The sequence below is a fragment of the Photobacterium satsumensis genome (assembly GCF_050336935.1).
In the GTDB taxonomy this organism is placed as follows: Bacteria; Pseudomonadota; Gammaproteobacteria; order Enterobacterales; family Vibrionaceae; genus Photobacterium; species Photobacterium satsumensis.
This window is the reverse complement of record NZ_JAKJSK010000006.1, coordinates 865,072-921,999: the sequence shown is the minus strand read 5'-3', so window position 1 is coordinate 921,999 and position 56,928 is coordinate 865,072. Positions and strand designations below refer to the sequence as shown.

Sequence of the window (56,928 nt, the reverse complement as noted above, 5' to 3'; positions counted from 1 at the left end):
TTTTATATGCACTTCAGAATCTAATGAAATACCTCGGTTCGGTCATCCCCATAACTCCATATTACAGATATTAATTGATTGGGGAGTTATAGCTGCTATATCCTATTGTTTACTATTAGCTGGACTGTTATTCAATGTCATCGTAACGAAACGAAGAGTTGTGAGAGTCGCTGGTATTAGCTTATTAGCGGGTTTTGCGTATAGCTTCGTATCTGGTGTACTGAACATGCCTTTGAGCCAGCTATTAGCTGTATTGTCTATATCAATTTACTGGTGCTGTTGTCGAGTAAAGCCTAATTCTAAGCTTCAGGAAAGAAAATATGTGTCTACTTTTTCAATAATACTTATGATTACTAGTGCTCTGATTATATATTCTCTTGTAGAAAGGGGAATAGTAAGAGCTGAAATGTATAAAACTGGTGTTTTGCAAAATGAAGGCGCACACTTTCAAAATATGAGAATAGATTTTTGGCTGGGTTATAATTGCAAGTAAAGAGAATTGAGCCACCGCTGTTGGTGGCTCATGATAGTTAGTGTGTTGTATCAGTAATTGAGTAAACCGTTGTTTGAGTTTGGTTGTTTTCTCTGTATTTAGAGAGTTTTACCGCCGGTGCTGATATTTGTAGTTTTTGAGCGCGTTTGAGATTCTCTTGGGCTTTTGCGTAGAACACAGGACTTGTATTGATCGCTCTCTCTAGATAATCAATAGAGCTTTCATAGTCACCTTCAAGCATTGCGAAATACCCAATATCATTTAGTGCCCTTTCTGTAGGCATAACACGTGATAGAGCATCTAGAGCATCTTCGTAGCGCTTAGATTTTATATAGGTAAGTCCAAGGTTTGACCAAGCTCTTTTATTGTTGGGGTATAGTGTAGTCGTTCTTCTGTTTATAATTTCAGATTGCTTTAGATTACCATCTAAGTAATAAGAGTAACCGAGATTAGTCAGTGCTTTTTCAGAACGGTTGTTCACACCTAAAGCGGCTAGATAAATTTGTTGAGCAGGTTTGTGCTTGGCATCGAGATCGGAGATGATTCCTAGTCCAATATAAGCGCTTAAAGGCGAGATACTGTCAATTAATAAGCGCTGTGAGAATAGATCTTTTTCCGGATCCCAATCAGACTTCCCTTGCCTCTGTTGATCCATCTTTATGGCTCTTAGAAGTTGTTTTTTTGCATTGTCTTGTTCGCCAAGCTTTAGTTCTACAATGCCAATAGATGCCGCATATTGAATGTTATCTTCGGAGATGAGGGCTGCCCTTGTATATGCGAGCTTTGCTAGTTCGTAGTTTCCTCTCTGTTGGTGGATATAACCAATCTTATAAAACGCTTGATCGGCATACTCCTGAGAGGGGAAGCTCAATGCACGAATATATTCATACAAAGCAAGATCAGAGTCGTTGGTCATGTATGCTTGATCACCTCTAAGCAATGCTTCTTTTGCATTTTCTGGCGGAAACTCACCTGTTAGACCTAAAGTGGGCTTTCCATCGTATAACTCGTGATTAAAATCAACTTTTTGTTGATCTACTGTGTTTTCGGAGCTCGCACAACCTGCCAAAAATGTTGTGATGAGTAGTAGATTCAGACTTGCTTTTTTTCTCAATAAATAATGGCGCATATTCAACTCCCTTTAAATCCAGCTATCGACCGGCAAACATATCAAGTACTTTCACAATTGCTGGACCCACTGCGACAGCGAAGAAACCAGGCCAAATACAAGTTACCAGAGGAAAAATCATTTTTGTCCCGATTTTCGCTGCTTCTTCCTCTGCTCTTTGCATACGACGGTCCCGAAATTCGTCGGCATAATCTCGCAATGTATCTCCCATGCTTGAACCAAGTTTTACCGACTGGGTAATTATACTTATTAGCCCTTGAAGCTCAGTTAATCCAGTTCTTTCAACAAATTGATTAAGAGCAACAGGTATTGAGATCCCAACACGAGCTTTTTGACATACAATCTGCAGTTCTTGGCCAAGAGCCGGAGATACAGAGTCAATTTCTTTGGCCACTCTGTTTAATGCCGCTTGGAATCCTAAGCCAGCTTCAGTCGAGACGACTAATAGGTCAAGGGCATCAGGAAAGGCGTTCCTGAGCTCTTTGGTTCGTTTTTCTGCTAAGTTTCTTAAAATCATATTGGGCAGGTAGGAGGCAACAGCAACGGAAAGCAAGACATAAAACACAACTTTCTGTGTAGTCAGTTCGGGTAAGAGCTTAGTCACAATGACTGAGGCCACTAAAGCAAATAAGGATAAGATGATTTTAATGGCATAGAAAGATGTTAATGCAGAGCTTTTTTCATAACCTGCGTGCATCAATAACTGCTTGGTATTGAGTTGCTCAGCTTTTGATTTAGGGGTGACATATTTATCTATCGATTCAAGAGTGTTTTTTTGATCTGTTTGTATACTGCCCCTAAATTGAGGTTTATTGATACTTGATATCGTGTTTAAACGGCGTTTTAGCGGTGTCGATGAGTTGTTTATGAGAACGCTAATGCTGATTGTAAAGGCAACGGCACTCATAAAAGCAAGGGCTAAGAAAAGCCACTTTGATATGCTTTCATCGCCAATATAGGTGTTCAATACACTGATCAGATACTCCATGCTAAACCTCTATACGCAGTAATTTTCGAATCCAGAAAAGGCCAAGCGTCATTAATACAACCGTTACCGTTAAAACAGTGTGGCCTCTTTCTGACTCTAGCAATGGAGCAATGTAGCCAGGATTACTGACATAGAGCATCAAAAAGAGAACAAAAGGGACCATCATCAGTACCCAGGCAGACATTCTTCCTTCTGCCGAAAGTGTTCGAACTTTCCTCATTAGCCTGAAACGACTGCGGATAACCGCCGAGATTTTATCTAGCGTTTCAGCCAAGTTACCCCCAGTTTCTTTTTGAATAACGACGGCGCTGTTGAAGGCCAGTACACTTACTGAAGGGTTACGCTGTGCAAGGTTGGCGAGTGCGACTTTAATATCAACACCATAATTGAGCTCCACGAAGGTTTTTCCAAATTCAACCGAAATAGGAGGGGGCATTTCCTCACTGACGGTTTTCATGACTTCAGTAAAAGGGTAGCCAACAAGTAAAGCTCGTTTCATCACATCTAATGCTTCAACAAATTGCTCTTCAAATAAATGAAGCCGTTTTTCTGTTTTCTGATGGAGAAAAAAGATAAAAGCGATGATGATTGCAGCTGGGGTCGCAATTGCCATTTTTATACTTTGCGTTAAAAAAAGGACGCTAAACATGGCAAAGAAAATTGCAATAATCAGCCAGATTGCGACTTTGTACGCTTTCCAGTTTAGCCCTGCCAGTGACAGTTTTTCACCGAGGTATTCACCAAATGCATTATTTTCTAACCAGCGTTCTGTCGGTCCTAGGTTTTCAAGGTAGCTTTTTCGCAATAAAGATTGTTGCTGCGACTTACCGGACTCTGCAATGGCTTCAAGCTGTTTTTTGATAAGTCGGGTACGATTTGCTCGAGTACCTGTCGCAGATATAAGTATTGTCTGCGAGATGATGACAACGGCAATAAACAGTATTATCAAATATAACTGTAAATTCTGATCCATTAGAAACTCCCACTACTTGCTGAATTGAAGTAGGAATAGGGGAGATCTATCCCCTTATGTTTAAAGTCATCCATAAAGGATGGGACGTTCCCGGTAGCTTGATAATGGCCCATAACATTGCCGTCTTCATCAATCCCTCCCCGGCTAAAACAGAATAACTCCGTAAGCGTGATAACATCACCTTCCATGGAGTTGACTTCAACGATACTGGTAATGCGCCGTTTACCATCTTCCATTCGGCGTAACTGAACAACAATATTGAGTGCAGACGCGATTTGAGAACGGACGTTTTTAATCGGCATGTTCCAACCGGCCATGGCGAACATATTCTCGATTCTTCCCAAGGCATCGCGTGGGGTATTGGCGTGTATTGTGGTCATAGAGCCATCATGACCAGTATTCATTGCTGCCAACATGTCAACAGCTTCCGCGCCCCGAACCTCACCAACAACTATGCGATCCGGTCGCATACGGAGTGAATTAATAACAAGTTCCCGTTGCCCAATTAACCCCCGGCCTTCAATGTTCGGTGGACGGGTTTCTAACCTAACGACATGGGGTTGCTGAAGTTGTAATTCGGCGGAATCTTCAATGGTGACGATACGCTCATTTTTAGGGATAAAAGAGGAGCAAATATTGAGAGTCGTCGTTTTCCCGGAGCCTGTCCCCCCTGAGATCAAAATGTTCAGCCTGCCTTTAACGACCGCTTGTAGAAAATGTGCCATTTCCTCGTTGAGCGAACCATAGTCAAGAAGCTGTTCAATTTGCAATTTTTCAACAGCGAATTTTCGAATGGAGAGTGAGGGGCCATCGATAGCAAGTGGAGGTATGATAGCATTTACCCGTGAGCCATCTTTAAGCCTTGCATCTACCATGGGCGAGCTTTCATCGACCCTTCGTCCAACCTGCGATACAATTTTATCGATAACATTTAATAAGTGCCTATCGTCTCTGAAAGTTGCATTGGTGGGTTCAAGCTTACCTTTACGCTCAACAAAGATTTGGCTACTTGAGTTAACCAAGATATCTGAAATAGTTTTGTCCTTTAGTAGTGGCTCTAAAGGACCTAATCCAAGAATTTCATTGCCGATTTCTTCTATAACCCGTTTGCGGCCATCGGCATTAAGGGGGACGTCTTTGTCCAAAAGTAACATTGCGGACATTTCAGCAATTTGTTCGTGCGCTTGGTCGAGTGGGAGGTTTTCAAGCAAAGAGAGATCAAGTGTGTTAAACAACTCGTCAATAATGTCTTCTTTTATAGACTGTTCCTGCGGGCTCACAGTGTGAGTCGGTGCAGAGTATGTTTCTTCTTTTGCCTCAACCTTTGCTAATGGGGCTGTGTTTTCTATTGGCTTGCTTCCTTTCTTTAAGAACATATCTAACTCCTTAAGAACGTAAAGAAGCGTTTAACCCCTTTAGCTTCTGTTTCTTGCTTGTTTGTAATTAGATTAGCGACTTCTTTGAGTGATTTTACGATGGGTTTTTTATCGAAATGTGTCGCCAGCAATTCGCCTAAATTTGTAGAAGCGCTAACAGAAAGGTAATCATTAGGGACGAGTAAAATGGTATCACAGTGCAGTGACTGTTTGATTTCATCAGGTGAAATATCGAGGTTTTTCGAGTATCTGTTTACAATAATTTTAACTTGTTGATTGTTAAAGCCAAATAAATGCTTTAATTTTCTTATGAGTATTGATGCTTCTTTTAATGAAGGGATGTTTTGTTGTACTACGATGAAAATATTATCTGCATTTGATAAAGCAGGGGAAATATTATTATCTAGACCTCTAGATACATCGATGACAATATGCTGGAATCCATTCTTTATATGCTCAAGAAACTCCCTAAATGATTCAGAATCAAAATCGGGAATAGCATCTAACAAATGCTCTGTACGATTAGGAATAAATCGAAGTCCTGACTCATGTTTAGTTAAAAGTCCAGAGGTGGCATACTCATCTAACGATTCAACCTGTGAAAGTGCTTCACTTAGTGTGTGTTTTGGGGGAGTCGACAACAAACTAGAAGTCGAACCAAACTGTGCGTCTGGATCGATTAGTACTATAGATTCATTTTGTAATGCAATCATATGAGCAACAGATGTGGATATAATTGATGCACCCATACCACCCTTTGCATTAATAAAGATAGTAGTTACGCCTTGCTTTCTATTTTCTGATTTAGATTTTGAGCAATTTACTATGATTTGATCCAGTTCTGTTTGATCAAAGGGAATAGATAAAACATCTTTAATTTCAATCCTTATCGCCTTTTTTAATGTTTCAGCACTTGAATCATTTGATATTAAAATAACTGGTATTTTGCTCGATAAAGTTGATTTAATCTTTGCTGCTATAAATGTCCAATCCATATCACCATCAATGATTATCAAATCAGGATTTTTCATATCAGACTTGTTTTTAAGCTGTGAATTCAAGCTAAACTGTGTGATTGCATTAAATTTCACATTAGACCACTGCATGAAGTATTCACCCAACGGATTAACAAAATCTTTATTTTCTGAAACTATCCAACCACTTAGTGAGGCAGGTAAGTGAGCCTTCTTAGAAGGCGCTAGGGTTTCATTGTTTGAGAGGTTAGGTTTCGTATTCATAGTTCACCTTAGCAATCAGTGTAACCGGTTCTAGTGACGCCGAGGCTTTCTCTCGGTAAAATAGTTTTAAATTCTGGTGCGGTAAAATTTATGTCAAAGGTGGCTAATGGGATAAGTAATGCAATTTGATAGTTTATAATTCTAGCTTCAACAAATTCAATTTGATTAAAGTTAACGGTTTCGGTAACGTCCTCGGTTATTTCAGAACCGACACTATCTAAAAAGACCAGTTGGATATTATTGGCGGAAAAACCTGGCAATGGGACATTCTCAACGATACTAGCTAACTTGATATCTTGTTGTTCGGCGGTTGTTATCTGGCATACTGTTGCAAGACGGGCTGTACGGCGTGATGTTTCGTTAAGTACATGCCAGGTAAATAGCAAACGACCGAACTCGATGATTGCGAAGATCAACATGAAAAAGAATCCCGCTATAATGGAAAACTCTACCAGTGTGCTGCCTTTCTCTCTTTTTACAAACGTGAAGGTATTCATTATAGAACCCTCATCGAGTAACTGGAAACTAATGTGATATTTAGGTCAATATCATCAGTTACGAAGAAACCAGGGATAACGGCTAATACAGGCTGGTAGGGGTAATTTATTTCAACCTTCACATAATTCCCTATTAAAGAAACTTGCATTTGGGAAGTGTCTAGACCGGGCAGGGAAGAAGTTAAACCGCCATCGACAGAGCCTTCAATAGAACCAAAGACAGCCAAGTTTTTTGCTAAGTTCTTATCTGCGTCAGAAATTGAGTATAAGCCAGTTGAACCTTTTATAAGTTCACCAGATAAATATCTTGCGCTTTCTCGGCTTAATTTTTCCAGTTCAGCATAGGTATAAAAAGCACGCCCCATTTCTGCTATGGCGAAAAGTAAAAATAAGAAGAAAGGAAGCAATATTGTAAACTCAACAATTGCAACGCCTCTGTGTTTGGAGAACAGATGCATCATGAATCTCCACTATCAGGGTCAGCAAAAAGTACTATTTTATACGGACCATCTTCATTAGGTTCAATGCTGGCATTACCACTGTTATTTCTACAATCTTGGATGAATTCACCGACAATCCACGAACCATCGCCATTGCCGCTTTTGTCATCGGTTGTTGTCGTTTCGCTAACCGGTTGAGAAATGAAAAAACAAGCTAAACCCTCCATCTCAACTTCCATCCGGCCTCCCTTTTTAGAGGCTGTGCTGCAATCAAGAATTGGTACCGTTACAATCCTGCGAAAGTACCCTTGGTTTTGGCAAGAAGATGAGTTCAAGCATGATTCATAATTTTCTGTTTGATACTTGGCCATATACTCTGAATAACTGTATATTTCGCTAGATGCTTTATCGGTAACATATTTACCCGCATCATCGCTGTACATGACTGCTGCTAAGTTATCTTCATGATAGTAGGAATTAACATCATGAATATAGTCACTGTCTTTTAGGCCAGGGATTTTAAACCCTTCAAAGCGAGTATCGAGTGCGAGGGTAGGGCCGACCATATTACCTGTTTCAGTCGTTATTGGTTCACCTGCTTCAACTGTTAGACAGCTATCATACTTGCCTGCTAGTGCTTCTCGATAGGAATCCGCACCAGTTTGTGGGTTACCGTCAGCATCCGTTAGCGTTACAGGCATAAAGTTTCCAGGGCCAAGTTCAGACGGATTGGATGATGAGGCTTTGAGTACATGCATTGTGCCGCTAGAATACCCAGCAATGTTATCACTGCTTGAGTCATCTCCAGCGCAGATACTCAGTGGTACTATGTTGCAAGAACGACCAAGGCTTGAGCTTGGCCCTGCCACCGCTGATGCACGTGTACTCAGGTCAATATCCATTATTGATACTAGAAAATCGGGGATATCAACGTTTTCTATACGGACTCGAACATAAGTGGAGTCAGTGGTTGCGGTACTGGTATCAAAGGGAAGTGTTTCTGAAAATTCGAATGAGATAGATGCGGTATCAAGGGAGATTGCACTAAAGCCATCATATGAAAGGTTGTCGTTAATTGTCTGTGTTCCTGCCGTTATCGCTTCTGCTTGATCGCCTCCAAGATCAATCGTTTTAGCTGCACTAAGTGCAGCAGCATCAGCGAGGTTCTGCAGTTTACCTTTGGACAGTATCAAGTTTCCGACATCCAGAGCTAATGCACCTGCCCCAATGAGGACAGCCATGGCGAGTGTTGCAAATACCACAACAACCCCTTTTTGTTGGTTGGGTGATGTCTTTTGTCTATTAACTCGCATAGGGTAGCTCCCGCTTGGATCTATAAAGGTAATTAGTTGCTTACTCCGCTGATAAGCTCTTTATTTTTAACTGTTTTTTGATCACTGCCTTTTTGTTCCTTGTTAAAGGACTTACTGGCTTTCTTACCACTGAATACAGGAGAGCCAAGGGGTACTCTATTTTCAGCCAATGGGTCAACAGTTTGTAGCCGTATCAACTGCTGGGTGCTCTTTCCCCATGTTGAGTCACCGGCCAAAATACTCGTGCTGGTAAACATCAGGTAAAACGTGATTAGTCGTGTGTTCAAAATGTTACTCCTATAAGCTATGGCCAAATTGACCTTCTGAACCGGCACTCGGTGAAAGGGTGACAGCAGATGCATTAGTTGTAGGGGAATAACCTGTTTGTTGCTTTTGCTCTTTGAGCTCACTCATGCGACCAAGTAGATAAAACTCCCAGTCATTAGGCTCCACAAATGAATCAGTCGGTAGGGTTAAATCTTGACGTCGGACAGGTTTAGCGAGCCGGGGCGTAACAAGAATGACTAGTTCAGTTTCGCCTTTTCTAAATGACTGGCTACGGAATAGCTGTCCGATTACGGGTAAATCCCCTAAGCCTGGTAGTTTATCTACAACATCTGTGACGCTTTCATTGAGCAGACCTGCAATACCAATTGTTTGACCATTACCTAGTTCTACTGTTGTTTTAGCACTTCGTTTTGAAAGGGCTGGGACAAAAAATTGAGAAGCCGTGCCACTTGGGGAAACTGTAACCGCATTTGTATTGGTTATTTCACTGACCTCAATATTCAGTGCCAAGTTAATACTGTCAGGAGATGAAACGGTTGGGACAAACTGTAAACCGACACCAAACTCTTTAAATTCAATGGTGATATTTTCGTCATTGGGGACTGGAATTGGAAATTCTCCCCCTGACAAAAACTCAGCCGTTTCACCGCTTAATGCTGTTAGAGTTGGTTCAGCTAAGATTTTTGCTAAGCCATTTGTTTTAGCGATACTGAAAGCAGCACTGAATAGTGTACTTCCACTTAGATAGCTGGCAAAAAGGCCGTTATCCTCGATGTTTAATGGAGCTGCGATAATTTCTGTAATGATATTCCCTGCATCATCAACCGGCGGAACGACAGGGATGCTTGCACCACCATTTACTGTACCCCAAGTCCAATTACTGTTATTACGGGCGAATACAAAGTTGGAATCGAATTCCCTAATCAGTGAACGCTGAACTTCGGCAACGGTAACTTCAAGCATAATTTGATGGGAACCACCAACATTCATCAAATTGATAATGCCCAAGTCGTCACCGGTAAAGGTATTGGCAATCTCTTCCGCCATGGCAATTTTTGCAGCACTGGAAACATCACCACTCAATACCAGCTTATTCTGGCTGGTGTAGACAGAGATTTTCTCCTGGGGCATAAACTCATATAGCTTGGATTTTAACGCATTGAGGTCGTGTGTCACCTCAACATCTAGCACGGTAATCAGTCGTCCACGTGAGTCCCAGATAATGACATTTGTTGTCCCCAGTTTTTTGCCTAAGACGTAAATTTTATTTGAGCGTAAGATGAGTATGTCAGCGACACTTGGGTTACCGACGGATATTTTTTTTGCGCTACCTGGAATTTCAATTAATCGGGACTTGTTCTGAGGAACGGCTACTGATTGTGTTCTCGCAGCAAAACACTCACTACTGATTAAGAAAGTAAATAATAGTGTAGCTACAATTAATATTGGTCTGTACAACGGTTTTTGCCTGCATTCCATATCTTTGACTCCCTGTGAAAAACCGACTAAATACGTACATTTACACGGCTAGTATCAGTACCTTTAATGATGGTGACGCTCTCCGTGGTTCTTCTATATACCCTTGGTTTTTCTTCAGGGTCATTAGGATTTCGTAGTGAAAGTTGTAACTCGCCTTTCGATTTAGCAGTAATTAAAGATTCTGCTTGTCTAGGCGTTAGCTCTAATGTGACGGCTCTAACGATAATAGGCTTGGATTCGTCGGTTCTAGCTGTTTGATCTACAGCTAGAATTTTGATTTTCTTAAGCACAGTTTGGGCCCGATTTGATTTTTCTTGAGCATATATGACATCGACAAAATCTCCGGGTAACAAAAATCCAGCAACACCAATGACGTCGTTAACTCGGATGGTAACGGCCCGCATTTTTGGTGAAATTAGCGCGGCTAGTGTTGTTCCTTCGCCTGGAGAAACTAAGCGCTCGTGCCGAAGTAGGTCGCCAGCAAATATTTCGTTACGTGCGAGTTTACCGATGACATCAGCTGTTGACGAGAAGCCTGTGCTTGATACAAGGTCTTCCGGGTAATACTCCAGCTTTACATGCTTGGCCTCTAATGGCGTACCTAATGGAATATTATGCTGTGCGACAACCCTTGGCACTCGTGGTTCTTCTTTGATAACCTCGATACGTTCTGGCTCAACAGGAGTCGGTGTGCTTGTGGTTATTGATGCTTGTTTGTTCTCAATCCAATTATTAGCAAGGAACAGTGCACCAAGCCCCATAAAAATAGAAATTGAGAGCATAAGTAGGATTTTAACTTTACTCATAAGAGTTAACCTCTGCCTCATTATTTACGAAATAACAATCCCAAACTGTTCTTATTAACTCTGGGGTAATAACAGTAGGTAGTTGATAAAAGTTTATTTGATTGCTACACATAGCAACTAAGTCTCGTGGATAGCAGGGCAATAAAGGCACATTACAGGGCTTATGGCGTTGACTGATCACGTATTCAATGGCATCTGGTGCATTAGAAATTCCATGCTTTTCACACTCTCTCTGCCAAAGTGTGGTGTAGTCTTCTATTGAAATTGGACCAAAATTAATTTTGTAACCAATACGTCTTAAAAAAGCATCATCTGCAAGCTTGGCAGGGTGAATATTGGATGAAAAAACTAACACTTGTTCGAAAGGGATATCGAAATGATCACCTGAGCTCAATGAAAGGTAATCAATGCCTTCCTCTAATGGGATGATCCATCGGTTCAAAATAGCATCGACTGAGACTTTTTGTCGACCTAAATCATCAATGAGAAAGATTCCATTATTTGCTTTCATTTGCAAAGGAGCACGGTTTACCCTGTGTGCGTTGTCCATTGTGACTTCTAGCATGTCACCGGTAAGCTCTCCACCCACGACGACTTCTGGACGTTGGCATAGGACTAATCGACTGTCATAACCATCATCAAGTAGCAATGATTCAGACTGTTTCGGAATCGGTGTATGAATGATAGGGTCGAACAGCTGTATGATTTGGTTACCAATACTTACTGCATAAGGAATATAGACATGAGCACTGAAGAGGCGTACCAGTCTTCTTGATATATACGTTTTTCCAGTACCTGGTAAACCATAAATGAAAATGGCTCTGCCTGAGTTTAAAGCTGGGCCAACAGTGCCTACGATATTTTCTGGTAGGATTAAATCATCAAGACCAGTTCGCAGTATCTCTGGTGATATTCTTTCTTTTTTTGTCGTTTGTTTTAGTACTAGCTTTTTATAATGTTCAAGTGAGATAGGAGCAGGGCCAAGGTAGCCATCGCGCTGCAATTCATGATGTGCAAAATTACGGCCTTTGTTTGTTAGACCATAGCGTATACTGTTGGAGAAACGACCGTCAGATCTGACTTCAACATAGGCTTCGGCTTTTTGCTTTTGTAAAATTTTCTCTACAATGTTACCGCTTAGCCCTAACTTTTTAGCAAGACTGACGACATCTTCATCTGTGGTTTGTGACAGATGTTTAATGACCAACGTTTCCAGTAAACGAGCGGGTATACCAGTTTGTTCCAGAGTCTTAGGTTTTTGAGTCAGTTTACTAGGATTATCCGGTAGTCTTTTTTTAAGTAAAGACATATTTATACTCATGACTCACTCCTATCGCACTAAAACATGTAAAATTCACAAAAAACAGTGGCAAGTAGAATGGCACCTCCCATAGGGACTGCACCTGAAGCAACGGTGTTTGAATCTGGTTTTAGGTAATAGCCAATTTTCATTGATTGATACCAACGAGAAAGCATGGGTAATAACTCGCCGTAGCAAGATAGTCTTAAAATAGAAAGAAGACCGGAAAAAGCAATTGAAAATGCTATCAAAATTAAAATATGAAATGGGCCTAAAATAATGCCTAGAGATGCCAGTAATTTGGCATCTCCAGCGCCAAAAAGTCCTGATGAGTATAGAAATATACTAATAAAAAGACTAATAAAAAAACCGGTGAAAGCCTCTAATGGTGATATTAAAACAATAGAGGTATACTGAAGCGAACTCAATACTACTTGTATTATACCAATGATAATAATTGTTAATACGGTGCTGTTTGATATTCTATTATAACGAATGTCATGTAATGCAGCATAAAAAACGATTATTAAAATTGGTATGCTCATTGTAATAGCCTTTTTTGATAATGTGCTGATATATATAGATGAAAGTTAGCCTGAACTAACAGCAGTTGTTAATCCATCAATTTTAGTCTCAACTGCATCCCCGAGTTCACTGAATGCCGTTACAACTGAGGCAGCGACAAGCGCACCAGCTACTGCGTATTCAACTGTCGTCAATCCTTCTTCATCATGATAAAAATCAACTAGGAACTGCTTCAATGACTTCATGGTATAACTCCCTTGATATAAAAAGTGATTGTCAAAAATTTGTCTTCCGACACTGTAAATTTAGTAAGGGGGAACAAAAAATCAAAAGCAAATTGTGACTTTTTTGCGATATATATTTTTCATATCAGATATCTGTACCTAAGTGTCTGTTTTCTAAGGTTTGAGATTTTCCTTATATTTCTTATTGTGTCTCATAAATAAGAAAATATGAATTTGGTTGATTATTATCTGTGACTTTGATGGATTGTATCGATTTTGAGAGTAAAGGGTTTATCTGAAATAATGAATATATTAATTAGGTGGGTATTCTTTAAACATTTCATTGATTTGGGTATCAATGAATGTTTTTCGAGTTGACGGGGTCATGGTTTCGGTAAGTTTTCGTTGGGAGGTAGCACGCCAAACGACATTATTCGATTTAGCATCGATCAGTTCGACAACTATTTTTCCGTAGCGGTATTCTCTTATTTGGGTGGGTGTTGAATAAGCAATACCGGCACTGCGATGCCTGTAGCCAAAACCAAATGTTGTACCGTAGGTTTGAAAGTCACTTTGCTCAATAATAGAGTGTCTAACTAATAAGTCACCATTTTCATTGACGCCAGTAAGACCTTTAGTATAAAGCTGGATAGTAATAGCATCCTCAATTCTACTGCCATCTAAAGTTGTCGCTTGTGTGGTCGAGAAGGGCGCAAATTCATAGGTTTGATAATCATTGTAATTAACTGCGGTATTATAATCAGTGACCACATCCTTGGTGCATGCTGATATTAGCAACAAAAAAAGTATTGAGTTTAAACGTTTAGCCATATTAACACCTACAGAAATATAGCTATCAATAGCTTATTGGAGTTACATATGTTGCTTGCTAATGATAACACCGTCGTTGAATTCAACAGATATAGGGGAAACGATTTTCAGCTTTTCCTGAAGATGAAAGCTATGAGGAAACTGGCAGTAGATCTCATACTCCTTGTGTAACCCATTGTCTAGAAAAGCATCCAGCACTTCTGTTGTGTCTGCTATTAACAATCTTGAATGAGGCTCTAAGTACATATCTGACTCACATCACACTTTTGATTCAATTCATTTAAGCATAGCTTAGCGAAGTGTAATTGCTCACAGGCGCGATTGAGAGCCGATTTAATGCTAATAGTTATTCAGAAGCGCTGCTTAAGTTGGATATGCAGAGTGATAGAAATGAGATAGAAGTAAGAAAAAATCCTCACTATGCTTAATGAATGAAACAAAAGCGTAACCTACTGACTATTAACGTATCAATACCAGCCGGTAATGTTAGGTAAGAAAAGGTGAGGATATGGGCAAAATAGGTATGGCACTGATCGGTTGTATGTTAGTGAGTGCCTGTAGTGGCCAGCATTATTCAAAACCCATCGTTGATGAAAATAAAGATGTAGCTAGCCTCTCTGCACAATATGTTAATGCGACTCGCGGTGGCGGATGGGATTTTACCTCGCTCATACCCGGTAAGGTTTACCATCCTCGCGATGGATATATTCATTACAACCGCCTGTGGTGCTTAGATGAAGGGAAAGGGTCGATAGAGGAGTTCCAAGGGTTCATTGCTGATATCTGTGACAGTAAAGGTGGAAAGATGGATGATGCAGATTGGTGTATCTCTGGAAGCCACGCCTACCCACTATTCAGGGCTTCTATAGAGCCAACAGGGACTAACTGTACTGGTGGGGATCTGGCGGCCAGTGTCGATACGATTGAGCCCATATCATCCTCGACAGCATCAGAATGGCGTTTATACGCAGAAAAAAAAGGATTTGAGCCGCCACAAAGATGAACACCCAATGCGGTGCTTTGTTGAATTTGTGTTAATGTTCATTGTGTAACTGGACAGACCACATTAAAGGAGTGCTTATGTCATGGACCCGTTTGCTCGTTGAGGAAGACAATGGCGTTGTCACTGTTGTGCTAAATAGGCCTGATAAATGTAACGCGTTGGATATGCCTTTATTCCGCGAACTTGACAAGGTCAGCCGTGATCTACGCAAGCGAAAGGATATTCGAGCCGTCATTATTCGTGGCGCGGGCGGCAACTTCAGCAGCGGGCTTGACGTGAAAAGTGTCGTGACATCACGTTCGAATGCGCTCTCTTTGCTGGCTAAGTGGTTACCTGGCAACGCGAATATGGCCCAGCGAGTATCAAGAAATTGGCGGAAAATACCTTGTCCTGTCATTGCCGTTCTAGAAGGTAAATGCTGGGGAGGGGGAATGCAGATCGTCTTAGGTGCTGATTTCCGTATCGCTTCCCCTGATGCAGAGCTTTCAATTATGGAAATACGCTGGGGGCTAATGCCAGATATGGCCGGATTGATGTCACTTCGTGAAGTGGTACCGAAAGATGTGGCAATGCGCTTGACGATGACAGGTGAAATTCTGGATGCAGAAGAGGCCAACGCACTAAATTTGGTCAGCGAGGTAATGGAAGAGCCGATGGTTAGGGCCCATGCCCTGTGCCAGTCAATTATTAAAGGCTCTCCAGATGCCATCGCAGCGGTAAAATTGACGACAAATCGCTGTTGGCATAGTTCCGAACGGCGTTTGTTAGCCAGTGAGACTTTGAATCAGATCAGACTCCTTTTGGGAAAAAACTTCCATATTGCGGGTAAGCGTCAGCGCAAAAAGATCGATATTGATTACAAATCAAGGCAGTCATTTTGGTAGTATGCTTTTACGGTAGATCATATTTAATGGTTGCAAAACATGAAGCTAGATCAGAAAGATAGAGATTCGATAAAATTTATTGCGACAGTCGTGGTGCTAATCACAATTATCCATATCTTCAATGTGATAACGGCTGGTTATCTTTCTGATTTTGGTTTGTTACCTCGTCACTTTACTGGGTTCACCGGTATTGTTGCCTATCCGTTTCTCCATGGTTCATGGGGACACCTGATCAGTAATATCCTCTCTTTCTCTGTATTAGCCTTTCTTGTTTCCCGAACGGGATTAGCGCGCTTGATCGCCATCTTTATGATTAGTTGGGTGGGCAGTGGATTGGGCGTCTGGTTTTTTGGTCGGATGCATTATCATATTGGTTTGAGTGGCATCATTTATGGCTTGTGGGCCTATTTATTGATGTATGCCATTATGTACCGCAGTGTGAAATCGATTGCGATAGCTATTTTGGTGATGTTTTTCTACGGCTCTATGATTTGGGGCTTTTTACCGACACGTGAGTGGATCAGTTATGAAAGCCATTTATTTGGAGCGATATCAGGTGGGTTTGCAGGATATCTTTATGCTCGGCGAGATAAGAGGAGGAAGGAATAATGCTAGTGACTTTTAAATGCAAGGTGCATGGTAACGTTGTGATGTTTGGTGATATTGCTAAACAGTTACTGAGGTTTATGGGGTATTGTGAGAACATTCCCGGTGCATTGGATCCAAAAGATATTGATGATGCGCTATTTAAGCTTACTACTGAGGTAAACCGCCTTCGTCAGTTAGAAGCGCAAGCCTCTGATGCAGAAGCGATCGATGTCGATGATGTGGCGGATTTAGATATGGAGCCTGTGGTGGGTCTTCATACACGGGCTACACCCTTGATAGAAATGCTACAAGCAGCGAAAGACGCAAATTGCCATGTGATGTGGCAAGAAGGTTGTTGAGTTTACATTTTATTCTACGATGTGAAGTGGTGCGAATGGGTCGTCTTCAGAATCATTTATCCAAAGGTATTCCATCGTAATCGCAAGTTTTCTGGCTGTTTCTTCATCGATATATGCTTCGATTACAGCAATGAACATATCCAAGCAAGCGGTATTGCCTGATGAGGTAAATATTCGTTTATCTTGGATCCAACGCGCAACAGGTGCCCAGTTAACCTGTTTTCCATATTGCGTTACCCAATGATAATGCTGCTTATTCGTTGTTGCTGCATGCCCTGTAAGTAGCCCGGCCTGTGCCAATAGGGCTGAACCAAGGCATGATGAACAAAGTACTGTGTCGTGGCGATTTTGTTTGGTCAGCCATTCCAACAATGGCTCGTCACTGATGCTTTTTTCAATACCGCGGCCGCCTGGCACATAGAGGATGTCATAACTCAGTAATGCCTGATAGCTTAGATCAGCATTGAGTGAAATACCCTGTTGGCTCGTCATCATCTCACCGTTATCTGAAACCAGCAGAATCTCGAATTTTTCCGGTAAAGCGTGGAACAGCGAAATAGCCGCTGAGACCTGAAGCAAATCAAAGCCTTCAAATAACAAAATCGCTAATGTATCGCGAGAGGGTACATCCGGTTGTTGATGTTCTGACATAGACATATAGTGTGTATTGGTTGCCTTAATCTAAGCGTAGCTTTGAGTTATGCCAGAGGCGTTCGCAAGATTGCGCATCTGGCATAATCATTAGGTATACGAGTTAAATGCAGAGAATTACATTAATGATTTAGTCCACTTGTAGCGCATCAAAATTCTCGGGCTCATCACTGTAAATACAGACGTTCCACTTATCAGCTGCACCTGTTTCCGCTTCGCAGTGTGTTGCGAAAAATGCTTGGATTTCTTTTCTTTGGCAATGCGCTTCGAAAGATGGCATATCTGACCAAATTTCATTGAAAGCAATGGGGAAGGACGTCCCTTCAGCAAAAGGACTGTTAATCTGACGTGTCACGATGTATTGAAGACAGCCGTCCTCACGCAGTGTATTGGGTTCAAGAGCTTGAAGGGCTGCAAACAACTCTTGCTCTCGACCTTCTTTAGGCAAGAATTGGGCAATACAATAGACTTTCTTTGACATGGGATTTCCTTTTCTGGATTTAATCCTAATTCATACAGTGGCATATGAGTGGTATGTCAAATTTAGTGGTATTGAAGCCATATGTCTACAGGAAGTTAAAGCCCCTCGCTGTGGAGGGGCTTGATGCTTGATTGAGTTAAGGTTATTGGTTAAAGCGTTAGATATTATTCAGTGCTTTGGCAATAATGATATTGCGCTCAATCTCTTCAGCTTTATGACCTGTCACGTCACCTTTTAGCAATTGCTGTTGCGCATCGATAAAGGACTTAGCATTCTTTTCAGAGTTAAACATCAATGCTTTAACATTGATAGAAGCGACGTTGGTGTAACGGCCGTCTTCACTGGTTGGTACGGAGATTTTACCTTCGTTAATCAGTGATTTGACAATCTCACGTTCTTTTTCATAGCCTTCAAGACCGGATAGTGCCCAGCGATGCATAGGCTTACCTTCGTACTGACCATTTTTTACCTCGGTTAGGTAACGAATAGTCAGGTTACGAATGGTACCTGCTTCTTCACCGTATTCTTCCTCGGTGTCGAATAACACTGGGAAGGATTGGCCTTCTAAAACACCGCCGGCTTTCGTCAGGTGGCCCATTCGGTAGCTATTCATCCCCAAGCGAATTGGAGTAGAGTCTGTAATTTCACGGCCGTCAGCAAATTGAAGGGCTGTGATACGCTCTCCCTGAGGCTGGGTCAGGTCGATGGTGTAGGTAACACCAGCAAAGAAGTCATTAGTCGAGTACTTAGATGCACGGCGTACTGGGTTGAAACTGTAAGTTACGTCACCAGGTGTAACGCTGTTAAAGTAGCCTGCTGACCACTCCATGTAGGTTTTCAGCTCTTTACCTGTCATTTCATAAACAGTGATCTCACCACCCGCATATTGGTAGTTGTAAGCAATATCTTTGGCTTTGATGGTACCGACATCAAGTTCAGCTTTGTCGTTGTCAATTTGAAGCGCAATGACATTCGCTTTAGGTGCGTAGTACATGCTGGCTTCTTGGAATAGGGTGCTGATCCCCGTGTCTTGGATATGTACCTGTGGTATCCCTTTGATTTCGTTCTCAGGAACAAGATCAACGCCCGTTAGTTCAGCAACAACGCGGTTGGCTTGCTCTCGAAGTCTCTTATGGTAAGGAGAGTACAGCTCATCCATCTTGTCATCTGAGTTGATGCCATTGATTTTATAGGTAAAGCTGTCTTTGTTTACCAGTGTATATTGACCATCCTTTTCTTCGAACTGTAGGTCAATACGAGAAAGAGCACGGCCATATTTATCTGGTTCGGTAATAATAACGCCATTTACAACGGCTTTGTCGATTCGGGTATGCATGTGGCCAGCAACAATCGCATCCAATTCAGGGTTGTCGTTGGCGATATCGGTAACACCTGTCGCTTCAATATTGTTCTCGTTATCAAGACCCATATGGGCAACAAGGACAATGGCATCGACTTTGTCATCAATCTGCTTAATAACTTTTTTCACTTCCAGTGATGGGTTAGTGAAGTGAACACCTTCTAAGCGGTTGGTACCTTCGGCAAACACTTGAGTCATTGGGGTATCCATACCGATAACGCCAATCTTAATACCTTGTCGCTCGATGATGGTATGGGCTGGAAGGAACGGGTTGCCATCTGGTCGCTTGATATTGCCGCCTAGTGACGTGCCTTCAAATTGTGTTAGTGAGCGATTGAGTACCTTGAGGCCAAAGTCGAATTCATGGTTACCCAGAACCCACACGTCATAGCTCATTTCATTGAAGCCGAGCATCATAGGATCAACAGGTTCGTCCTTGAAGGTTTCAACAAAATTGCCTTGGATGGTATCGCCGGCATCAACCAAAATGACATTGTCATTTTGGCCACGTACTTCTTTAACTTTGGTGGCAATCTGGCTCAGGCTACCGCGGGTGTTCGCTTTATCGCTGGCATAGTCCCATGCCATGAAATGTCCGTGAATGTCAGACGTACCAAGGATAGTGACATCAACAATATCGCCATCTGCTGCGAATGTGTGGCCGCTTAATGCGAAAAGAATGGTCGAGGCTAAAAAATGTTTTTTCATGTTAACTTATGATTTTTATGAATAAAGTGGCGTAATACTAAAGGTTAATCGTTTTCGTTTTTGCAGTATTGATCACTTTATTGCTTGTTGAGTGTATTAATTTGCATGTCATTGTGAGGGGTATCTTACAATCTGTCGCGTGGTTGAACGAAATGCGCAGTATTAAACCATTTCGTTCTGCATGACTATCGGCGAACTCGGAGCGTGATCATCACAACGGCATGATCCGTGCTATGGCTATCAATATCATAAGATGAGTTGAGTAGGTGGCGATCATAAAGGTGGTAGTCATAGACTTCTGCCATGCTTTCATTGAAGCCTGGATCGAATTCGCCACTTAGCAAAATGTAATCGAGTACCATACCTTTTGCACCGTAATAGAAGGTATACGGAGCCGGACGTTTTGTGGCTGCTGGTGAGACGAGATCAGCGATATTATCAACTGAACCATTCTGCTGGTAGTCGATGTTTTCACGGTGGCAGAGGCTTGACTGAAAAAGTTGCCAACTGCGCTGTAGACGGTAGCGTTGGGAAATCGAGCGTGAAAGGTCATCTTTTACTTGCCGGCCTCCGTCAGACAACAAATGATGCAAAACACTGGTCTCTAATTCATCATTAAAGTCGCCCATTAACATGACGGGATATCCGGATTCACTTTTACGTGACCATATGGCATTGATCAGATGCGCAGCTTCGGCGCTTCTCTGTTGGGTCGAGGCCCATTGGCCAAGTATTTCAGCGCGTAAATGTTCAACGGCTTTTTGCGCTTCGTTAACGTCAGGACTGTTTTGCAGAGATAAGCCTTCATCAGTAATAGCTCGTTTGGATTTGAAGTGCACTACATAACAGTCACACGGACCAATTTGCGGCAATTGAATTGTTGCCCTTAGCGGTTTGCGGCTAAACCCAAAGTTGTCACTGATCTGAAGTGGTTGATTGAGGCGTGGCTCTTCCAAAACTGCATTAAGTTCAGTAATCGGGAAGCGTGAGGCAACGGCAACCACTGGGCTATCATAAATGAAATCCCCCTCAATATTCGGCTTATCGACAACACCGAAATAAGGGTAACCAGCGCGCTGGGTTAGTGCTTTTAAAGATTCAGAAGAGAAGACTTCCTGAAAGCCAATCACATCGGGTTGGTGCTCAGATAAGTAGGATAGGATCCAAGCTTGTTTTTTATCCCATTGTTCTTGTGAGTAGATGTTTTCGAAGTCATAAAAGGCATCGGGTGGGGAGAGGTAATTACATAAATTAAAGGTGGCTATTTTTATCGTGGGTTGGGTTTCACTGGCTTCGACTGAATTGTGCAAGTTGCTTTCCACATGATCTATTCTCTTCTAAACATGATATACCCAAGTCAATTCAAGATGTAGTTTCAGCGAGAATTAAAAAGCTTCTCGGTAGGCGATTTTTTAAGACCTAGTGGCTCCGCACTGAAAAGCAAAGGCTAAACCTGCAAAAATCCCAAATTGCAGTGTTTAGCCCTACTATTGATAGCTAGTTTTGTCAGTTGGCAAGGTTACAGGTTATGCATTTAACGCCTGTTCGAGATCCTCAATAATATCGTCGATGTGCTCAATGCCTACAGAAAGACGGATCATCTCTGGGCTAACCCCCGCTTGCGCTTGCTCACTTTCACTGAGTTGCCGGTGAGTGGTAGACGCCGGGTGACAGGCAAGTGATTTCGCATCACCAATATTGACTAAGCGTTTAAAGATTTTTAGGCCATCGTAGAAGCGCACGCCAGCTTCATAGCCATCTTTTAAGCCGAATGACAGAATGGCAGATGGTTTTCCTTTCATGTATTTTTCAGCCAGTGGATAGTATGGTGAGTCGGATAATCCGGCGTAGCTTACCCAACTTACTTTATCGTGTTGTTTTAGGTACTCTGCGACTTTCAGCGCGTTCTCAGTATGGCGTTCCATGCGTAGTGGTAGCGTTTCTAAGCCCTGCAGCAGCATAAACGCATTCATAGGTGACAACGCCGAACCTGTATTTCGTAGCGGTACGGTGCGGGCTCGGCCAATAAAGGCTGCTTCTGCAAATGCCTCGGTATAGACCACGCCATGATAAGACGCTTCTGGTTGGTTGAATACAGGAAAACGCTCTTTGAACTTGGCCCAAGGGAACTTACCTGAATCCACAATCATTCCACCTAAGGTCGTACCATGGCCGCCAACATATTTGGTTAGAGAATGAACCACAATATCGGCACCAAACTCGATAGGCTTACATAGGGCAGGGGTCGCTACGGTGTTATCAACAATGACGGGGACGCCTTGCTGATGGGCAAGCTCTGCAATTTTTTCCAAATCAACGATATTCCCAGCAGGGTTACCAATACTCTCGCAGTAAACTGCTTTCGTATTCTCATCGATCAGCGCGGCTAGGCTCTCAGGCTTATCGTCAGGTGCAAACCGAACCTCAATACCTTGCTTCGGCAACATATGGGCAAACAGAGTGTAAGTGCCGCCATAAAGTTGTGGCGTAGAAATAATGTTGTCGCCGGCTTCGGCAAGCGTTTGAATCGCATAGTTGATAGCCGCACTACCAGCACTGACGGCAAGGCCCGCTATACCACCTTCAAGCGCTGCCATACGCTTTTCCAATACATCATTGGTCGGGTTCATGATGCGGGTGTAGATGTTACCCGGAACGGCAAGGTTAAAGAGGTCGGCACCATGCTGTGCATCATCAAACTCATAAGCAACGGTTTGGTAGATTGGTGTTGCGACAGATTTTGTTGTTGGGCAGGTTTCGTATCCACTGTGTATCGAGAGTGTTTCGTCTTTCATACTGTAAGTCCTGTTTCTTCCATGATTAGCGGTGGAGCAGGAAAAAGTATGGCAAATGTTGAATAACTTTACTGCGAAGCTGCACATTAAAACCAAGAAAGTCGTCGAAAATCACATAATAAAAAGAGATTCATTGTTTTGGACAAATGTCCTATTTCTCTTTTTTGAACTTGCCTAACATCCGCTCGCAAACGATTAAACTCGCTGGTGGCTGCGGATGAATATACAAACTTGGAACCCTTCAGGCTGTCATGTAATGGCAAAACCGACAGGCTCAAAATGCAATATTGATTGCTCGTATTGCTTCTATTTAGAAAAAGAAAAACTCTACCCTGAGCGTGGTGAAGACTGGATGATGGGAGAAGTAACCCTAGATGCGTATATCCAGCAGCAGATAGAAGCTCAAAGTGGTAGTGAAGTCGTTTTTGCTTGGCAAGGCGGTGAACCGACATTACGTGGCCTCGCTTTTTTTGAACAAGCGGTGCGGTTACAGCAAAAATATGGCAAGGGTAGGAAGGTGATTAATACCTTTCAAACCAACGGTATTTTGATTGATGATAAATGGTGCGCTTTTTTTAAACAGCATGATTTTCTGATTGGTATCTCCATCGATGGCCCTGCTGACCTGCATGATGTTTATCGAAAAAACCGTGCAGGAAAACCCACTCACGCTAAAGTTGAAGCTGCAATTTTGTTATTCAAGCAATACAAGATTGAATTTAATACCCTAACGGTGGTGAGCAAAGCGAATGTTCACCAAGCCCTCACTGTTTATCGCTACCTAAAGCAATTAGGCAGCAAGCACATGCAATTTATTCCGTTGGTCGAAAGAAAAGCGACTGAACAGACAGCCAATGGATTAACCCTGATTAACCCAGAAAGTAAAGTTTCAGGGGAGCTTTGTGACTGGTCAGTGGAGCCGAAGGCGTTCGGTGAGTTCCTTATTCAAATATTCCACGAGTGGGTTAGGTTAGACATCGGTAACGTCTATATTCAGATGTTTGAAAATACCTTCGCGCTGACGTGCGATCAACCGGCTCAAATATGTGTCTTTTCACCCCAGTGTGGCAGTGCTTTTGCCCTTGAGGCGAATGGTGATGTATATAGCTGCGATCACTACGTTTACCCTGAATATAAGCTGGGGAATATAAACGAAACAACAATCACGCAAATGAACAACAGTGAGAGTAATCGACTGTTCGGTTTGGCCAAATCGGACACGCTTTCTGGCGATTGCCGCCGCTGTGAATTTCGCACCCTCTGCCACGGCGGTTGCCCTAAGCATCGCTTTGCCATCTCGTCATCCGGGAGGCCGGATCAAAATTACCTTTGCGCAGGCTATAAAGCGTTTTTTAAATATTCGTCCCCCTATATGGCGTTAATGAAAAAGCTATATCTGAATCAGTATCCGCCTGCAGCAATCATGCAAATTATTCAAAAGAAAGAATCTCAACAGCAGTAAATGGAGTACGTGCCATGTTTAAACTAAGTGCCATTGCCAAAGGGTGTGCTTTGGCGGCATTGACTTGTTCGTCTTTTGTGCACGCAACAGAAAATGCGAGTACAAATGACCAGCCAAATATCATTGTGATTATGGCTGACGATCTCGGTCAATGGGCAACCAGCTTTCGTAACAACGATATTATCGAAACCCCTAATCTGGACTACTTGGCAGAGAATGGTGTTCGTTTCGAAAACGGTATGACACCAGCCCCGGTCAGTTCAGCTGCTCGTGCATCGTTTCATACCGGAAAAATGCCATCGCAGCATGGGGTTTATGACTTCTTGGCTGAAGACCCGAAATTCGATGCGGATTGGCTTGATGGAGAGAAACTCCTTTCTGAGCGAATGAAAGACGAGGGCTATCGTACAGCCTTGATGGGTAAGTGGCATGCGACGACTGACAGCAAAGATCCTATTCGAGGGTTTGACCGTTGGTTGAGTTACGATGCGCTGGAAGCGGGGTGGAAAAACCAATATTTGCATTCGGGTACGGTGCTGTTCTCAAGTGATGGCGAGAATTTGGAGTACACGGGCATTCAAGCGCAATTCTTAACGGATGAAACGCTGAAGTTTATTGATCAGGATAGTGAGCAACCTTTCTTTGTGAGCCTAAACTATGTTGAGCCTCACTTTCCGTTCGAAGGGCTTCCAGAGCGCTTGGTAACCAAGTACCGCGGCATTGCACACAAGGTCGTGGCATTTGGTGGTAACTCTGTGCTCGAGCATATGAGCGATTACACCTTGGTACCGGATGATCATGAAGAGCAACTAGCTCAATATTTAGCTGCGGTTACGCTGTTAGATGATCAACTGGGTAAACTGATTGATGGCCTTGAAGGGCGTGACTTACTCGACAACACCGTGATTGCGTTTGTTTCTGATCATGGTTTGTTGATGGGCCAGCATGGATTGTACGGTAAGGTTAATGCGTCTTTCCCATACAATTATTACGAAGAGACCGTACGGATTCCGTTTGTTGTTTCAGGCCCAGAAAAGTATGTAAGGCAGAAGCAAGTACGTGGAGAGTTTGTCGACCTGATTGATCTACATGCTACCGTACTGGACCTAGCCGCAGGCGAGAAGCAGTCTTATGACACCAGCTATGGCCCGGGTAAAACATTGCTTCCAATGCTTAAAGGTGAGCGTGTACGTGATTGGCGCGAATACCAATTTGCAGAGCGTGGTAATTCAAGAATGATCTCTAATGGCCATTGGAAGCTTGTCCGCTATTACCCGAACCCGGAAGTGAATAAAGAGCCAGAAGATCATTGGTATGATCTAAGCAACCCGATGGGAGAGCGTTACTTGTCTGAACCACCACGAGAAGAGTTGCGCGTGAAGATGATTGCTGACCTCGATGCATTCTTCGAGCAATATTCAAGCGATGAATATAATGGCTTGAAGATGTGGGAACAGGCTTACCCTAATTTCACAACGGAAAATATGCTGAAGCACGAACGCTGGAACTAATTGTTTTAGCCGTAAATGCTTAACTGCTGGTCGATAGGTAATAGCAAACCTTGCGGCCAGCTATTTGTCAATTTCCATATCTAAAATCTCTTCTAAGAGCGCACGGTTGCTAACTTGAATATAGTTTCTGCCAACCTCAATAGCGCCATCAACTTGCAGTTGTTTGATAATGCGGTTGTAGACGCGAATGCTAGTGCCTAACCGTTCAGATTCCAGTGTTTTATTGATATAGAGCTTTTCACCAGGTTGTTGTTCATCAAATAACAGCAATTCATCAATCACGCAATATTTGATCGTGTGAAGGATATTTCGTGTCATCTTTTCGACGGATAAATACCATTTCGATGTAATGTGCTTGAAAACAAACTTGGCCAGTTCAGGCGTTTGATAAATCAGCTGGGTAAACTGTTTAGTATCAAGAAGGTAGCCAGTACAGGTGCTGTTTGCACAGACGGTGTAGAAGCACGGTTTTTCTGAAAAAAGCTCCATCAAGCCGAGAAAGCCATTGTGTTTATAGGTACCAAGCTGAAATCGCCGGCCGTGTACGGTTTGGCGATGCAAAGAGATATCACCATCCAAAATAAATAATATCTGCTCTACGTGTTGCCCCTGCGTCATCAGGGTTTGATCTTTGTCGAAGTGAGCAGGCTTGAGGGTGATACTGTCTTGATGCCGGCTCAGGTAGTCAATCAAAGTCTTGGTGTCATAGACATCTTCAGAGGTAACGAGCATAGTGATGAGTATTCTGTGTGTGATGGATAGATGAGTGACGTTTCAAAATAACAGAAAAGTCACACGAATGGATTTCAGAAAAGTATACTGTAAACCAATCGTTTTTTAGTATTCGTTTTTGTCTTTTTTAATACCGAACAACGATTGTTCCAAGTTTGCATATCAAGCTATTTCCTTATTGATTTGAAGGGCAATATAGCGTTTTATCAATAGACCCAAGTCAGTTGGGTACAAGTAACTCTGACAACGACAACAGGAAGTAATATACCCAAGTGGCTAAAAGGTACTTGGATATATAAATCAATTATAAAAAGGACTTTGCAGTGAAAAAGTACGCTCTTTCCGCAGCCATCAGTGCTGCACTTGTTTTTCCCTCGTTTCATTTGGTCGCAGCTGATGTTCCCGCAGGCGTAGAACTGGCACAAAACCAGCAGTTTGTAAGGGCCAATGGCGCAGAGCCTGATACGGTTGACCCCGGTTTTGTCAGCTCTGGCAGTCCTGGTGACGTGATCGTCAATGATCTTTTTGAAGGTTTGGTGATCGAGAACCTCAACGGAGAAACAGTACCGGGTCAGGCGGAATCGTGGTCTATCTCTGAAGACGGTAAAACGGTGACTTTCGTTTTACGTGATGGGCTTAAGTGGTCTGATGGCACCTCGTTAACGGCTAGCGACTTTGTTTATGCTTGGCAGCGTGCTGTTGACAGTAAAACGGGTAACAGTACTGGCTTTAATTTTCAAACAGCCAATGTCGTTAATGCCGATGAGATTGTCGCAGGCGACAAGCCATCCTCCCAGTTAGGCGTAAAGGCACAAGATGACCGCATCTTGGTGGTATCGTTGACCCGTCCAACACCCTATTTCATCAGTATGATGAGTATCAAAACCTTCTCCCCGGTACCACAGGCTGCGGTAGAGAAGCATGGTGATAGCTGGACCCGTGCTGAGAATTTTGTTTCTAACGGAGCATATAAACTGAAGCAGTGGGTGCCTAATGAAAAAGTAGAAGTGGTTAGGAACAGTCAATACCGTGATGATGATAAAACGGTGATTGAAGGTGTAACCTATCTGGCTTTGTCATCACAAAATGCTGAGCTAACCCGCTACCAAGCCGGTGAGATCCACATGACCAACCGGGTCCAGCTTGAGTATTACCAGAAACTGATGAAAGAAAGCCCTGAGCAAATTCAAGCCCTGCGTCTTCTTGGCTCCTATGTTTATGCATTTAATACTCGCGTTGAGCCTTTTGATAACGCAGATGTACGCCGGGCGTTGAGCATGGTCATTGATCGTGAACTGCTGGTGGAGAAGGTGACAGGCCAAGGCGAACCCGCAGCATACGCCGTCGTACCGGATATTATTGCGGGCTACGAAAGTGCCGTGCCTTCGTTTAAATCTGAAGATAGAAAGGAACGCTTGAATGAGGCAAAAGACTTATTGGTCGAGGCCGGGTATGGCCCGAGTAAACCACTTACAATCAAGCTGACATACAACACCAGCGAGAACCACAAGAAAATTGCACTGGCGATAGCCTCTATGTGGAAGCCGCTGGGTGTGAAGGTTCAGCTTAATAACATGGAGTGGAATGCTTACCTGTCAGCTAAAACGGCGGGTGATTTCACCTTGGCGCGTTCGTACGCCTTTGGTGATTTTGCTGAGCCATCATCGGTGCTTGGTAGTTTCCAATGTGGTCATGTGAGTAATGAAACAGGGTTCTGTAACAACAAGTTTGATGATTTGCTTGCACAAGCGGCAGCCGCTTCGGATCAATCAGAGCGATACCAGTTGTATCATCAGGCAGAGGTTATTCTTAATGATGCCGCACCTGTGATCCCGCTTTATCACTATAACCATACGCGATTGGTAAAAGCGGATCTGAAAGGCTTCCCTGTCAATAACCCTAAGGGCAACATATACGCTAAAGATATGTTTTTCGTGAAGTAATTCAATTTGAAAAAGCGCGGCATTCGCCGCGCTTTTTTATCTCATCAATCGTAATTTATTTATTCTTATACGGCTTATACAGACACAGTGACATGATGATGCCAAAGCACACACCTTGGGTGATCATCGCCGTACCGCCATAACTAAAGAAGGGCAGTGGACTCCCCATAACAGGCAACACACCGCTTACCATGCCCATATTGATGAAGGCATACAAAAAGAAGCTAAGTGATAACGCACCGCTTACCAAGCGGTTAAATGGCGATTCACACTGACACGCCAACCAAATCACTCGGCCGGTAATAAACAGGTATAAACCCAGCAATATCATTGTGCCAATGAATCCCCATTCTTCAGCAAAGGTAGAAAAGATAAAGTCAGTATGGCTCTCTGGGATAAAACCGAGGTGTCCTTGAGTGGCATTTGTCCATCCTTTGCCCTTGATACCACCGGAGCCAATGGCAATCAGAGATTGGATGATCTGATAACCCGCACCGAGAGGATCTGATTCAGGATCAAGAAACTGGGTAACACGTTTTTTCTGATATGCCTCCATAACGAAGAACCACAGCAGAGGAACGGCAGTGGCAATACCGCCAAGAAATGAGCCGATGATCTTCCAACTCATCCCCGCGAAGTACAGGACAAATAACGCGTAAATAATAGTGAAGATGGCACCATCAAGATCAGGCTGAATAAAAATCAGTCCAGCCGGAACGCCGGTGACCAGTAAACATAGGCCAATTTTCTTTAGATCAGGTCGACCAGCATCAACAACCAATAGCCAAGCAACCATCATTGGAATAGCGACTTTGACTAATTCTGAAGGCTGGAAGCGGATTGGACCTATTGCCAACCAACGCTGAGAACCATTGGTACTGTCGCCCATAATGATAACGCCAAGCAGTAAGACTACGGCTAAACCATAAAGATAGGGTGCCGCATGCTGGTATTTAATGGGAGGAATAGCGGACATAACCACTATACACCCCAAGGCGATTAAGGCACGGATAAGATGTCGCTCGAGCATTGGCTCGCTAAAGCCGCTCGCACTCCACACGGTGAGAGAGCCGAGTAAAATCAGCGAAGTAATGGCGATTAACAGGGGATAATCAATTCTTGGTCTGTAGTTAAGCATATTTTTATGATTCGCAAGCAATAACAATAAGCACACCGCAAAAGCAGATGTGCGTAGCGGTTGAATTGAACCGCTGGAGAGATATACCCAAGCTACTTCAGATGCATTGGGTATAGTCAGATGTAGTTAGGCTTGAATCGTTGGTGCTCAACGACAGAACGATATTGCATATTTGCTTCTTTCCAGCCTCCTAGGCGATGGCTAACTTTTAACACCATATAGGCGGATAGTGGCAAGGCGGTGGTCGTCATCGCAATCATGATCCATCGGCTGACAAGCAGACGGCGCTGTGAGGTATGGACTGCATACTCGGCAGGTTGAGAGCGTTGTTGAAGCTCAAGGTGCCGCTGCGATGAAGGCGGAGAACTAAGCGTTATCCAGCCTATGGGTTCATGCTTATGGAGCGAAGAGAAATACCACTCCTCTTCATCATCGAGTCTTTGTTCTGCCGACTCGACAGCAAGGGTTAAGTGGTAGCGACTGTGTTCGAATCCGGGTTGGAAAAGAAAGCTGATGTAGGCCGATAGGGATACAAGCGATAGCCCGAAGATCAATGTAATGAACTTGGGAAGTGAAAGGGGTGTTTTCATTGCCTGTATCTAAGCCAAAGCGGTTGAGGGCTTTATAGTCTATGAGTGGTGGTAAATTATAGTGTTAGTGAAAAAATGCAATGATTTTTGATAGCGGGAGGATTGATTTACATCTGGTTGCTGGATATTTATCCATTTTAGAGCTGATTATACCCACGTCGATAGAGGCTTTAAGTGTTGCCGCTATACTTAGTTCAGGATCCTATGAGGCATAAGGTGTCAGCATGAAGAAGTTGTTTTACCCGCTTGTATTGGTGATTGGTTTGTTTGGGCTAGGGATGACGGGGTGTTCAAGCAATCCGTATGGCGATTCCTATGGTGTTGCTGACACAAGAACTATCCAGCAGGTCCGTACTGGCGTTATCGTAAGAACTGAGCCTGTGACTATTGAAGGGGAAGGCCAAGCGGTTGGGGCCATCGCAGGTGCAGCGGTGGGTGGTATTCTTGGTTCAAAAATAGGTGGTGGTTCAGGGTCTGATATTGCTGCCATTGGTGGTGGTGTGTTGGGTGGTTATGCGGGGAGTAAAGCAGCGGAAGGAGTGACAAAGAGAAACGGTGTAAACCTAACTATCAAAATGGATGATACCGGTGAGACTATTGCCATTGTCCAGGAAGCTAATCCAAATATGATGTTCAGTGTTGGGCAGCGGGTACGTGTGAATGTAGATGGTCGCACGGCGCGAGTTGTTCCTGAGTAAAGGCTTCGAAGAAGCCACTTAAGTGAATAGCTGCTTAGGTGGCTTTACTATAAACTTACGAAATCAATTCATTGCAGGATGCAGGCTTAATGACACAAACTTTATCTTCCGTGGTTGTCGAACCAACTGAAACACCCAATGCTTCCGTTATCTGGCTTCATGGCCTTGGCGCTAATGGACATGACTTTGAAGCAATTCTCCCCGAGTTAAATCTCCCGCCGGAAGCGGCTATTCGTTTTATCTTTCCCCATTCTCCGTCGATTCCTGTCACGATTAACGGCGGTATGGTGATGCCTGCTTGGTACGACATCCTTGAGATGGGGGCTGGCCGTAAATTGAATACTGAACAGCTGTTGGACTCAGCACGTGCCGTTGCCAAATTAGTGGATCATGAAATCGCCAGCGGCATTAGCAGCGATCGAGTGATCTTAGCGGGTTTCTCACAGGGTGGGGCCGTTGCCTACCAAGTAGCACTGACGTATCCCAAGCCGTTGGCTGGGTTGCTAGCGCTATCTACTTATTTTCCGACGGCTGATGATATTGCAGTGAGTGCGGCTAATATGCAAATCGAGATTGAGGTGATGCATGGCAGCTATGATCCTGTTGTATTACCCGCAATGGGTAAAGACGCCATGGAGGCGTTGAAACAACACGGTTTTACGCCAAACTGGCGGGAATATCCTATGGAGCATCAGGTTTGTTACCCACAAATCAGGGATATATCCAACTGGCTGCAATCTAAGCTGGTGTAGTTCACCGTTAAGACTTAGGAGAGATACCCAAACAATAGTGCTTGGGTATCTGATTAAAGCAGCGTGAAAGTAGGTATCGGGAAATTAGGCGGCGAGCTTTTTAAACAAAGCCGGTATAGCCGCTTTGCTGGTTTTACTCAGTTTACGCATCGTATCAAAAGAAACTGATTGAAGGTTCGTCTGCGTTTTTACTTCATTGACTAGACGTTGCCAGAGTCTTGCTGTCATTTCAGCATCAGCCAAAGCCCGGTGAAAAGTACCATTGTTTTCAATGTTTAGCTCACTGACCAATGTGCCCAATTTATGGTTAGGGACATCTTGGTAAAGGCGTCGTGCCAGTAGCATTGAGCAGACAAAATTTCCGCTGTACTGGCGATTTAGCATATCAAGTTCTGCATCAAGAAAACGCTGATCGAAAGAAGCGTTGTGCGCGATGAGATTATATCCTTGAATAAAATCAGCAAACTCGTCCATGACTGCATGGCAGCTTGGTGCTGACTCTAACATTTTGTTGGTGATACCTGTGTAGCCTTCGATAAAGCTGCTGACACGGAATCCAGGGTTCATCAGTTGCTGAAACTGATCGATTACGATGCCATTTTGAATCTTTACTGCACCAATTTCGATAGCGCGGTCGCCCATGTTTGGCGAAAGACCTGTTGTCTCAAAGTCGAGTACGATAACAGTATCTGCAGAGTGTTGTGTATACATTAGAAACCTAAGAAATTAGTGTGTGTTACGTGTACCGTCTTTGTATGGATATTAGTAGCCACGTTTCTTCCAGAAATCAGCTTCGTCTTTAGCGTAAAGGTTAAACGTCTTTTCAGCCACAACCTTACCACCAAGCTCTATTGTCATGCGCCACTTGCCGATTTTATTTGCGATCGGGGCCCAAATTGTATCACCTAAGTAAAAATCCCAGTCATTGGTTCTGACATGCAATTCACCATCAAACGGTTCCAATTCATCTCCCTCTTCATCGGTAATGCCCGGATGGTAAATACAATAGCGGATCTTCTCGCCACGGGCTTTCTTAATATTGACAGTAAACCCGAACTCGATGTCAATCTCTGCAGGCACATCGGTCGTGAAGGTTTTGATTTTGGGCAGGTGTTTGGATTCGGCATCCCAGGTCGTATGGATACCGTATGTCTCGATACTGACAACAGGTTTTGATTTGGCCATGAGGTAAAGAACAGCGTTGCTAAAGGAGCCCGTAGTATAAGGGTTCAGACTGCATGTTTCATTGATATTTATTCATGTATAGCAGATTAAGCGTTCTGGGGAGCTCTTCAAGCTTATTACAATGATCGTGAAAAATGACTTTTAGGGATGGTGTACTGTATGTAATAATGGGTGAATACAGTATGTCGTTTTGTATGTGTGAGCGTCAGCAAATTATCACTCCAGATGGATTTCAGGCCAAATGGAAACATCTGCTGCAAGGTCTGTATACCTAGTTACCACCTTAAGGGGCTGGGTACAGAGGATTGCCAGCCGATTCAATGCATCTTGAAGTAGCAAAACTCTGGGTTAAACCGTACTTTGATAGGAGATAGTGAATGCATTTAGCGATTGTATTTGGAATTGTCGCTTTACTTCTGACATGGTGGTTAGCTGAAGTAGTCTATGTCAATAACACCAAGGTGCGGTTGTTTACATGGGCAACAGTCTTTACTCCAATTTTGTTGCTTTTCTCTGGCAATACTGGAGCCGCATTAATATCAGCCTTGTTTTGGTTCCTCTACGTGCTGATAAGTGGCATATATGAAATCGATAGTGAGAAGAGTGAATGGGACTTGCTCAAACCTATTTGTGACGATTGTGGCAAGGTGTATGCCAACAGGAAACACATTTCTGTCAGTAACTGGAAAATGATGACTTATATAAATAGCAGAAAGAAGGTTCTGGTTTGTTATCAGTGCCATGTAAGAAATTATTAGGAATAAAACCTTTATAATTAATTTGAATTTGCCACGGAATTCCAAAATGATAAATACAGATAAACGTATCGGTCGTAATGCCATGTTTGCTCAATTAGGCTTTGAAAAGACACCCGCAATCTCAAGCTGGGGAGAGTACATAAGTGATGTCTTAATGTTACAAGTTCACCGTGCGGATTTGTTTAAGCATAAAGATACTACTTATGTACGAGTACTCGAGAATAAGGATTACAAAGGTAACAGAGGTGGTTTAAAGCGTGTCGAGCATGTTGAAGCCATAAAGCAGGGCGCGAAGGCGTACTTATTTTTTGATGAGACGGCAAAGTCACAGGCATACGATGGCTATGTTTATGAGTTAAATAATCTTCATGAGCTTGTTGACGGTACTTATGCATCAATAGCGCATCGACTCACAGTGAGTGAGTTTGTGAGCCGAGAACAAGATTAAGCTAAATCTAAATCATGAGAAGTGAGCATTGATAATATAAGGGATTTCAGTGCCAGCTACATATAAGTGAAAAGAGGGGGATGTTAATCCCCTCCGTCACCATCTCCCTCATGGCTACCGTCATAGGGAGAGTCCTCCCCAGGGCTGCCTTGGGCATACCTATCAAGTTCTTCCGTTTCGTCATCAGGAGTGTGCTGATCAACGATGTTGTCTTGATCGGTTTGGGTGGGGTTAAAGATATTCTTAAGCCATTCAAACATAGGCTAACCTTATTGAGAACCAGTGCGGTTTTAATGAAATTACATTACTAATACTAGTTCGTTATGCAGGTCATGAGATGAAAAGTGAACATATTGCTGAAACCCATTTAGCGTATCTCAGGGTTACGGGGCCTTACGGTGAAAACTATGAGCCCGCTGTTGAGCTTCTATATCGTTGGGCTGGAGTGAATAACTTACAGGGTGGGCAGTGTTTGTTTATCTACCGCGATGATCCTAAAAATACTGAGCCGTCAAAGTGCCGAACCGATATCTGCCTTACAGTGCCATCGGGCACGATTGCCAGCGGTGATATCGCCACACAGGTTTTGCCATCAGGTAAATACTGTACGCGTAGAGAAATCGTCCGACATCAATCTGAGTACCAAGATAACTGGCAGGTCCTTAAAAATGAAGTAAAAAATGCTGGATTGATAAGCGATGATCGGCCATGTTTCGAGCTGTATCATAGTTATGATATTGAAACACATGTTGCAGACGTTGGTTTTTATCTAGCGGTGAAAGAGTGAATGTGCAGTACTTTTGTGGTGTGCATACCTCGTGCTACAAGGCGTGTGTTTTTGATCTTAATCAGTAAAAGCTGTATGTATTTATTGGGAAGTGTAAATAACTGCTTCAATTCATGGTTAAATATTTTCTATCATCGGCTAGACAGAAAAGACTTGAAGAAAAACCCGAGTTAAGGTTATTATTTACACATCAAAAATTCCAGCTCCTTTCTGGCTTTTTTTCGCAATTTCTTCGTTCATACCCTTTAAATGTATTTCATAATGTTAACCGCAGAAATAATCACTTAATATTTACTGATATTATAAATACATTCCGCATTTTCATTACAGAATCATACTTTTTTATACGTTAAATAAAACACCGAAATAAGATTAATCAATATATTCATACTCAAGAAAAAAATAAAAATGACGTTTGTAGAATGAAGGTAACTCTTAATAAGGTGTCAATGTGAAAAAAGTCATACTCTATTCAACTTTACTTTTGGTTGGCTTGTTCTTATCACAATTGCTGCCCCTGTATATCGAAGGCTATAGCGCCTGGCAACCAATACTGATGGTTGTAACGATGTCGGCATTGGCCTACATCATGATTAACGTAGGGCGCGAGTTTGAGATAGATAAAAGCAATCTGAAACAGTACGGATGGGATTACGTTGTTGCAATGACGACAGCAACATTCCCATGGATTGCTGTTGTTTTATATTTCATTTTCGTGCTAATGCCAAGTGAACTGTGGTTCAATGCCGACGCATGGAAAGAAACCCTTGTGATAGGTCGTTTTGCCGCACCTACATCCGCTGGTGTTCTGTTTGCAATGCTTGCTGCTGCCGGTCTTGGCGCAACTTGGATGTTTAAAAAAGCGCGTGTATTAGCCATTTTTGATGATCTTGATACCGTTCTATTGATGATCCCACTGACTATATTGGTGGTAGGTTGGCGTCCGGCCTTAGGTTTAACCCTAATACTGATGCTTGGACTGTTGGTTGTCGGCTATAAATATTTGCACAAGTGGAATATTCCTTCTTCTGCGGGAACGATTGTAGGCTATTCAGTGCTTATCGCGGGTCTTTGTGAGATGTTCTACATCTCAACAGATATCCACTTCGAAGTATTGCTACCTGCCTTTGTGCTGGGCTGTATGATGAAGTCTCAGCATGAATCAGCTAAAGATTCGAAAGTGTCGACGGTTGTTGCTGCAAGCTTCATGGTATTGGTTGGTTTGAGCTTACCTCAAATTTTTGGCGCTGCTATTCCTGCAGACTCCACCAGTGTAACCACCGCAATGCCAGCAATGGATATGAGTGAAATAGCCTTTCACGTCATTATGATTTCTATCGTGTCGAATATCGGCAAGATGTTCCCGCTATTTTGTTACCGCAACGAGGCAACCTTAAAGGAGCGTTTGGCTCTTTCTATTGGTATGTGGCCGCGCGGTGAAGTTGGTGCTGGTGTATTAATGATCAGCATCGGTTATGGATTTGGTGGACCTATTGTGACGATCAGTATGTTATCGCTAGCACTGAACCTAGTAATGACAGGTTTCTTCATCATGATGGTACGTAGTTTGATTCTAAGCCCAGTAAAAGGAGGCGCACATGAAAAAACGCGAGCTTAAATTATTAGCAGCGGTAATCTCTATATTTTTGTTTTCTCTCGTAGTGGGTAGAGCTGCAGCCTAAATAGAGTTTGATTTCGATTTTAGCTGGCTACGTCTCTTGATAGACGTAGCCAGCTTTTTGTATTGACGAATAGCGATTATGTCGTCGCGGGTTGAGGTTGAACGGTAAGGTTATTTAGCCAACGCCGCTTCATGTAACGGTTAAAGCACAGTGAAAATTTAACTGTTTCTTCAGCCAATAAAGCTAAATAAACCCAGCCGAAAGACCATTCACCAATAAAGGCGCCATACGCGGTGAAAGGAATACCGATCATCCACATCGCGATGAAGTCCATTCTTAAACAAAATAGGTTTTCCCCGCCAGTACGTAGAATACCGTTAATGATAATCATATTGAGCATTCTTAAGGTAATTCCCAGGCTTATCACGTACATTGCAGGCTGAGCCAGCGGCATTAAGTCATTTTGGTTTAGGTTTAACCAAGATAGAACGAGCTGATGGTTGAGATAAAGAAATAGCCCCATCCCCAAACCGATAATCAGGACAAACTTCAGGAAGAAAACTGTCATTGCCTGTGCTTTTTCAAACTCATCACGCCCCAAAGACTGGCCGATCAATACCGAGCAAGCCACTGAAATCCCCATGAACACCGAATATAACAATGACTCAAAAGGGCCGATCATGCTAAATACTGCCAGCTCAGTCGTACCCATATGACCAAAAATGATTTGGTAGGTCAGGGTGCCCAGTGCCCACAGAAGCGCGTTCAATGATTGAGGGATCGCTAGTTTACGATAAGTCATCCATAGAGTTTGGTGGTTACGAATAGCCCGGCTGACAATGAGCCAATGTTGGCGGTAAACCAACACTGTACACATCATTAAAACCTGTGCAAATCGAGCAATCGTGGTTGCTAGTGCTGCACCAGCAACTCCCATAGCCGGTATTCCAAATCCGCCTTTGATTAAAAGGAAATTAAGAGCAATATTCAGTGCAATGGTAATGGCACCTAATATAAGTGGCAGCATCGCATCATCACTGGCCCGTAGGCTTGACTCCAACGTAATGATGACATGTGTCAAGATCAGAACCGGGAAGCTATACCATAGGTACTGGCTGCCTTGCATGATCACTTCAAGATCATTGGTCTGAAGCTGCATGATCTGCGGGGCAAAAACGGTGATGATAAAAGTAACAGGCACCATAATGACTGCACCTAGCTTCATTGCCTGAATTGTTACCGTTTTTGCATGAATACTGTCTTTTTTTCCCCAATACTGGGAAACTAAGATGCCATTCGCGGAGGCAAGGCCCGCCATGATCATAATGGCGACAAAGTGCCATTTGGACGCAATACCTACAGCTGCGGTGGCGGATTGGCCGAAATCGCTCACCATTAATACATCGGCAAGAGCGAGAATTGCCACTAAGGCACTTTGAATGGCAACGGGAAAGGCCAGCTTTGCGATACGAGCAAAGAGGTCGTTTGGCAGTGCTGTTTGTGTTTTTTTAATTGTTGTCATTATCAGTCTCCGGATCATACCAATTAGAGGTATGGTGGTTTATAGAGATTGCTCGGCTTGGTAATGGACGGCAACTATAGCGAACCAGAAAATGGAGTGACATGTTAGAAAGTACAGAAAACCTGTGTGAATCTGTCACGATGGGTTTTGCCTTGGCGCAACCGAAAACAGATTGGAATGAAGAAGTTTACCTAGCCCAAGCGTGTAAAGAGCGCTTTCTTACTCAGTCTGATTTACCCGAATTGACAGACAACGGTTTTTTTATGGCCGGGCTTGCTGAATTGGAGGAAGGATATGAGATTGAACGGGTTGCAACAACCAATCACACTATTTTGTTAACCCAAGAAGGTATGGGGCTGCTAACCCTCACGGACCGGCAATATTATTTGCTACCCAATACGCTGACTATATTACCGGCGGGTTTACCATTTCGTTTTGAACTGGCAGATAAAGAAAAGGGTTGGAAAATGGCCTGGGTACTGCTTAAGCCTGGAGAAAAGTGGTTACCGTTAGTGGCAAATGGCCAGCGTGTGGAGCATACCCCAATCTGTGAACAAGTGTGGTCTGTTATGAATTTGCTGCACAGCGAAATAGGGGGCAGAGCGAGTTACAGAAAGTTATTTGCTAGCGAGTTATCCCGTTTGATGTTAGGTAGTGCGAACCTAGCGCCGTCGAATACGGTTTTGCGTGTCCAGAGTGTGTTTAATGACATTGAATCTCAGCTTCACCTAAATTGGACAGTAAAAGGCATTGCTAAGCAGTGTTTTCTTAGCACCGAACAGCTCAATAGGATCACCAAGCAGCTCTATAACTGTTCAACACAGCAGCGCTTGATTCAGCTTCGAATGGAAAAAGCGGTTGATTTACTTCACTATCAAGAATGGACTGTTGGGATGGTTGCCCAGCGATTAGGTTATCAGGACCCTTTTAATTTCACTCATCGTTTTCGTCAATATCATGGCTGTTCACCGAGGGAATATCGCAAGCGATTGTTTGCAGGCTAATGGTGCTATCAGGGCAGTGGCACTTCAGAGGTAGTAGAAGGTCTTATCGGCGTTAGTGAATAATTGGCCGATAAGACACTTACGATTTTCGATTAACTGCGTTTAGGCTGCTGGTAAGTGCGACCTGCAGCTTGATAAACGTCTTTCGTTTTTACATCGAACATGTCGAAGAAGAACCAAGCGACAAATTTGATGACGTCATCACCTACATTCATGATCCACTCGACATACTCTTCTTCTTCGCCGTCATCATTTTCTTGCAGTGAAACATGGTAGATGCGCTGTTCACCGTCAATTTCAGCCAGATTGAATTGACCTGTTAGCGATGCTGCAGCTTCAGCAATCTCTGTATCCTCACTGGCTTTAAGTGCCTCAAGTACTTGTGGAACAGAGTCTAATTCGCAAAGAGCTTTCACCAGAGTTTCAAATTGGTCGTGTTGCATGATTGGGTACCTATTACTAAGCAAAATTAATTGCACACATTGTATCAGTGTAAATCAGCTGGAAGACATGTTTATGATTACTGATTGAATGAATGTTGTTTTTTTAAACATTTTCACTAGGCGCTGGATTCATTTTTATATTTGGGCGCTCATTCACGAACATTGCATGACATACAAAGCGCGACATGAAAACTCGTCCTTATTAACAGTATGTGGCTTAGAAAGTTGCTAAGGCGTCGCGAAAAATTGCTTCTCATCTCATTTTGTAGCGGTCTTTCTTAGTTTTTTTCTTGTTGTGAGCGCCTGTACTTACATTCTTTTCATCATTCGCTTCTACGCCCCACGTCTACGCCTTTATCAATGGCTTGGGGGGAGGGTATGCGCTATCCAAAGATATGAATAATAGAGAAAACAATATAACAAACTTGGAGACTCGATGTGAAAAGGAACCTACGATCTTTCCTTGCTGTGGCTATCGCTGCGTCTTTAGCTGCCTGTAATAGTGCAGATAATGTTGCGGATGTTGCTAGCGTAAACTCAAATGCCTATATGTGCGATAGCACTTTGACGGCACAGGCGAATGACCTGCGTATTTATCAAGTCATGGTTGAAAGCTTTGTGAATGGGGATGATGCAATAGGGCACGGTACTGGCTATGGCACGAGTCACCATAAAGGTGATTTACAAGGCATCATAGATTCATTGGATTACATCGAGTCTTTGGGAGTAAATGCGATATGGCTAACACCAATCTTTGATTCAATTCCTGTTGAGGGGCAAGATCATTGGGCAGATAGACTGGATGCAACAGGCTACTTTACCAGTAACTATTTCGCTGTCGATCCTCGCTTTGGCACCATGGAACAGGCGAAAGAGTTGGTCGACAAAGCGCATGAAAAGGGACTTTATGTCTTTTTTGATGGGGTGTTTGGTCACCATAAAAGCAATGTCGTAGCATCGCCGGAAGGGCGTTTACCTGCTGGCGAGGATAACCCCGTGAGCTATCCTGAGAGCCTTGCTTTCTATCAAGAAGTCGCCACCTACTGGATAGAAGAGTTAAAAATTGATGGTTGGCGTTTAGACCAAGCCTATCAAGTACCAACCGAAGCCTGGACAGCTATTCGAGCCAGCGTAGATGAAGCATCGAAGTCTGTTACTTATGTTAACTCCGAGGGTGAGACTGTCAATCCGTTGGGCTATATGGTGGCTGAAATATGGAATAACGAAAATTACATCAAGGAAACCGGTTATGGAGCTGAAGGGGATCCTGCACTATGTTCAGCCTTCGATTTCCCTGTCCGTTACCGGGTCGTTGAGACGTTTGCTGCCAATGAAAATGGTATTGGTAACAAAGGCGGCAAGTGGCTTGATGAGGGGATGAACCTACATAGTTTGTACCCTTCCCATGCCCAGCCGAACCTGATGCTAGGCAACCATGATTTGGTTCGATTTGGTGATTTGCTCCAGCGAGGTAACATTGCCTCACCGGAACAGGCTGAATATTGGAATAGGCACAAGGCGGCATTGTCCTTCCAGGCGGCATATTCCGGGCCTATTACACTGTACTACGGTGAAGAGATCGGCGATGAGCTTGCCGGCTACGCACAAAAAGTTGAACAAGATTGTGCCGTTCAAGGGCTTTGCGACGACCATGTTGCTCGTACCAGTGCCAATATTGATGGGCTAACCGCTAACCTTAATGAGAAGCAGCGAGACTTGAAGCAATACGTTTCCCAACTAATGGCACTAAGAGCTGCGCATCCTGCACTTAGCCGTGGTGAACGTACCAATATTGTTGCTAATGATTCGGTATATATCGATCATAAACAAGTTGATGATGACGCTTTAATTTTTATGGTCAGCACAACTTCTGATCAAGATACGGTGGAATTGAAAGCCAGTGATATTGCCTCGGATGGGCAGTTGGTGGACTTGCTAACAGGCAAAGTGTATAGCGCTATCAATGGGGAGTACCGAATCAGCCTTGCACCTTTTGAAGCGAAGTTCTTGTCGATTGAAGCGCCGTCAGCGGCCGGATTGACGAAAGTGGCAACGGCCTATGCTGCATCATCACTGATGGGGGAGGGCTTCATGGCTCAGTGTGATAACCCTGCAGTGGAAGGTGCCGGTCCTATTGGCAATACTTTATATGTTGTCGGTGACTTTGTGGATGCTGGTTGGAAGCATCAACCTAATCGTGCCTATAGCTATGTCGGTGACAACACCTATCAAGTCGTTGTCGATGAAAAAGCCGGTGCATTTAGGATGCAATATGCGAGTAAGGACTGGTCGCCACAGTTCACTGCAGATGGGCTTGAACTAACCCCTGGTAAGGTCGCTAGTCTCAAGCGTGGAGGCTATGGTAAAGACACTGCAGTGACTCTACCTGAAGCTGGGAAATATGTCTGGAGCCTCAAGTTTACTGATAGCGGAGACCCAGAGCAAATCATGGTTTCTAAATGTCCATAAGTAAGACTCACGACCTTTACTAAGACAGTTATCAACAAGAGGGAGCATGAAGCTCCCTCTTTTGTTATTGTTTTAAAAGAAGATCTGAAGCTTAATAGATAGAGGTACAAATGAGTGATAAGTGTGTGGTGATGACAACGTTTTCTGATGACGCGGTTGGTAAAAAAATCATTCACTCATTGATAGAAAAACGCTTGGCTGCATGTGTGCAAGTTCAGTCAATAGAAAGCTACTATCACTGGCAAGGCAAAGTGAATAAAGATCTAGAAAAATTAGTCATTATTAAAACCACATTGGCACTATATGAGCAGGTAGAAGCCGATATACTTGCCAACCACGACTATGATACCCCTGAGATCATTCAACTACCTATTACCGCTGGTTATAGCGATTACCTGCAATGGATAGAAAGTGAATGCAGAGGCGGCTAATACTGGACTAGTGAAGCTTATACAAAAAAATTATTTGTATAAGTGATCCAATCGGCTATTCTTCCTTGTACAAGATGTAAGTTTTGTACAAGGTGGTGATAGTCATGCAAATACCTGTTGGAATTAGTGCCTGTGTGTTCGGCGAGAAAGTAAGGTTTGATGGTGGGCACAAACTCAATCGATTTATGGTTGATGAGCTGGCTAAGTACCTCACATTCAAGCCTGTCTGCCCTGAAGTGGGCATCGGGATGCAGGTGCCTCGACCTGCTATCCGGTTGCTACAACTGCCTTCTGACGACATTCGTTTAGTTGATAGCAAGAATCAGGATGTTGATTACACAGATGAAATGATTGCTTTTGCTCATCAGAAAGTGTCGCAGTTCGACGATCTCTGTGGCTATGTAGTTTGTGCAAAATCCCCAACTTGCGGTATGGAACGAGTAAAACTTCATATCCCTAACAACAACACCATTCCGGGTGGTTCAGCCGGCATTTACACCCGTGAGTTAATGGCAAAAATGCCTTGGCTACCGGTTGAAGAAGATGGTCGGTTGAATGATCCTGCATTGAGGGAAAACTTTGTTTTTCGTGTCTTCTCCTTAAATGACTTCTATCATTCAGTCCGTGATCAACTTTCTGCAAATGCCATAGTTAAATTCCATTCCCGCTATAAGTTGGTGCTTATGGCCCATAATCCAATAGCTTATAAAGAGCTAGGAAGTATGGTGGCTCATATTAGTGAGCGGGATATCAATGAGTTTTATCTCGAATATCGCATGCAGTTTATGGAGGCGATAAAAGAGCGTGCATCAAGAAAGAATAAGACCAATGTGCTAATGCATCTGCAAGGGTACTTTAAACGCTCATTGACTAAAGAGCAGAAAAAAGAACTCTCAGAGTTAATCATGAGCTACAAGAATGGTCACCAGCCTATTCTCGCACCGATGGCATTGATTAAGCATTATTTGCGGGAATATCCCGATCCGTATTTGCAGTTACAAACCTTTATTGACCCTTACCCTGAAGACTTGAAATTACGTTATGGACTCTGAAAACAAATCTTATGCAATAAAAGAAGTCTCTGAAATTACCGGTGTTCACTCAGTAACCTTGAGAGCATGGCAGAGGCGATATGGGCTGCTTAACCCAATGAGAACAGAGAAAGGGCACCGCCTTTATTCTGAGAAAGACATCAACACGATAAAAGAAATCGTTGAATGGTTGAATAAAGGTGTCGCCATTGGGAAAGTAAAGCCAATGCTTGGCAAGCTTTCGCCTTGCATTGAAGATGATCAAAATGACAGTCAGAAGGCGATAGGTAATATCCTATCAGCATTAGCGCAATTAGATTCGATGTCGTTAGATAGGCAGCTCGTTCAGCTGATGAAAGAGTACCCGATTAAGGTGTTTGAGGGCAAAATTGTGAGCGCTGTTATTAATGAAATACAGCGTGCTGATAACCCCTTACTCCAGATCCAAAATGTGATTTGGACAAACGTGGTTCAAGAGCGATGTTTATCACTTATTGCAGCTGCACGTAAGCGTAATAAAAAAACGTGTATTCTGATGAGCTTTGATGAACAGCCTAGTGCTCGTTTCTGGCTCAAAGCAGTTGAATTATCAGAGGTGGGTTACAACGTCACGCTCATGCCGAGATTAAAAGGTAAGCTAGCGTCATTAGCTCCCTTACTTAATTCATGGGCTGATAAGACAATCTTTTTAGATGGGGATAACAAGTTGCCACAGGGTGTGATGGTCCAGATAAAGCAACTGCTAAACAAAACGGGTTCATCATTGTTTTCGGATGGAAGCATTAATACGATTCATCCTGAATTACTGGAGTGGCAGTATGAGTCGGCATAAAAAGGTTGGATTAGTTTGGTTTCGCTCTGACTTGCGTGTTGTTGATAACAAGGCGTTATTTGAAGCGGCAAAGCGATGTGATCAGCTGATTGGTATTTATATATCGACGCCGATGCAATGGCATGAGCACCATATTGCCCCTGTGCAGGTGGATTTAATCCGCCGTCGACTTCCGGTGTTGCGTGATCAGCTTGCGAATCTAGGTATACCTCTTGTGTTCAAAGAAGTTGCGGATTTCGAACAGACCCTTCAAGCCCTTATGGAAACGGCTCAAGAGCACGATGTCTCACATGTTTTTTGTAATAAACAATACGAATGGAATGAACTCCAACGTGATGATAATACGGGGCATCACCTTGCCGAGCAAAAGATAAAGTTCAGCGTCTTTGATGATTCTTGTGTTATAGCGCCGGGTAAAGTGCTAACGAAAAAAAGTGAAGCCTTCAAGGTATTTACGCCGTTTAGGAAAGCGTGGCTGAATTTGTTTAGGGAGCTTTCACCATCACCTTTGCCAATACCTGATCCTATAAACAGCCAAGTCGGAGAGGTGAAGCAGAATACGATATCTGTTACTTATCCGCTTGCTGACAGTATGGGCTGGCCAGTAGAAGAAGAGACGATAAGGCAGCGGTTGATGACTTTCTGCTACGAGAAAGTGGATGACTATCACCGGCAGCGCGATATCCCGTCTGTTGATGGTACAAGCTGCTTGTCTCCATACCTGGCACTGGGGATGTTGTCTCCACGTCAGTGTATCGCTGTACTGTTGGCAGTTAGTCCTATGTGTTTGGATGAGCCAGAAAGTGGGGCATTTAGCTGGTTAAATGAGATTATTTGGCGCGAGTTCTACCGACATTTGTTAGTAGCATACCCCAGCTTGTGCAGAGGGCAACCATTCCAGCAATGGACGAAAAATGTGCAATGGCAGCCATCCAGTGAACTGTTAGCGGCATGGCAGCACGGCTTAACCGGCTACCCAATCGTAGATGCCGCAATGCGCCAATTAAAACAAACAGGTTGGATGCATAACCGGTTAAGGATGATTACGGCGAGTTTTCTTACCAAAGATTTGTTAATTCATTGGCAAGCAGGTGAGCAATGGTTCATGTCTCAGTTAGTGGATGGTGACTTTGCCTCTAACAACGGTGGTTGGCAATGGGCAGCCTCAACGGGTACAGATGCGCAACCCTATTTTAGGGTGTTTAATCCAACAACTCAGGGCGAACGTTTTGATCCAAAAGGGAAGTTTATCCGTACTTGGTTGGATGAATTAAAAGGTGTGCCGGATAAATACATTCATCAACCACATCTTTGGTCTGGTAGTGGAAAGATAAATTACCCCAACCCGATTGTTGATCACAAACAGGCAAGAGTACTGGCAATAGAGTCCTTCAAAAAAGCGAAAGAAGGACACAAGCCAGTGTTTTGAATTAAAGAATGATGGACTGAAACTGAGTGCTAAATTTGGGAGCAACTATGGATGAGCCTATATTAGCTTTAACAGGTAAGTTTGTTTCTATATATCAAACCTTAGATAAACAAGACTTGTCAGTGCTTCAACATATCTATCATAACGAGGTTGTTTTTGAGGACCCTGCTCATCGTATAGAGGGGTGGGATCAGCTTTTAAATTACTATACTCGGTTGTTTGATGCCGTTGAATATTGCCGGTTTGATATATCTGAGCATGTCTGTCATGGCAATATCGCTTATTTGCAATGGGTGATGACGTTTAAACATCCAAGGCTACAGTCGGGGAAACGTCGTTTAGTTAATGGCTGCTCTCGGTTGGAATTTATAGATGGAAAAGTAATTCACCACCGAGATTATTTTGATATGGGTGAGATGCTCTATGAGGGTGTCCCAATACTCGGGCAAATAGTGCGGCATCTAAAAGCGAGGCTGTAACCATGACTGTTAACAAACAAGTATTGATAACCGGGGCAAGCTCAGGCATTGGAAAGCAGCTTACCATTGATTACGCGAATGAGGGCTGGAAGGTAGTCGGCTGTGGGACAAATACAGAGAGGTTAAAAGCCCTGAAAGATGCACATGACAATATAGAGGTTATAAAATTTGATATTACTGACAATGATGAAGTTCATGACAAGCTATCTACACTCGGCAGTGTTCCCAGCTTAATTATTCTTAATGCAGGGACGTGTGAATACATTGAGCATGGAAAAGTTGACGTGGCATTATTCCGTCGGGTTTATGAAGTCAACATTTTTGGTTTACTTAATTGTATTGAAGCCCTGCAGTCGTCATTTAACGATAGTACACATCTCGTTGTTATTGGTTCAACTGCATCATATATCCCTCTACCAAGGGCCGAAGCGTATGGCTCGTCTAAGGCTGCTGTGGCGTATATTGCCAATACACTGGCAATTGATTTGGCGCAGCAAGGGGTAAAGGTCAGTCTTGTTAGCCCTGGTTTTGTCAAAACGCCATTGACCGATAAAAACGATTTTGTCATGCCGATGTTAATGTCTCCGGAATTTGCATCAGAAAAAATTCGAGAAGGTATATCTGCAGGAAAAAAAGAAATTCACTTTCCGCTTAAATTCAGCTTTTTTTTGAAGCTTATCGCTCTATTACCGATTAGGTTGCAATTGGCTACCGTAAAACGTATGACAAGGAAAACCGTATGAAAATAGCAATTATAGGCAGTGGAATATCAGGTTTAACGTGCGCACATTATTTGGATAAACAGCATGATATAACCGTTTATGAAGCCAATGACTATATTGGTGGTCATACAGCAACCGTCGATGTTGACGTTGCCAGTGGTAAATATGCTATTGACACTGGGTTTATTGTATTCAACGACAGAACATACCCGAACTTTGAACAACTTCTCGCAGAAATAGGAGTGTGTGGTAAACCAGCTGAGATGAGCTTCAGCGTTCAAAATACCTTAAATGGTCTCGAATATAATGGACACCATCTGATGTCTATGTTTGCACAAAAAAGAAATATTTTAAACCCAACATTCTATCGGTTTATCTCAGACATTCTACGTTTTAATAAGCTAGCGAAAGAAGTGGATTTGGCCATAGAAATGAGCCAAACCCTTGGTGAATTCCTGAGTGCTCATAAGTTCAACCGATATTTTTGTGAGAACTACATTCTACCGATGGGGGCCGCAATATGGTCATCAACACTGTCCGACATGCGCCAGTTTCCCCTAAACTTTTTTGTTAGGTTTTTCCGAAATCATGGTTTGCTGGACGTCACGAATCGTCCGCAATGGTACGTGATCCCCGGGGGATCACGTGAATACGTAAAACATCTTATTGTTCCTTTCAAAAACAAAATACGGCTGTCATGTCCAGTCACTTCAGTCAAGCGAACACATGGTAAAGTCGCCGTCACTGCGAAAGGGGTCTGCGAAATCTATGAGCATGTCATTTTTGCCTGTCATAGCGATCAAGCCCTGAAAATGCTTTCTGACTCCACAACGATAGAAGATGAGATATTGGGTGCGCTTAAGTATCAGAAAAATGAGGTTGTGCTCCACACTGACGAGTCGTTATTGCCAAAGCGCGAAGCTGCGTGGGCCTCTTGGAATTATCACTTGGGTAATAATGAAAATGGTCAATGGGAAGATAAGCAGACGACGCTGACTTATAACATGAATATTTTGCAAGGTATTGAGGCACCTGAAACATTTTGTGTGACGCTAAATCAAACCGAGCGAATTGCTGCTGAAAAGATCTTACGTAAATTCACCTATTCTCACCCCGTATTTTCTACTGACAGTATTCAAGCCCAGCAGTGCCGAGCAGACATAAACGGAGTCGATAATACATGGTATTGCGGGGCTTATTGGTACAACGGATTCCATGAAGACGGTGTGCGCAGTGCTTTAGATGTTGTTGAATTAATTCATAAGCTAACACTCAGTCAAAGCAGCCAATTAAACTGTCAACCAAATGGAGTTAGTCAACGGGTTGATACAGTGGCTTGGAGAGGGGAAGCCTGATGCGTAGCGGATTATTTTCTGGTGTTGTTAGGCATCGTAGATTTACGCCGGTGTCGCATCAGTTTCAATATCCAATGTTTATGCCTCTTATAAACCTTGATGAACTTGGACAACTTGAGAAGTGTGTGTTTGGTTTCGGTCAACATTGGTATCATTTTGCAAGATTCAAGGTTTCTGATTATTTGAGGGAGTCTGAACAGGTTAAGGCGTCTTTGGGGGGAGATATAAACGAACAAGCAGAGGCTTTAAAATCTGCCGTGCTTGCAAAGCTGCATGAACTTACCAATGAGCCTGTAGCTGGTGAAGTTGTCATGCTGTGTCAGTTACGCTATGCCGGGCTCTATTTTAGCCCATTGAACATGTATTACGTATTTGACGAGCAAGGTAAGTGGCGCTGGGTGTTAGCCGAGGTGAGTAATACCCCTTGGAATGAAAAGCATTACTATGCCATACCTGCAGTTGAACAATGGGATAAACGACAATGGCTTGAGAAAAAAGCGTTCCATGTTTCTCCGTTTAATCCAATGTCTCAGCATTACTATTGGAAATTGAAGGAGCCGATTTCAAAAGTCTTTCTTCATTTAGATATCCATGACACGGAAAGTGATATCAAGGTGCTCGATGCTACGGTGGCGCTGAAGCGGTTTCCAATGACATCTGCAAGCCTTTGGCGGCATTTAGCACAAACACCAATTCAAACAGTGAAAGTTGTATTTGGTATCTATTGGCAGGCATTTCGGTTATGGCTGAAAAAGGTGCCATTCTATTCGCATCCTCTAAGCCCCCAGTCATTGACTGCAGTAAGTAAAAATAAATCGTTCTCTCCATCAATGAAAAATAAGGAGTAGAGGCATCATGTTAAATAGTGAAGTGAGCCAAGGAGCCTTAGCCCTTACAGGAACAGACCGTATTGCTAGAAAAGTCATCTTCAGTTTTTTGGCACAGCTAAGAGGCTGCGGTTTAATGGTGTCAGAAGTAAGTGGCGAAACCCACCAGTTCGGTGATAGGACTGGTGATATCCAAGCCCAATTGATTGTTAAGCATCAAGGGTTTTATAAGCGGATTTTAGATGGCGGTAGTATCGCTGCGGGTGAAGCTTATATAGACGGTTGGTGGGATTCACCAGATTTGACACAGGTTGTACGGGTACTAGCAAGGAATTTGCCTATCTTAGACAGTATTGAATCAAAGGTGGGGTGGATTACATCGCTCAAAGATAAGTGGCTCCACTACACAAGGCGCAACAGCAAACAGTCTTCAAAGAAAAATATTCTAGCTCATTATGATCTGGGTAATGAGTTCTACCGTACCTTTCTAGACGAGAACATGCTTTATTCGGCTGCTATCTATGATGGTGATGAGACCAGCCTATATCAAGCGCAGTTCAATAAGATGGACAGGCTATGTAAGCAATTAGACCTCAAGCCTGAAGACCATCTTTTAGAGATCGGCACGGGGTGGGGAGCCATGGCTATACATGCTGCCAAACATTATGGGTGTAAGGTAACGACGACTACGATTTCAGATGCTCAGCACCAATGGGCTAAGTCAAGAATTGAACAGGAAGGCCTCAGCGATAAAGTCACTTTGCTGTTGGATGACTACAGGGATCTAGAAGGTAAGTACGACAAAATCGTATCTGTTGAGATGATTGAGGCTGTTGGCAAAGAGTATTTGACCACTTACATCCAAAAGTGTCAGTCACTACTTAAAGATGATGGTTTGCTTGCGATACAAGCAATCACAATCACTGACCAACGATATGATAGTTACAGTAAAGGTGTGGATTTTATACAAAAATACATTTTTCCTGGCGGCTTTTTACCCTCAGTGACGGTGTTATCGCAACACCTTACTCAGCATTCCGATTTCGTTATTCGTGATTTGAAAGATATGGGCATGGATTATGCGAAAACCTTGTCTGACTGGCATAAAGGCTTCAATGACAATATTGATTTATATATGAAGCAAGGTTTCGATGAACGATTTATTAGAATGTGGCGTTTCTACCTTTGTTATTGTGAAGGTGGGTTCTTAGAAAGAAGTATCAGCACTGTTCAGCTGGTTGCTAGTAGAGGTGGGTGGCGGATTTGATACAAGACTAAATCGCCATCAATGCCATGTTGAACAGTAAAGGTGATGAGAATGTCTGGTAAGAAGCTTTTGTTGGTAGGCCTACTCTTTAATGTTTATTGGTTAATAGCAGTGTTAGGGCAACAGGCTTACGTGTGGGTACTTGTGCTACTTTTTTCAGCCTGCTGGTGGTCATTTCCATTAATGGGTCGATATGCGTTTTCAATTGCTTGTGCTGGAATATTAATGGATTGCACCCTCAGTGCTTTTAATATTTTCGAATTCCAAACAGCATTGATTCCATTTTGGTTAATTATGCTCTGGCTAGGGTTTGGAGCATTTGTTTGGTATATGAAAGAGACAATCGTCAAGCAGTCAGTCTTTTTCATTGGCATGCTAGGTGGGGTTGGTGGGGCCATGAGTTATTTCGCTGGTTATCGTCTTCAAGCCGTGCAATGGCCGTTTGGCGTTGAACTCACGCTACCTATTTTGTTTGTTAGTTGGTTTTTATTCTCAATGGCAGTAGTCACTATGATAAGACGCCAAGAGTTGTGTGAAGCATCATAGCTATTCGCGTTTCAACTTCATTCTTCTATGTATTTAATGATGCCCTTACGAGGGGGACGTATGAAACAACGGTGCTCCAACTTCATTCGTATTGTTCCTTTAATCATTTTTATCAACTTATTCTCTGTGAGTGTTAATGCTTCGACCCCTTGGCAGATATGGCCTGCGGTTGGCAATGCGCAATTAACGTGGGGTCCATGGATTATCTATGATTCAGAGTTGCGCTCACCTGATGGTGTATATCAAGGTGAGGGCGATGAGCTTGCTCTGGTCATTCGCTATCACCGTAATATTGATAGTGAGGACCTCATTGGTGCAACAGATGATCAGTGGCAACACCTTGGGGTTGAACCATCAAAACGAAGTCGCTGGATAAATAAGCTAGAACAGATATGGCCAGATGTTAAAAAGGGTGACCGGCTGATATTTGTGATGAATGGTAACCAAGGGGCTTTCTTCCAAGACAATCGTCAAATAGGGGTATTGCAAGATTTCGAAATGTCACAGTCGTTTCTTCATATTTGGTTGTCTCCGAATACGGCATATCCAGAAATCCGCCATCAATTAATTGGTAAACGTTAAGGCTCAGTGACTATGAAATTAATGATAAAAATTGGGTGGGTCGTGATGTGTTTGTTTGGGCTTCTAGGCTGTAGTACTTCTATTGATGATTATCAGAATACTAAGCCGGTATTTAACTTATTCAGCTATTTCGATGGTGATATTACGGCTTGGGGTATGTTGCAAGATCGAAGTGGAAAACAGACAAGGCGCTTTGCTGTTGATATCAAAGGGACTGTAGTCAACGACACATGACACTTGAAGAAGATTTCACTTTTGATGATGGTGAGCAGCAACGCCGGATATGGGTGATAATACAACAACCTGATGGCACATATACTGGACGCGCCGACGATGTTGTTGGTGAAGCAAGAGGTGTAGCCTTAGGCAATACATTACATTGGCAATATGTTCTTCGTGTACCTGTTGGTGATACATCTTACGACATAACATTTAATGATTGGATGCATTTACAAGACGATAAGTATTTGTTTAATTCTGCAAAAATGACTAAATGGGGTTTTACGGTGGGTACTGTGACTCTGTTCTTCGAAAAGCTGAACTGAGCCCTTAGCTTTGCCCCCTTGACATCGCAACGATTCGCTTCAGGATCCAACGAAGTAACAAAGGAATATTTTCAACATTTTCTTGCTCAATGAAGTTTATCATTGCAAGTGCAACATCAGGTTTAGCCTGCCGCTTCAGTGCACGTTGAATGATTTTTTTCGGAGCAACGGGTGAATCCATTGGAATGTTGGCCAATTCTCGAAATAGTGGTTCGAAACCGTTGAAAAAAAGGAAATGCTCAATGTCCTTTTTGGGTAATACGGTCAGGCGGTGGCGCTCAGCTTCCTTGCCCAAAATATTTCTGACAGTATCTGCATATTTTTTCCCTGCCATATCCCCATCAGCAACCAAATGCCATTCAATACCAAAGTGACGTGCAACTTTAATGAGCGGTTTTAACCCACTTTGCGCAAACTCGATGATCTGGACACCTTCTGCAGCTAGGTTATAGCCGCATATCCTAGCCAGTTCATTAAACAGCCAAACTTCAGTTTCTCCTTCTACCAATAGCCATGCTCGCGCAAAGAGGGCGCTAGGTCTATGAACTCGCAGGTGGAAAGTGACACGTCGTTCTTCGTCCCGACTCAGGCGGTGTTCAACAATGGAATAAACCTTGGTTTTGTTCGGTTTTCTGATGAGTTTCTTTACACTTTCTAACGGTACAACAGAACAGAGATCGGGGCTGTTTGTGGTGAGCATCTTTTGCATTGGCATTTTACTGATAAATGTCCATGCTTGGTGAAGAATAGTGGGATGCAACCGGCCTTCTGGATCTTCAAAGATCATGATCGGCCTTGAAATACGTTTAAGTTCAACAGGGCCCCTTGCTCGAATAAATGCATTAAGTAGTCCCATTAATACTAATCGGCTTTGTTTGGTGGTTTCAGGCTCCGTGAGTTGTTCGAGAGGATTAATTGCGTATTGAGCCCGTTCAGGAAAATGGGCCCGGTCAAAGTTTGGGCTACGGTAATGCGGCGTAAAAGCAAAGTAGTGATCAACGAGCGTATGCAGTGCATTGATACTACTTTTAATCTCTGCTTGGCTTACATGGCCGGGCTTAGTCATTAATCGCCGGCATGTATTATCGAGTCGCCGCTGGATCCGGGCATTATCACCAATTCGTCGCTCTATGTTCCCGTTATTGTGGCTATTCCCATTCCCATTTCCGTTTATAGGTCGATGTTCTCGCAGTCTACGTGCATCGCGTATTCTTACGATTGGGTGCAACACCATTAATTGTTTTGCGAGTTTTTCGCTATCGTCACAATCAATGGGTTCGCCATGTTTGTTAAGGAATCGGCGCTGTGTCGTTATTTTGTCTTCTTTAACACTACTGGTTATTTGATAAAGCAGCTCCCTGCATTGGTCTCTATTTTTTACCCAGACCGGAGCAAAAGCTTTGTAGCGTCTTGCCTTATGCTCACCAGGGTAATCTTCCTGCCAGTGGAGGATAATATTAAGGTGGCTCATTTTGGCATGGGAAGCACTGTAATCAACATGGAAGTCGTCAAATTGGAAGGTATGAAATGTTGCATCTGGTGAAAGGGCGATGTCGAGAGCATCCAGTAAAGAGGACTTACCCCAAGCATTTTCACCTATGAGAACAGTGAGCTCATCGAATGACAGTGATAATCGCTTAATGCCACGAAAGCCAGAAATCTCAATACGTTTTAACTGCATAGCCACCTCAATAGATGAACAGGAACAAACAGAGACGCTCCATCATTTGCTAACCCATACTTTAAGCCTATCTCATCAGGTGCTGATCTGACGATGTATTTGTCACAATATTGAAAATTTAACTGCTTGAAAGGGAAAGGGAAACTGCTTGTTGTCTGGTTATCGAGTTGCTATAGTCCGCTATTAATAAAAAAGACTAACTTATTGATTATCATGGAGATGTCAGATGGCTAAAATTATTCACTCAATGGTACGCGTCGGTGACTTAGATAAGTCATTGAAATTCTATAAAGAGGCATTGGATCTGGATGTTGCTGAGCGTCTTGACTTTGAAGGCTTTAGCTTGGTTTACCTTCGTAACGACGAAAATGATATGGAGCTTGAATTGACGTGGAATGAAGGTACTGAAAGTTATACTCACGGCAGCGGATATGGTCATATTGCCGTCGCGGTTGATGAGCTGGAATTGGAACACCAGAAATTGACGCAGCTAGGCTATGAGCCTGCGGACATTAAAGAATTTTTCCGTGATGGCCAATTGTTGGCCAAGTTTTTCTTTGTTCAGGATCCTGATGGCTACAAAATTGAATTCTTGCAACGTCATGGACGCTATCAATAATTGATTGATAGCGTCTACGGTACGCATCATAGTCAAGATAAAACCACGCTACTCCGGCGTGGTTTTGTGTTTCTCTTTGTGGGTTATCCGCTTATAAACTTTCCGGATCGCAAGTCCTGTTGCTATACCTATGATGATAAATAAAATGGCAACCGCACCTGATGGAGAAAATGCCGGTAAGGCGATGAGAAGTTGTGAATCATTACCGCCTAAGGCCAGTGAAGCGCCTAGCCCCATGATGGTACCTGCAAATAAATGGGCTAGAAGCTGTTTGACTCGAAATTGAAAATCGCTCAGTGGAAGCCTGCTTTTAGAGCCAATAGCCATACCAGCCACTAAGCCTGTAATAATGAAATACCGATCAAGTGCTGGCCAGTTCTCCGAATTATGGTGATAAAAGCTATAAGAGATGTCTTTCAGCAATTGACTTGGTGACCATTGCGGTTCGATAAGGGATAAGAGGCTTGCCGTTATTCCAAAGAACATCACGCCGAACATCAACATTCGTCGTTCAGTTGAAGTTTGAATGACAGTGATAAATAGCATCAACAAGAGAGGGATTAGAATCGGTAAAATAGGGGTATGTATCGCGTCAAGTGGCTGGTAACTAATGGGCGGGGTGAGTGTAGGTAGCAACAACCAGCCAGCGATCCAACCAAAAATGGTTGCCAGCATATAAAAATGACCACTTGCCAACTTAGAGATAGTCGAGATTGAACAACCTTTGTTTAAAGCGGCACCCAGGCCAAATAAGAGCCCGCCCAATAAAAAATGAAAGGTGCCATCAAAGCGAGTGGACAAAAAAGGAACCCATTCCTTTCCAGTGAAGGGAACAATGAGCCAATACCAGAAGCCGCAGCACAGTATCGCCAATAGAAAAGCAGGGCGGCGAGCAATTAATTCATGTACTCCGCGTACCATACAAAGGCCCGTTCTTTGGGCGAGATACCCCACTAGGATGGCAAGCAAGATTGCGACTATTGATAGCACCATCATCATTCGCCTGTCATTGATTTGATATAGCTTTAAATATACTACGGAATCGTGGATGTGATCTTGTTGACGCTCTTTGGTGTAATCAATAAACAATCACTCATAAAAATCTGAGATTGAACAGGTTTTGAGATAAGATAGCGTTTCCCTATCTGTGGAGGCCAACAACGCTTTATGACACAACATCATCGCTCGGCAAAGATAACTATTGCCCACATTAATGATACCCACTCACATTTTGAGCCATCGACCATCGCTTTGCAGATCCCTCTGGATACGGCAGAGTCGCCAATGTCGGTGTTTGCGAGTTGTGGTGGTTTCTCTCGGGTATCTTCTGCGGTGAGAGAGGTAAAGAAACAGGCGCTGTTACAAGGCCGTGAATTTATGTTTGTTCACGCGGGTGATTGCTTCCAAGGTACATTATTCTTTTCACTGTACAAAGGCACCGCGAACGCAGAACTGCTTAATGCGATACAAATAGAGGCGATGGCGCTGGGAAACCATGAGCTTGATATGGGCAACCAGATGGTTGCTGACTTCATGGATCTTACCCATTTCCCGCTGCTGGCAGGAAACTGGGATTTGTCTAAAGAGCATCAGGATAAGCCCAACCCTCTGTTGCCTAAACCCAATGTATTGGCCTACGACAACGTAAACGACCATGCTAAGTACCTCGTTAAAGAGGTTGATGGCGAGCCAGTCGCCATGTTTGGCTTAGCGATTGAAAACATGTCAGGTATCGCCAATCCAGACCCAGACACCCAGTTCCTCAATGTCACGCTGGTGGCACAGAGAACGGTTAATGCTATACGTCGTGCGGGGATCAATAAAATTGTTGTCCTCAGCCATCTCGGCTATGAGCGAGATTTGGAGTTGGCGGGGCAGATTGACGGTATTGGCGCGATCATTGGTGGGCACACCCATACGATGCAAGGCGACTTTAGCAATATTGGTTTTAGTGTTTCTGATGAGTATGCGGTACAAATCAACGGCACCTGTGTGGTTCAGGCGGGTTGTAATGCGTTAGCGCTGGGACAACTCGAACTCGACTTCAATGCAGACGGGTCGATTGCGAAAGTGGCAGGTAAAAATCAATTATTGCTAGGCAGGCAATTCACCGTTGATGCCAGCCGGAGTGAGCATTTAGACGATTCTACTCACCAAATGGTGAAAGACTACCTTTATGCACAAGAGAATATCCGCTTTTGTGTCAAAGATCCGCATATAGAAAACTTGCTAAACCAACATTACCGGCCAGCTGTTAGAGAACTTCAGACCAAAAAAGTGGCGGTGTTGACAGAGCCACTACGCCATATTCGGGTTCCAGACCAAAAAGGACCGAGTCAAATAGCGCCCCTCGTGGTTGACAGCTTCGTTTGGTCTTCACGACAGCGTGGGTATGCTGTGGACTTCGGTATTCATAACGCGGGCGGGGTCAGAGCTTCATTGCACGCCGGGCCGATCACTGCTGCAGATATATCAGGCCGCCTGTTGCCATTTGCAATAGGGCTAATGGTTTATGAAGTCAGTGGTAAACAATTGCGAGCTGCACTTGAAGGGGCCATTAATAATGCCATTGATAACGGTGTTGAAGGCACGGGAAGTGGCAGCTTCCCCTATACGTCTCGTTTGAAATATACCTACCGTTGCTGTGCACCGAAAGGAGAGAGGATTGAGGCGTTACAACTGTATAGAAACGGTGCTTGGGAGGATATCCAAGAGGCTTCAGTTTACTTGTCAGTTTCTTCTGGATACACGGCAACAGGAAAAGAGGGCTATGGTGCGCTTTTAAACAC

The 56,928-nt window shown here is 43.3% G+C and carries 59 protein-coding genes and 1 pseudogene (2 of these 60 cut by a window edge); 30 read left to right on the top strand and 30 right to left on the bottom strand.

Translation table 11 applies throughout. The features are described 5' to 3' along the window. Window positions 1-493, top strand: the 3' end of a protein-coding gene (locus tag L4D79_RS04355) for an O-antigen ligase family protein (RefSeq protein ID WP_428647867.1). Its footprint begins 911 nt before the window's first position; only the last 493 of its 1,404 coding nucleotides appear in the window; its start codon lies beyond the left edge, outside the window; it ends in the stop codon at window positions 491-493. A 37-nt stretch (window positions 494-530) separates the two neighbouring features. Here L4D79_RS04355 and L4D79_RS04350 read toward each other — a convergent pair whose 3' ends face one another. The 15 genes from L4D79_RS04350 to L4D79_RS04280 form a co-directional block, all read right to left on the bottom strand. Further along, the gene (locus L4D79_RS04350; protein ID WP_428647865.1) at window positions 531-1,622 is read right to left on the bottom strand and encodes a tetratricopeptide repeat protein; all 1,092 of its coding nucleotides are present in this window, start codon (window positions 1,620-1,622) and stop codon (window positions 531-533) included. A gap of 22 nt (window positions 1,623-1,644) precedes the next feature. After that, window positions 1,645-2,610, bottom strand: coding sequence for a type II secretion system F family protein (locus tag L4D79_RS04345; RefSeq protein WP_428647862.1), 966 nt, complete (start codon window positions 2,608-2,610; stop codon window positions 1,645-1,647). Window position 2,611: 1 nt separating this feature from the next. Beyond that, a complete protein-coding gene (locus L4D79_RS04340; protein ID WP_428647860.1) occupies window positions 2,612-3,583 on the bottom strand; it encodes a type II secretion system F family protein in 972 nt (323 codons plus the stop codon). Next, on the bottom strand, window positions 3,583-4,959 hold the full coding sequence (locus L4D79_RS04335) for a TadA family conjugal transfer-associated ATPase (RefSeq protein WP_428647858.1): 1,377 nt from the start codon (window positions 4,957-4,959) through the stop codon (window positions 3,583-3,585). Before L4D79_RS04335 ends, L4D79_RS04340 begins: the two co-directional genes overlap by 1 nt. 2 nt (window positions 4,960-4,961) lie before the next feature. Then, the gene (locus tag L4D79_RS04330) at window positions 4,962-6,197 is read right to left on the bottom strand and encodes a CpaE/TadZ family protein (protein WP_428647855.1); all 1,236 of its coding nucleotides are present in this window, start codon (window positions 6,195-6,197) and stop codon (window positions 4,962-4,964) included. An 8-nt stretch (window positions 6,198-6,205) separates the two neighbouring features. Then, a complete protein-coding gene (locus L4D79_RS04325; RefSeq protein ID WP_428647853.1) occupies window positions 6,206-6,694 on the bottom strand; it encodes a TadE/TadG family type IV pilus assembly protein in 489 nt (162 codons plus the stop codon). Then, complete coding sequence (locus tag L4D79_RS04320) at window positions 6,694-7,155, bottom strand: TadE/TadG family type IV pilus assembly protein (RefSeq protein WP_428647851.1); 462 nt, start codon at window positions 7,153-7,155, stop codon at window positions 6,694-6,696. Before L4D79_RS04320 ends, L4D79_RS04325 begins: the two co-directional genes overlap by 1 nt. Continuing rightward, complete coding sequence (locus L4D79_RS04315; protein WP_428647849.1) at window positions 7,152-8,447, bottom strand: pilus assembly protein TadG-related protein; 1,296 nt, start codon at window positions 8,445-8,447, stop codon at window positions 7,152-7,154. Before L4D79_RS04315 ends, L4D79_RS04320 begins: the two co-directional genes overlap by 4 nt. A 32-nt stretch (window positions 8,448-8,479) precedes the next feature. After that, window positions 8,480-8,734 carry a hypothetical protein gene (locus L4D79_RS04310; protein ID WP_428647847.1) on the bottom strand — a complete coding sequence of 85 codons (255 nt, stop codon included), beginning with the start codon at window positions 8,732-8,734 and terminating at the stop codon, window positions 8,480-8,482. A 10-nt stretch (window positions 8,735-8,744) separates the two neighbouring features. Then, window positions 8,745-10,214: a type II and III secretion system protein family protein gene (locus L4D79_RS04305; RefSeq protein ID WP_428647845.1), complete on the bottom strand. Its 1,470-nt coding sequence runs from the start codon at window positions 10,212-10,214 to the stop codon at window positions 8,745-8,747. A 26-nt stretch (window positions 10,215-10,240) separates the two neighbouring features. Then, the gene (cpaB, locus tag L4D79_RS04300; RefSeq protein ID WP_428647842.1) at window positions 10,241-11,020 is read right to left on the bottom strand and encodes a Flp pilus assembly protein CpaB; all 780 of its coding nucleotides are present in this window, start codon (window positions 11,018-11,020) and stop codon (window positions 10,241-10,243) included. Next, entirely contained in the window at window positions 11,013-12,341 is a 1,329-nt protein-coding gene (locus tag L4D79_RS04295) for a DUF8689 domain-containing protein (protein ID WP_428647840.1), read from the bottom strand. The genes cpaB and L4D79_RS04295 overlap by 8 nt, the downstream gene beginning before the upstream one ends. A gap of 17 nt (window positions 12,342-12,358) precedes the next feature. Further along, window positions 12,359-12,865, bottom strand: a complete 507-nt coding sequence (locus L4D79_RS04290; RefSeq protein WP_428647837.1) for a prepilin peptidase — start codon at window positions 12,863-12,865, stop codon at window positions 12,359-12,361. A 45-nt stretch (window positions 12,866-12,910) separates the two neighbouring features. Then, on the bottom strand, window positions 12,911-13,090 hold the full coding sequence (locus L4D79_RS04285; protein ID WP_428647834.1) for a Flp family type IVb pilin: 180 nt from the start codon (window positions 13,088-13,090) through the stop codon (window positions 12,911-12,913). Between the two features lie 291 nt (window positions 13,091-13,381). Next, window positions 13,382-13,900: a DUF4136 domain-containing protein gene (locus tag L4D79_RS04280; protein ID WP_428647831.1), complete on the bottom strand. Its 519-nt coding sequence runs from the start codon at window positions 13,898-13,900 to the stop codon at window positions 13,382-13,384. Window positions 13,901-14,408: 508 nt separating this feature from the next. On the opposite strand from L4D79_RS04280, the gene L4D79_RS04275 reads away from it, so the two are divergent. From L4D79_RS04275 to L4D79_RS04260, 4 genes are all read left to right on the top strand, one after another. Next, window positions 14,409-14,903: a hypothetical protein gene (locus tag L4D79_RS04275; RefSeq protein ID WP_428647828.1), complete on the top strand. Its 495-nt coding sequence runs from the start codon at window positions 14,409-14,411 to the stop codon at window positions 14,901-14,903. 77 nt (window positions 14,904-14,980) lie between these two features. After that, window positions 14,981-15,787 (top strand): crotonase/enoyl-CoA hydratase family protein, encoded by an 807-nt coding sequence (locus L4D79_RS04270; protein ID WP_428647825.1) that lies wholly within the window; start codon window positions 14,981-14,983, stop codon window positions 15,785-15,787. A 39-nt stretch (window positions 15,788-15,826) separates the two neighbouring features. Further along, a complete protein-coding gene (locus L4D79_RS04265; protein WP_428647822.1) occupies window positions 15,827-16,396 on the top strand; it encodes a rhomboid family intramembrane serine protease in 570 nt (189 codons plus the stop codon). Further along, on the top strand, window positions 16,396-16,734 hold the full coding sequence (locus L4D79_RS04260; RefSeq protein WP_428647819.1) for a DUF1840 domain-containing protein: 339 nt from the start codon (window positions 16,396-16,398) through the stop codon (window positions 16,732-16,734). The genes L4D79_RS04265 and L4D79_RS04260 overlap by 1 nt, the downstream gene beginning before the upstream one ends. Before the next feature lie 9 nt (window positions 16,735-16,743). Here L4D79_RS04260 and L4D79_RS04255 read toward each other — a convergent pair whose 3' ends face one another. The 5 genes from L4D79_RS04255 to L4D79_RS04235 all read right to left on the bottom strand — a co-directional run bounded on the left by L4D79_RS04255 (window position 16,744) and on the right by L4D79_RS04235 (window position 22,729). Further along, window positions 16,744-17,391 (bottom strand): DJ-1/PfpI family protein, encoded by a 648-nt coding sequence (locus tag L4D79_RS04255; protein ID WP_428647816.1) that lies wholly within the window; start codon window positions 17,389-17,391, stop codon window positions 16,744-16,746. A gap of 124 nt (window positions 17,392-17,515) precedes the next feature. After that, window positions 17,516-17,866 (bottom strand): putative quinol monooxygenase, encoded by a 351-nt coding sequence (locus L4D79_RS04250; RefSeq protein ID WP_428647813.1) that lies wholly within the window; start codon window positions 17,864-17,866, stop codon window positions 17,516-17,518. Window positions 17,867-18,023: 157 nt separating this feature from the next. Then, window positions 18,024-19,934: a bifunctional metallophosphatase/5'-nucleotidase gene (locus L4D79_RS04245; protein ID WP_428647811.1), complete on the bottom strand. Its 1,911-nt coding sequence runs from the start codon at window positions 19,932-19,934 to the stop codon at window positions 18,024-18,026. Between the two features lie 185 nt (window positions 19,935-20,119). Next, window positions 20,120-21,244, bottom strand: coding sequence for an endonuclease/exonuclease/phosphatase family protein (locus L4D79_RS04240; protein ID WP_428647808.1), 1,125 nt, complete (start codon window positions 21,242-21,244; stop codon window positions 20,120-20,122). 216 nt (window positions 21,245-21,460) lie between these two features. After that, window positions 21,461-22,729: an O-acetylhomoserine aminocarboxypropyltransferase/cysteine synthase family protein gene (locus L4D79_RS04235; protein WP_428647805.1), complete on the bottom strand. Its 1,269-nt coding sequence runs from the start codon at window positions 22,727-22,729 to the stop codon at window positions 21,461-21,463. A 217-nt stretch (window positions 22,730-22,946) separates the two neighbouring features. Between L4D79_RS04235 and L4D79_RS04230 the strand changes: the two genes are divergently transcribed. Continuing rightward, a complete protein-coding gene (locus L4D79_RS04230) occupies window positions 22,947-24,191 on the top strand; it encodes an anaerobic sulfatase maturase (protein ID WP_428647802.1) in 1,245 nt (414 codons plus the stop codon). 14 nt (window positions 24,192-24,205) lie between these two features. After that, window positions 24,206-25,702, top strand: a complete 1,497-nt coding sequence (locus L4D79_RS04225) for a sulfatase family protein (RefSeq protein ID WP_428647800.1) — start codon at window positions 24,206-24,208, stop codon at window positions 25,700-25,702. Window positions 25,703-25,762: 60 nt separating this feature from the next. On the opposite strand, the gene L4D79_RS04220 is transcribed toward L4D79_RS04225, so the two are convergent. Then, complete coding sequence (locus L4D79_RS04220) at window positions 25,763-26,434, bottom strand: Crp/Fnr family transcriptional regulator (protein ID WP_428647797.1); 672 nt, start codon at window positions 26,432-26,434, stop codon at window positions 25,763-25,765. Between the two features lie 323 nt (window positions 26,435-26,757). Here L4D79_RS04220 and L4D79_RS04215 point away from each other — a divergent pair, with 323 nt between their 5' ends. Further along, complete coding sequence (locus tag L4D79_RS04215; RefSeq protein ID WP_428647794.1) at window positions 26,758-28,377, top strand: peptide ABC transporter substrate-binding protein; 1,620 nt, start codon at window positions 26,758-26,760, stop codon at window positions 28,375-28,377. Window positions 28,378-28,432: 55 nt separating this feature from the next. On the opposite strand, the gene rodA is transcribed toward L4D79_RS04215, so the two are convergent. Beyond that, window positions 28,433-29,515 (bottom strand): rod shape-determining protein RodA, encoded by a 1,083-nt coding sequence (gene rodA / locus L4D79_RS04210; RefSeq protein WP_428647791.1) that lies wholly within the window; start codon window positions 29,513-29,515, stop codon window positions 28,433-28,435. A gap of 116 nt (window positions 29,516-29,631) precedes the next feature. After that, window positions 29,632-30,105, bottom strand: a complete 474-nt coding sequence (locus L4D79_RS04205; RefSeq protein ID WP_428647789.1) for a hypothetical protein — start codon at window positions 30,103-30,105, stop codon at window positions 29,632-29,634. A gap of 224 nt (window positions 30,106-30,329) precedes the next feature. Between L4D79_RS04205 and L4D79_RS04200 the strand changes: the two genes are divergently transcribed. Both L4D79_RS04200 and L4D79_RS04195 read left to right on the top strand, forming a co-directional pair. Further along, window positions 30,330-30,803, top strand: a complete 474-nt coding sequence (locus L4D79_RS04200) for an outer membrane lipoprotein (protein ID WP_428647786.1) — start codon at window positions 30,330-30,332, stop codon at window positions 30,801-30,803. A gap of 89 nt (window positions 30,804-30,892) precedes the next feature. Continuing rightward, window positions 30,893-31,555, top strand: a complete 663-nt coding sequence (locus tag L4D79_RS04195; protein ID WP_428647784.1) for an alpha/beta hydrolase — start codon at window positions 30,893-30,895, stop codon at window positions 31,553-31,555. Between the two features lie 84 nt (window positions 31,556-31,639). Here the strand turns inward: L4D79_RS04195 and L4D79_RS04190 are convergent, their stop codons facing one another. Continuing rightward, a complete protein-coding gene (locus L4D79_RS04190) occupies window positions 31,640-32,266 on the bottom strand; it encodes a 3'-5' exonuclease (RefSeq protein WP_428647781.1) in 627 nt (208 codons plus the stop codon). Window positions 32,267-32,317: 51 nt separating this feature from the next. Then, window positions 32,318-32,740 carry a DUF3859 domain-containing protein gene (locus L4D79_RS04185; RefSeq protein WP_428647778.1) on the bottom strand — a complete coding sequence of 141 codons (423 nt, stop codon included), beginning with the start codon at window positions 32,738-32,740 and terminating at the stop codon, window positions 32,318-32,320. Between the two features lie 377 nt (window positions 32,741-33,117). Here L4D79_RS04185 and L4D79_RS04180 point away from each other — a divergent pair, with 377 nt between their 5' ends. Further along, the gene (locus L4D79_RS04180; RefSeq protein ID WP_428647775.1) at window positions 33,118-33,498 is read left to right on the top strand and encodes a hypothetical protein; all 381 of its coding nucleotides are present in this window, start codon (window positions 33,118-33,120) and stop codon (window positions 33,496-33,498) included. Between the two features lie 46 nt (window positions 33,499-33,544). Next, window positions 33,545-33,946, top strand: coding sequence for a hypothetical protein (locus L4D79_RS04175; RefSeq protein ID WP_428647773.1), 402 nt, complete (start codon window positions 33,545-33,547; stop codon window positions 33,944-33,946). An 83-nt stretch (window positions 33,947-34,029) separates the two neighbouring features. On the opposite strand, the gene L4D79_RS04170 is transcribed toward L4D79_RS04175, so the two are convergent. Then, on the bottom strand, window positions 34,030-34,206 hold the full coding sequence (locus tag L4D79_RS04170; RefSeq protein ID WP_428647770.1) for a hypothetical protein: 177 nt from the start codon (window positions 34,204-34,206) through the stop codon (window positions 34,030-34,032). Between the two features lie 77 nt (window positions 34,207-34,283). Here L4D79_RS04170 and L4D79_RS04165 point away from each other — a divergent pair, with 77 nt between their 5' ends. Beyond that, window positions 34,284-34,733 (top strand): AraC family transcriptional regulator, encoded by a 450-nt coding sequence (locus L4D79_RS04165; RefSeq protein WP_428647767.1) that lies wholly within the window; start codon window positions 34,284-34,286, stop codon window positions 34,731-34,733. Between the two features lie 451 nt (window positions 34,734-35,184). Then, window positions 35,185-36,351 (top strand): sodium:proton antiporter, encoded by a 1,167-nt coding sequence (locus L4D79_RS04160; RefSeq protein WP_428647763.1) that lies wholly within the window; start codon window positions 35,185-35,187, stop codon window positions 36,349-36,351. A gap of 140 nt (window positions 36,352-36,491) precedes the next feature. Here L4D79_RS04160 and L4D79_RS04155 read toward each other — a convergent pair whose 3' ends face one another. Next, window positions 36,492-37,877, bottom strand: coding sequence for an MATE family efflux transporter (locus tag L4D79_RS04155; protein ID WP_428647760.1), 1,386 nt, complete (start codon window positions 37,875-37,877; stop codon window positions 36,492-36,494). 101 nt (window positions 37,878-37,978) lie between these two features. Here L4D79_RS04155 and L4D79_RS04150 point away from each other — a divergent pair, with 101 nt between their 5' ends. Beyond that, the gene (locus L4D79_RS04150; RefSeq protein WP_428647757.1) at window positions 37,979-38,881 is read left to right on the top strand and encodes an AraC family transcriptional regulator; all 903 of its coding nucleotides are present in this window, start codon (window positions 37,979-37,981) and stop codon (window positions 38,879-38,881) included. Window positions 38,882-38,973: 92 nt separating this feature from the next. Here L4D79_RS04150 and L4D79_RS04145 read toward each other — a convergent pair whose 3' ends face one another. Continuing rightward, entirely contained in the window at window positions 38,974-39,324 is a 351-nt protein-coding gene (locus L4D79_RS04145) for a hypothetical protein (RefSeq protein ID WP_428647754.1), read from the bottom strand. Window positions 39,325-39,762: 438 nt separating this feature from the next. On the opposite strand from L4D79_RS04145, the gene L4D79_RS04140 reads away from it, so the two are divergent. From L4D79_RS04140 to L4D79_RS04080, 13 genes and pseudogenes are all read left to right on the top strand, one after another. Beyond that, a complete protein-coding gene (locus tag L4D79_RS04140; protein WP_428647751.1) occupies window positions 39,763-41,793 on the top strand; it encodes an alpha-amylase family glycosyl hydrolase in 2,031 nt (676 codons plus the stop codon). A 110-nt stretch (window positions 41,794-41,903) separates the two neighbouring features. Beyond that, window positions 41,904-42,224 (top strand): divalent-cation tolerance protein CutA, encoded by a 321-nt coding sequence (gene cutA / locus L4D79_RS04135; protein WP_428647748.1) that lies wholly within the window; start codon window positions 41,904-41,906, stop codon window positions 42,222-42,224. A gap of 104 nt (window positions 42,225-42,328) precedes the next feature. Beyond that, window positions 42,329-43,276, top strand: a complete 948-nt coding sequence (locus tag L4D79_RS04130; RefSeq protein ID WP_428647745.1) for a YbgA family protein — start codon at window positions 42,329-42,331, stop codon at window positions 43,274-43,276. After that, the gene (locus L4D79_RS04125; protein ID WP_428647743.1) at window positions 43,266-44,087 is read left to right on the top strand and encodes a MerR family transcriptional regulator; all 822 of its coding nucleotides are present in this window, start codon (window positions 43,266-43,268) and stop codon (window positions 44,085-44,087) included. The genes L4D79_RS04130 and L4D79_RS04125 overlap by 11 nt, the downstream gene beginning before the upstream one ends. Beyond that, a complete protein-coding gene (gene phrB / locus L4D79_RS04120; RefSeq protein ID WP_428647741.1) occupies window positions 44,074-45,516 on the top strand; it encodes a deoxyribodipyrimidine photo-lyase in 1,443 nt (480 codons plus the stop codon). The genes L4D79_RS04125 and phrB overlap by 14 nt, the downstream gene beginning before the upstream one ends. Window positions 45,517-45,563: 47 nt before the next feature. Continuing rightward, complete coding sequence (locus L4D79_RS04115; protein ID WP_428647739.1) at window positions 45,564-45,995, top strand: nuclear transport factor 2 family protein; 432 nt, start codon at window positions 45,564-45,566, stop codon at window positions 45,993-45,995. Window positions 45,996-45,997: 2 nt separating this feature from the next. Beyond that, on the top strand, window positions 45,998-46,738 hold the full coding sequence (locus L4D79_RS04110; protein ID WP_428647737.1) for an SDR family NAD(P)-dependent oxidoreductase: 741 nt from the start codon (window positions 45,998-46,000) through the stop codon (window positions 46,736-46,738). Next, a complete protein-coding gene (locus L4D79_RS04105) occupies window positions 46,735-48,072 on the top strand; it encodes an NAD(P)/FAD-dependent oxidoreductase (RefSeq protein WP_428647734.1) in 1,338 nt (445 codons plus the stop codon). The genes L4D79_RS04110 and L4D79_RS04105 overlap by 4 nt, the downstream gene beginning before the upstream one ends. Continuing rightward, the gene (locus tag L4D79_RS04100; RefSeq protein WP_428647732.1) at window positions 48,072-48,920 is read left to right on the top strand and encodes a DUF1365 domain-containing protein; all 849 of its coding nucleotides are present in this window, start codon (window positions 48,072-48,074) and stop codon (window positions 48,918-48,920) included. The genes L4D79_RS04105 and L4D79_RS04100 overlap by 1 nt, the downstream gene beginning before the upstream one ends. Window positions 48,921-48,927: 7 nt before the next feature. Next, window positions 48,928-50,166: a class I SAM-dependent methyltransferase gene (locus L4D79_RS04095; protein ID WP_428647730.1), complete on the top strand. Its 1,239-nt coding sequence runs from the start codon at window positions 48,928-48,930 to the stop codon at window positions 50,164-50,166. Window positions 50,167-50,217: 51 nt separating this feature from the next. Next, window positions 50,218-50,712 carry a DUF2878 domain-containing protein gene (locus L4D79_RS04090; protein ID WP_428647727.1) on the top strand — a complete coding sequence of 165 codons (495 nt, stop codon included), beginning with the start codon at window positions 50,218-50,220 and terminating at the stop codon, window positions 50,710-50,712. 60 nt (window positions 50,713-50,772) lie between these two features. Beyond that, the gene (locus L4D79_RS04085; protein ID WP_428647725.1) at window positions 50,773-51,294 is read left to right on the top strand and encodes a chalcone isomerase family protein; all 522 of its coding nucleotides are present in this window, start codon (window positions 50,773-50,775) and stop codon (window positions 51,292-51,294) included. A gap of 12 nt (window positions 51,295-51,306) precedes the next feature. Beyond that, window positions 51,307-51,839 (top strand): annotated as a pseudogene (locus tag L4D79_RS04080) (DUF3833 domain-containing protein). A gap of 4 nt (window positions 51,840-51,843) precedes the next feature. Here L4D79_RS04080 and L4D79_RS04075 read toward each other — a convergent pair. Then, window positions 51,844-53,520, bottom strand: coding sequence for an ATP-dependent endonuclease (locus L4D79_RS04075; RefSeq protein ID WP_428647722.1), 1,677 nt, complete (start codon window positions 53,518-53,520; stop codon window positions 51,844-51,846). 226 nt (window positions 53,521-53,746) lie between these two features. On the opposite strand from L4D79_RS04075, the gene L4D79_RS04070 reads away from it, so the two are divergent. Beyond that, window positions 53,747-54,139 carry a VOC family protein gene (locus L4D79_RS04070; protein WP_428647719.1) on the top strand — a complete coding sequence of 131 codons (393 nt, stop codon included), beginning with the start codon at window positions 53,747-53,749 and terminating at the stop codon, window positions 54,137-54,139. 48 nt (window positions 54,140-54,187) lie between these two features. On the opposite strand, the gene L4D79_RS04065 is transcribed toward L4D79_RS04070, so the two are convergent. Further along, window positions 54,188-55,138, bottom strand: coding sequence for a YeeE/YedE thiosulfate transporter family protein (locus L4D79_RS04065; RefSeq protein ID WP_428647717.1), 951 nt, complete (start codon window positions 55,136-55,138; stop codon window positions 54,188-54,190). 168 nt (window positions 55,139-55,306) lie between these two features. Between L4D79_RS04065 and L4D79_RS04060 the strand changes: the two genes are divergently transcribed. Continuing rightward, window positions 55,307-56,928, top strand: partial view of a bifunctional metallophosphatase/5'-nucleotidase gene (locus tag L4D79_RS04060; protein WP_428647715.1) — the 5' portion only. It continues 142 nt past the right edge of the window; the window shows 1,622 of its 1,764 coding nt (coding positions 1-1,622); it begins with the start codon at window positions 55,307-55,309; its stop codon lies off the right edge, out of view.

Coding starts and splice junctions, on each gene's coding strand:
- L4D79_RS04350 (WP_428647865.1), bottom strand. CDS start 1,622: ATGCGCCATTATTTATTGAGAAAAAAAGCAAGTCTGAATCTACTACTC.
- L4D79_RS04345 (WP_428647862.1), bottom strand. CDS start 2,610: ATGGAGTATCTGATCAGTGTATTGAACACCTATATTGGCGATGAAAGC.
- L4D79_RS04340 (WP_428647860.1), bottom strand. CDS start 3,583: ATGGATCAGAATTTACAGTTATATTTGATAATACTGTTTATTGCCGTT.
- L4D79_RS04335 (WP_428647858.1), bottom strand. CDS start 4,959: ATGTTCTTAAAGAAAGGAAGCAAGCCAATAGAAAACACAGCCCCATTA.
- L4D79_RS04330 (WP_428647855.1), bottom strand. CDS start 6,197: ATGAATACGAAACCTAACCTCTCAAACAATGAAACCCTAGCGCCTTCT.
- L4D79_RS04325 (WP_428647853.1), bottom strand. CDS start 6,694: ATGAATACCTTCACGTTTGTAAAAAGAGAGAAAGGCAGCACACTGGTA.
- L4D79_RS04320 (WP_428647851.1), bottom strand. CDS start 7,155: ATGATGCATCTGTTCTCCAAACACAGAGGCGTTGCAATTGTTGAGTTT.
- L4D79_RS04315 (WP_428647849.1), bottom strand. CDS start 8,447: ATGCGAGTTAATAGACAAAAGACATCACCCAACCAACAAAAAGGGGTT.
- L4D79_RS04305 (WP_428647845.1), bottom strand. CDS start 10,214: ATGGAATGCAGGCAAAAACCGTTGTACAGACCAATATTAATTGTAGCT.
- cpaB (WP_428647842.1), bottom strand. CDS start 11,020: ATGAGTAAAGTTAAAATCCTACTTATGCTCTCAATTTCTATTTTTATG.
- L4D79_RS04295 (WP_428647840.1), bottom strand. CDS start 12,341: ATGAGTATAAATATGTCTTTACTTAAAAAAAGACTACCGGATAATCCT.
- L4D79_RS04290 (WP_428647837.1), bottom strand. CDS start 12,865: ATGAGCATACCAATTTTAATAATCGTTTTTTATGCTGCATTACATGAC.
- L4D79_RS04285 (WP_428647834.1), bottom strand. CDS start 13,090: ATGAAGTCATTGAAGCAGTTCCTAGTTGATTTTTATCATGATGAAGAA.
- L4D79_RS04280 (WP_428647831.1), bottom strand. CDS start 13,900: ATGGCTAAACGTTTAAACTCAATACTTTTTTTGTTGCTAATATCAGCA.
- L4D79_RS04275 (WP_428647828.1), top strand. CDS start 14,409: ATGGGCAAAATAGGTATGGCACTGATCGGTTGTATGTTAGTGAGTGCC.
- L4D79_RS04270 (WP_428647825.1), top strand. CDS start 14,981: ATGTCATGGACCCGTTTGCTCGTTGAGGAAGACAATGGCGTTGTCACT.
- L4D79_RS04265 (WP_428647822.1), top strand. CDS start 15,827: ATGAAGCTAGATCAGAAAGATAGAGATTCGATAAAATTTATTGCGACA.
- L4D79_RS04260 (WP_428647819.1), top strand. CDS start 16,396: ATGCTAGTGACTTTTAAATGCAAGGTGCATGGTAACGTTGTGATGTTT.
- L4D79_RS04255 (WP_428647816.1), bottom strand. CDS start 17,391: ATGTCTATGTCAGAACATCAACAACCGGATGTACCCTCTCGCGATACA.
- L4D79_RS04250 (WP_428647813.1), bottom strand. CDS start 17,866: ATGTCAAAGAAAGTCTATTGTATTGCCCAATTCTTGCCTAAAGAAGGT.
- L4D79_RS04245 (WP_428647811.1), bottom strand. CDS start 19,934: ATGAAAAAACATTTTTTAGCCTCGACCATTCTTTTCGCATTAAGCGGC.
- L4D79_RS04235 (WP_428647805.1), bottom strand. CDS start 22,729: ATGAAAGACGAAACACTCTCGATACACAGTGGATACGAAACCTGCCCA.
- L4D79_RS04230 (WP_428647802.1), top strand. CDS start 22,947: ATGAATATACAAACTTGGAACCCTTCAGGCTGTCATGTAATGGCAAAA.
- L4D79_RS04225 (WP_428647800.1), top strand. CDS start 24,206: ATGTTTAAACTAAGTGCCATTGCCAAAGGGTGTGCTTTGGCGGCATTG.
- L4D79_RS04220 (WP_428647797.1), bottom strand. CDS start 26,434: ATGCTCGTTACCTCTGAAGATGTCTATGACACCAAGACTTTGATTGAC.
- rodA (WP_428647791.1), bottom strand. CDS start 29,515: ATGCTTAACTACAGACCAAGAATTGATTATCCCCTGTTAATCGCCATT.
- L4D79_RS04205 (WP_428647789.1), bottom strand. CDS start 30,105: ATGAAAACACCCCTTTCACTTCCCAAGTTCATTACATTGATCTTCGGG.
- L4D79_RS04200 (WP_428647786.1), top strand. CDS start 30,330: ATGAAGAAGTTGTTTTACCCGCTTGTATTGGTGATTGGTTTGTTTGGG.
- L4D79_RS04195 (WP_428647784.1), top strand. CDS start 30,893: ATGACACAAACTTTATCTTCCGTGGTTGTCGAACCAACTGAAACACCC.
- L4D79_RS04190 (WP_428647781.1), bottom strand. CDS start 32,266: ATGTATACACAACACTCTGCAGATACTGTTATCGTACTCGACTTTGAG.
- L4D79_RS04185 (WP_428647778.1), bottom strand. CDS start 32,740: ATGGCCAAATCAAAACCTGTTGTCAGTATCGAGACATACGGTATCCAT.
- L4D79_RS04180 (WP_428647775.1), top strand. CDS start 33,118: ATGCATTTAGCGATTGTATTTGGAATTGTCGCTTTACTTCTGACATGG.
- L4D79_RS04175 (WP_428647773.1), top strand. CDS start 33,545: ATGATAAATACAGATAAACGTATCGGTCGTAATGCCATGTTTGCTCAA.
- L4D79_RS04170 (WP_428647770.1), bottom strand. CDS start 34,206: ATGTTTGAATGGCTTAAGAATATCTTTAACCCCACCCAAACCGATCAA.
- L4D79_RS04165 (WP_428647767.1), top strand. CDS start 34,284: ATGAAAAGTGAACATATTGCTGAAACCCATTTAGCGTATCTCAGGGTT.
- L4D79_RS04155 (WP_428647760.1), bottom strand. CDS start 37,877: ATGACAACAATTAAAAAAACACAAACAGCACTGCCAAACGACCTCTTT.
- L4D79_RS04150 (WP_428647757.1), top strand. CDS start 37,979: ATGTTAGAAAGTACAGAAAACCTGTGTGAATCTGTCACGATGGGTTTT.
- L4D79_RS04145 (WP_428647754.1), bottom strand. CDS start 39,324: ATGCAACACGACCAATTTGAAACTCTGGTGAAAGCTCTTTGCGAATTA.
- cutA (WP_428647748.1), top strand. CDS start 41,904: ATGAGTGATAAGTGTGTGGTGATGACAACGTTTTCTGATGACGCGGTT.
- L4D79_RS04130 (WP_428647745.1), top strand. CDS start 42,329: ATGCAAATACCTGTTGGAATTAGTGCCTGTGTGTTCGGCGAGAAAGTA.
- L4D79_RS04125 (WP_428647743.1), top strand. CDS start 43,266: ATGGACTCTGAAAACAAATCTTATGCAATAAAAGAAGTCTCTGAAATT.
- phrB (WP_428647741.1), top strand. CDS start 44,074: ATGAGTCGGCATAAAAAGGTTGGATTAGTTTGGTTTCGCTCTGACTTG.
- L4D79_RS04115 (WP_428647739.1), top strand. CDS start 45,564: ATGGATGAGCCTATATTAGCTTTAACAGGTAAGTTTGTTTCTATATAT.
- L4D79_RS04110 (WP_428647737.1), top strand. CDS start 45,998: ATGACTGTTAACAAACAAGTATTGATAACCGGGGCAAGCTCAGGCATT.
- L4D79_RS04105 (WP_428647734.1), top strand. CDS start 46,735: ATGAAAATAGCAATTATAGGCAGTGGAATATCAGGTTTAACGTGCGCA.
- L4D79_RS04100 (WP_428647732.1), top strand. CDS start 48,072: ATGCGTAGCGGATTATTTTCTGGTGTTGTTAGGCATCGTAGATTTACG.
- L4D79_RS04095 (WP_428647730.1), top strand. CDS start 48,928: ATGTTAAATAGTGAAGTGAGCCAAGGAGCCTTAGCCCTTACAGGAACA.
- L4D79_RS04090 (WP_428647727.1), top strand. CDS start 50,218: ATGTCTGGTAAGAAGCTTTTGTTGGTAGGCCTACTCTTTAATGTTTAT.
- L4D79_RS04085 (WP_428647725.1), top strand. CDS start 50,773: ATGAAACAACGGTGCTCCAACTTCATTCGTATTGTTCCTTTAATCATT.
- L4D79_RS04075 (WP_428647722.1), bottom strand. CDS start 53,520: ATGCAGTTAAAACGTATTGAGATTTCTGGCTTTCGTGGCATTAAGCGA.
- L4D79_RS04070 (WP_428647719.1), top strand. CDS start 53,747: ATGGCTAAAATTATTCACTCAATGGTACGCGTCGGTGACTTAGATAAG.
- L4D79_RS04065 (WP_428647717.1), bottom strand. CDS start 55,138: ATGATGATGGTGCTATCAATAGTCGCAATCTTGCTTGCCATCCTAGTG.